This is a genomic window from Mesorhizobium sp. M1A.F.Ca.IN.020.03.2.1 (assembly GCF_004023205.1).
Taxonomy (GTDB): domain Bacteria; phylum Pseudomonadota; class Alphaproteobacteria; order Rhizobiales; family Rhizobiaceae; genus Mesorhizobium.
Window position 1 is genome coordinate 1 of the sequence record NZ_RZSV01000023.1, and the last position, 40,823, is coordinate 40,823.

General features: G+C 64.1%; 37 protein-coding genes, 1 tRNA gene and 1 pseudogene. 24 read left to right on the forward strand and 15 right to left on the reverse strand.

Annotation, left to right across the window (positions count from 1 at the left end):
* Positions 1–822 (reverse strand): bifunctional ornithine acetyltransferase/N-acetylglutamate synthase (locus tag EOA79_RS06275; RefSeq protein WP_128292940.1); only part of this gene is annotated, 822 nt, incomplete at its 3' end.
* Positions 823–999: 177 nt separating this feature from the next.
* Positions 1,000–1,917, reverse strand: coding sequence for a peptidylprolyl isomerase (locus tag EOA79_RS06280; RefSeq protein WP_095823957.1), 918 nt, complete (start codon positions 1,915–1,917; stop codon positions 1,000–1,002).
* A 263-nt stretch (positions 1,918–2,180) separates the two neighbouring features.
* Here EOA79_RS06280 and secA point away from each other — a divergent pair, with 263 nt between their 5' ends.
* The 7 genes and pseudogenes from secA (at position 2,181) to EOA79_RS06315 (ending at position 12,094) form a co-directional block, all read left to right on the forward strand.
* The gene (gene secA, locus EOA79_RS06285) at positions 2,181–4,913 is read left to right on the forward strand and encodes a preprotein translocase subunit SecA (protein ID WP_095823958.1); all 2,733 of its coding nucleotides are present in this window, start codon (positions 2,181–2,183) and stop codon (positions 4,911–4,913) included.
* A 122-nt stretch (positions 4,914–5,035) separates the two neighbouring features.
* A complete protein-coding gene (locus EOA79_RS06290) occupies positions 5,036–6,439 on the forward strand; it encodes a lipopolysaccharide biosynthesis protein (protein ID WP_095823959.1) in 1,404 nt (467 codons plus the stop codon).
* A complete protein-coding gene (locus EOA79_RS06295; RefSeq protein WP_127334922.1) occupies positions 6,439–7,719 on the forward strand; it encodes a GNAT family N-acetyltransferase in 1,281 nt (426 codons plus the stop codon). Before EOA79_RS06290 ends, EOA79_RS06295 begins: the two co-directional genes overlap by 1 nt.
* Entirely contained in the window at positions 7,720–8,943 is a 1,224-nt protein-coding gene (locus EOA79_RS06300) for a YncE family protein (protein ID WP_245322314.1), read from the forward strand. It abuts the gene before it with no gap.
* Positions 8,944–9,116: 173 nt separating this feature from the next.
* Positions 9,117–9,437, forward strand: coding sequence for a metalloregulator ArsR/SmtB family transcription factor (locus tag EOA79_RS06305; RefSeq protein WP_066990141.1), 321 nt, complete (start codon positions 9,117–9,119; stop codon positions 9,435–9,437).
* A 53-nt stretch (positions 9,438–9,490) separates the two neighbouring features.
* Positions 9,491–10,879 carry an FAD-dependent oxidoreductase gene (locus EOA79_RS06310; protein WP_095824178.1) on the forward strand — a complete coding sequence of 463 codons (1,389 nt, stop codon included), beginning with the start codon at positions 9,491–9,493 and terminating at the stop codon, positions 10,877–10,879.
* 14 nt (positions 10,880–10,893) lie between these two features.
* A pseudogene (locus tag EOA79_RS06315) lies at positions 10,894–12,094 on the forward strand (MFS transporter).
* A gap of 96 nt (positions 12,095–12,190) precedes the next feature.
* On the opposite strand, the gene EOA79_RS06320 reads toward EOA79_RS06315, so the two are convergent.
* Positions 12,191–12,275: transfer RNA gene (locus EOA79_RS06320), tRNA-Leu, on the reverse strand.
* A gap of 262 nt (positions 12,276–12,537) precedes the next feature.
* On the opposite strand from EOA79_RS06320, the gene EOA79_RS06325 reads away from it, so the two are divergent.
* Together EOA79_RS06325 and EOA79_RS06330 are read left to right on the forward strand one after the other, a co-directional pair.
* On the forward strand, positions 12,538–13,128 hold the full coding sequence (locus EOA79_RS06325) for a YqaA family protein (RefSeq protein WP_066990147.1): 591 nt from the start codon (positions 12,538–12,540) through the stop codon (positions 13,126–13,128).
* Positions 13,129–13,255: 127 nt separating this feature from the next.
* Positions 13,256–13,774 carry a disulfide bond formation protein B gene (locus EOA79_RS06330; protein WP_095823960.1) on the forward strand — a complete coding sequence of 173 codons (519 nt, stop codon included), beginning with the start codon at positions 13,256–13,258 and terminating at the stop codon, positions 13,772–13,774.
* Between the two features lie 219 nt (positions 13,775–13,993).
* Here the strand turns inward: EOA79_RS06330 and EOA79_RS06335 are convergent, their stop codons facing one another.
* Together EOA79_RS06335 and EOA79_RS06340 are read right to left on the reverse strand one after the other, a co-directional pair.
* Entirely contained in the window at positions 13,994–14,551 is a 558-nt protein-coding gene (locus EOA79_RS06335) for an HNH endonuclease (RefSeq protein ID WP_066990153.1), read from the reverse strand.
* A gap of 110 nt (positions 14,552–14,661) precedes the next feature.
* Positions 14,662–15,321: a DNA-3-methyladenine glycosylase gene (locus EOA79_RS06340; protein ID WP_095823961.1), complete on the reverse strand. Its 660-nt coding sequence runs from the start codon at positions 15,319–15,321 to the stop codon at positions 14,662–14,664.
* Between the two features lie 92 nt (positions 15,322–15,413).
* On the opposite strand from EOA79_RS06340, the gene gluQRS reads away from it, so the two are divergent.
* Positions 15,414–16,289, forward strand: a complete 876-nt coding sequence (gene gluQRS, locus EOA79_RS06345; protein WP_095824179.1) for a tRNA glutamyl-Q(34) synthetase GluQRS — start codon at positions 15,414–15,416, stop codon at positions 16,287–16,289.
* Here gluQRS and EOA79_RS06350 read toward each other — a convergent pair whose 3' ends face one another.
* Positions 16,290–16,577: a hypothetical protein gene (locus EOA79_RS06350; protein ID WP_066990158.1), complete on the reverse strand. Its 288-nt coding sequence runs from the start codon at positions 16,575–16,577 to the stop codon at positions 16,290–16,292.
* Positions 16,578–16,737: 160 nt separating this feature from the next.
* Between EOA79_RS06350 and EOA79_RS06355 the strand changes: the two genes are divergently transcribed.
* Positions 16,738–17,640, forward strand: a complete 903-nt coding sequence (locus EOA79_RS06355) for a DMT family transporter (RefSeq protein ID WP_067319647.1) — start codon at positions 16,738–16,740, stop codon at positions 17,638–17,640.
* Here EOA79_RS06355 and EOA79_RS06360 read toward each other — a convergent pair.
* Positions 17,610–18,461 carry a YihY/virulence factor BrkB family protein gene (locus EOA79_RS06360; RefSeq protein WP_066990164.1) on the reverse strand — a complete coding sequence of 284 codons (852 nt, stop codon included), beginning with the start codon at positions 18,459–18,461 and terminating at the stop codon, positions 17,610–17,612. The genes EOA79_RS06355 and EOA79_RS06360 overlap by 31 nt on opposite strands.
* A 58-nt stretch (positions 18,462–18,519) precedes the next feature.
* Between EOA79_RS06360 and EOA79_RS06365 the strand changes: the two genes are divergently transcribed.
* From EOA79_RS06365 to EOA79_RS06395, 7 genes are all read left to right on the forward strand, one after another.
* Positions 18,520–19,386 (forward strand): SDR family oxidoreductase, encoded by an 867-nt coding sequence (locus tag EOA79_RS06365; RefSeq protein WP_095823962.1) that lies wholly within the window; start codon positions 18,520–18,522, stop codon positions 19,384–19,386.
* Positions 19,387–19,411: 25 nt separating this feature from the next.
* On the forward strand, positions 19,412–19,603 hold the full coding sequence (locus EOA79_RS06370; RefSeq protein ID WP_066990167.1) for a twin transmembrane helix small protein: 192 nt from the start codon (positions 19,412–19,414) through the stop codon (positions 19,601–19,603).
* Between the two features lie 18 nt (positions 19,604–19,621).
* Positions 19,622–20,203, forward strand: coding sequence for a cob(I)yrinic acid a,c-diamide adenosyltransferase (locus EOA79_RS06375; RefSeq protein WP_128292941.1), 582 nt, complete (start codon positions 19,622–19,624; stop codon positions 20,201–20,203).
* Between the two features lie 25 nt (positions 20,204–20,228).
* A complete protein-coding gene (locus EOA79_RS06380) occupies positions 20,229–21,038 on the forward strand; it encodes a rhomboid family intramembrane serine protease (RefSeq protein WP_095823963.1) in 810 nt (269 codons plus the stop codon).
* A gap of 248 nt (positions 21,039–21,286) precedes the next feature.
* A complete protein-coding gene (locus EOA79_RS06385) occupies positions 21,287–22,036 on the forward strand; it encodes an electron transfer flavoprotein subunit beta/FixA family protein (RefSeq protein ID WP_067319088.1) in 750 nt (249 codons plus the stop codon).
* 23 nt (positions 22,037–22,059) lie between these two features.
* Entirely contained in the window at positions 22,060–22,989 is a 930-nt protein-coding gene (locus EOA79_RS06390) for an electron transfer flavoprotein subunit alpha/FixB family protein (protein ID WP_066990179.1), read from the forward strand.
* A gap of 272 nt (positions 22,990–23,261) precedes the next feature.
* Positions 23,262–24,140 carry a 3-hydroxybutyryl-CoA dehydrogenase gene (locus EOA79_RS06395; RefSeq protein WP_066990182.1) on the forward strand — a complete coding sequence of 293 codons (879 nt, stop codon included), beginning with the start codon at positions 23,262–23,264 and terminating at the stop codon, positions 24,138–24,140.
* A gap of 31 nt (positions 24,141–24,171) precedes the next feature.
* Here EOA79_RS06395 and EOA79_RS06400 read toward each other — a convergent pair whose 3' ends face one another.
* The 3 genes from EOA79_RS06400 to EOA79_RS06410 all read right to left on the reverse strand — a co-directional run bounded on the left by EOA79_RS06400 (position 24,172) and on the right by EOA79_RS06410 (position 27,442).
* Positions 24,172–26,133, reverse strand: a complete 1,962-nt coding sequence (locus tag EOA79_RS06400; RefSeq protein WP_245322315.1) for a PAS domain S-box protein — start codon at positions 26,131–26,133, stop codon at positions 24,172–24,174.
* A gap of 132 nt (positions 26,134–26,265) precedes the next feature.
* Positions 26,266–26,904 carry an NrsF family protein gene (locus EOA79_RS06405; protein WP_095823965.1) on the reverse strand — a complete coding sequence of 213 codons (639 nt, stop codon included), beginning with the start codon at positions 26,902–26,904 and terminating at the stop codon, positions 26,266–26,268.
* A 1-nt stretch (position 26,905) separates the two neighbouring features.
* On the reverse strand, positions 26,906–27,442 hold the full coding sequence (locus EOA79_RS06410) for a sigma-70 family RNA polymerase sigma factor (protein WP_067319094.1): 537 nt from the start codon (positions 27,440–27,442) through the stop codon (positions 26,906–26,908).
* 204 nt (positions 27,443–27,646) lie between these two features.
* On the opposite strand from EOA79_RS06410, the gene EOA79_RS06415 reads away from it, so the two are divergent.
* The 3 genes from EOA79_RS06415 (at position 27,647) to EOA79_RS06425 (ending at position 31,466) form a co-directional block, all read left to right on the forward strand.
* Positions 27,647–28,654, forward strand: coding sequence for an iron ABC transporter substrate-binding protein (locus EOA79_RS06415; RefSeq protein ID WP_095823966.1), 1,008 nt, complete (start codon positions 27,647–27,649; stop codon positions 28,652–28,654).
* Positions 28,655–28,815: 161 nt separating this feature from the next.
* Entirely contained in the window at positions 28,816–30,387 is a 1,572-nt protein-coding gene (locus EOA79_RS06420) for an iron ABC transporter permease (protein ID WP_095823967.1), read from the forward strand.
* Positions 30,384–31,466, forward strand: a complete 1,083-nt coding sequence (locus tag EOA79_RS06425) for an ABC transporter ATP-binding protein (RefSeq protein WP_067319100.1) — start codon at positions 30,384–30,386, stop codon at positions 31,464–31,466. The genes EOA79_RS06420 and EOA79_RS06425 overlap by 4 nt, the downstream gene beginning before the upstream one ends.
* 7 nt (positions 31,467–31,473) lie before the next feature.
* Here the strand turns inward: EOA79_RS06425 and EOA79_RS06430 are convergent, their stop codons facing one another.
* The 4 genes from EOA79_RS06430 to ugpB form a co-directional block, all read right to left on the reverse strand.
* Complete coding sequence (locus EOA79_RS06430; protein WP_095823968.1) at positions 31,474–32,556, reverse strand: sn-glycerol-3-phosphate import ATP-binding protein UgpC; 1,083 nt, start codon at positions 32,554–32,556, stop codon at positions 31,474–31,476.
* A gap of 6 nt (positions 32,557–32,562) precedes the next feature.
* Complete coding sequence (ugpE, locus tag EOA79_RS06435) at positions 32,563–33,411, reverse strand: sn-glycerol-3-phosphate ABC transporter permease UgpE (protein ID WP_067319104.1); 849 nt, start codon at positions 33,409–33,411, stop codon at positions 32,563–32,565.
* An 8-nt stretch (positions 33,412–33,419) separates the two neighbouring features.
* Positions 33,420–34,304, reverse strand: a complete 885-nt coding sequence (gene ugpA / locus EOA79_RS06440) for a sn-glycerol-3-phosphate ABC transporter permease UgpA (RefSeq protein WP_095824180.1) — start codon at positions 34,302–34,304, stop codon at positions 33,420–33,422.
* A 70-nt stretch (positions 34,305–34,374) separates the two neighbouring features.
* Positions 34,375–35,685, reverse strand: coding sequence for a sn-glycerol-3-phosphate ABC transporter substrate-binding protein UgpB (gene ugpB / locus EOA79_RS06445; RefSeq protein ID WP_066990210.1), 1,311 nt, complete (start codon positions 35,683–35,685; stop codon positions 34,375–34,377).
* 327 nt (positions 35,686–36,012) lie between these two features.
* Between ugpB and EOA79_RS06450 the strand changes: the two genes are divergently transcribed.
* Entirely contained in the window at positions 36,013–38,448 is a 2,436-nt protein-coding gene (locus EOA79_RS06450) for an EAL domain-containing protein (protein WP_095823969.1), read from the forward strand.
* Here the strand turns inward: EOA79_RS06450 and EOA79_RS06455 are convergent.
* On the reverse strand, positions 38,440–39,129 hold the full coding sequence (locus tag EOA79_RS06455; protein ID WP_095823970.1) for a TlpA disulfide reductase family protein: 690 nt from the start codon (positions 39,127–39,129) through the stop codon (positions 38,440–38,442). The genes EOA79_RS06450 and EOA79_RS06455 overlap by 9 nt on opposite strands.
* A gap of 36 nt (positions 39,130–39,165) precedes the next feature.
* Here EOA79_RS06455 and argH point away from each other — a divergent pair, with 36 nt between their 5' ends.
* Positions 39,166–40,566: an argininosuccinate lyase gene (argH, locus tag EOA79_RS06460; RefSeq protein ID WP_095823971.1), complete on the forward strand. Its 1,401-nt coding sequence runs from the start codon at positions 39,166–39,168 to the stop codon at positions 40,564–40,566.
* Positions 40,567–40,577: 11 nt separating this feature from the next.
* A partial coding sequence (locus EOA79_RS06465; RefSeq protein WP_164893830.1) for a hypothetical protein occupies positions 40,578–40,823 on the forward strand: 246 nt, incomplete at its 3' end.

Genomic DNA, 40,823 nt, shown 5'->3' on the forward strand with positions numbered 1-40,823 from the left:
CTTCAGCACCTTGCCGAGTGCGCGGCGGAAGGCGCCGAGCCGCGCATCTTTCGGGTCGCTGATCTTGGGCGCGCCACGCGAACCAGCCTTGCCGGTGGCGAAGAAGAGCAGCGTGTCGCTAGTCGAGGTGTCGCTGTCGACGGTGACCGCGTTGAAGGTCTTTGCCGTGCCGCGCGACAACAGATCCTGCAGCACCGGGGCTGCGATCGGCGCGTCGGTGGCGATAAAGGAGAGCATCGTGGCCATATCGGGCGCGATCATGCCGGCGCCCTTGGCGATGCCGTTGATGGTGACGTCGGCGTCGCCGAGCTTCACCGTCTGGGACGCCACCTTCGGATAGGTGTCCGTGGTCATGATGGCCTTCGCCGCCTCGGTCCACAGGTCCGGCTTGCCGTCCTTCACCAGGCCGGCGAGCAGATGGCTGAATTTGTTGGTGTCGAGCGGCTCGCCGATAACGCCGGTCGAGGCCAGGAACACTTCGCTCTCGGAGCATCCGGCGGCCTTCGCCGCCGCCTCGCCGGTCAAAGCCGTCGAAGCGCGGCCCTTCTTGCCGGTGAAGGCGTTGGCATTGCCGGAATTCACCACCAGCACACGCGCCTTGCCGGCGGACAGGTTCTGGCGGCAGTAGTCGACCGGCGCCGAGGGGCATTTCGACTTGGTGAAGACACCGGCGACCGCCGTTCCGGGATCGAAGACCATGGCAAGCAGATCGGTGCGATTGCGATATTTGATCCCGGCCTCGGCGGTAGCGATGCGCACGCCCTCGATGACCGGCATCTTGGGATATTTCTTCGGTGCGAGCGGCGAAATCGTTGCGGACATGTGACCCCGGAGCGGCAGAACGCAAATAGGAGGTCGGTTTGCCCGATAGCGCGCGCTGGCGCAAGAGCGTTCTGGCCGCGCTTGATGGGCTCTCTCGGGGTGCGCGGCATAGCGCGCGCCTGAAATGCGAAAGGGCGCCCGAAGGCGCCCTTAGCAGCATCTTTCAGGCTGGCCGGCTTACTTGCCGCTCTCCAGCGTGTCGACCGCCGACTTCAGCTTCGCGTCCGGGATCTCGATCTTGGCGGCGCCGCGCAATTCCTTGACCATGGCGAAATACTTGTCGCGGATGACGGCCTGCTTGGCCTGGTCCTTGACGTCGTCGAAGGCCGGCGGCTGCTTGGCGCGCTTGTCCTCGACCTTGATGACATGCCAGCCGAACTGCGACTGGACCGGCTCCTTGCTGTACTTGCCGACATCAAGCGCAAACGCGGCCTTGTCGAACTCCGGCACCATCTGCCCGGGACCGAACCAGCCGAGGTCGCCGCCATTCGACTTGCCGCTCGGGTCGCTCGTGTGCTCGTTGGCGAGCTTCTGGAAATCGGCGCCGCCGTCGAGCTGCTTGATGATCGCCTCGGCTTCTTCCTTCGTCTTCACGAGGATGTGACGGGCGTGAATCTCATTGACCGGCGGCGTGTTGGCAATTTCCTGGTCGTAGCGGGCGCGGATATCTGCATCCGTCACCTTGTCGACGACTTCCTTCTCGACGACCTCGCCGTGCAGGGCGCGCTGCTGCAGGAAGGCCATCCGACGCAGGAAATCGGCATCCTTGTCGAGGCCGCTGTCGACCGCTTTCTTGGCCATGACGCGGATTTCAATGGCCGCCGAAAGAGCAGCGGCGCGGCGCTGTTCCGGCGGCAGCTGCGCGAACTGCTGCGACAGCTCGCCTTCGGCCAGCGCGAGATCGGCCTCGGTCAGCTTCTCGCCGTTGATGGTGGCGACCACGGCGTTGGGATCCACGGGAGCGGCTGCGGGAGCCGCCGCGCCCGGCTGGGCGGGCTTGGTTTCCTGCGCCATCAGCGGCGACAGCGAAAGAGCCGAGAGCCCGAAGGCCAAGCCAAGGCTGGCGAGCGACGCGCGGCGGAACGACAGGGACATCAAGATAACTCCAATGGGGATTGCCGATAAGGATCGCTTGAACGGGAAGGTTCCAGATCAGTCCGATTGTGGCGGAATTTGGCGCTGCCCATAGGGCTAACGCGGCGTTGACATCAGTTGAGCCCCCTCTTATCTGTCCAACGACTTGGCGTCCAGAACCGTTTTCCGGGCGCTTTTTGCGTTTGTCCGCATTCACGCGGATTTGATGGGCCCGCCAGGCGCCTGTCGCAAACGGCTAAAATTGCTATCGAAAGGACCATTGGATGGTCAGTCTCGGCGCTCTCGCGCGTAAGGTTTTCGGCTCTTCCAACGACCGCCGAGTCAAGGCGACAAGGCCCCGGGTCGAGGCCATCAATGGGTTGGAAAACGAGATGCGGGCGCTCTCCGATGCCGAGCTTGCCGGCCGCACCGAGAAATTCCGCCAGGACTTCGCCAATGGCGCCTCGCTCGACGACCTGCTGATACCGGCCTTCGCAACAGTGCGAGAGGCGGCCCGCCGCGTTCTCGGCATGCGTCCCTTCGATGTCCAATTGATCGGCGGCATGGTGCTGCACAATGGCGGCATCGCCGAGATGCGCACCGGTGAGGGCAAGACGCTGGTCGCCACCTTGCCGGTCTATCTCAACGCGCTCGCCGGCAAGGGCGTCCATGTCGTCACAGTCAACGACTATCTTGCCAAGCGCGACGCCGAATGGATGGGCCGCGTCTACAAGTTCCTCGGCCTCACCGTCGGCATCATCGTACACGGCCTCTCCGACGACGAGCGCCGCGAGGCCTACGCCGCCGACGTTACCTACGCCACCAACAACGAGCTCGGCTTCGACTATCTGCGCGACAACATGAAGTATGAGCGCTCGCAGATGGTCCAGCGCGGCCATGCCTACGCCATCGTCGACGAAGTCGACTCGATCCTTGTCGACGAGGCGCGCACGCCGCTGATCATTTCCGGTCCGCTCGAGGACCGCTCGGAAATGTACAACACCATCGACGCCTTCATGCTGAAGCTCGGCCCGGCCGACTACGAGGTCGATGAAAAACAGAAAACCACGATCTTCACCGAGGACGGCACCGAGAAGCTGGAAAACATGCTGCGCGATGCCGGCCTGTTGAAGGGCGAGTCGCTCTACGACGTCGAGAACGTCGCGATCGTCCACCACGTCAACAATGCGCTGAAGGCGCACCTGCTGTTCCAGAAGGACAGGGACTACATCGTGCGCAACGGCGAGATCGTCATCATCGACGAGTTCACCGGCCGCATGATGCCCGGCCGCCGCTATTCGGAAGGCCTGCACCAGGCCCTCGAGGCCAAAGAGCATGTGCAGATTCAGCCGGAGAACCAGACGCTGGCCTCCGTCACCTTCCAGAACTATTTCCGCCTTTACAAGAAGCTCGCCGGCATGACCGGCACGGCGCTGACCGAGGCGGAGGAATTCGCCAACATCTACAATCTCGAAGTCACCGAGATCCCGACCAACCTGCCGGTCGCCCGCAGGGACGAGGACGACGAGGTCTACCGGACGGTGGAAGAGAAGTACAAGGCCATCGTCAAGGAGATCCGCGACGCCCGAGAGCGCGGTCAGCCGATCCTGGTCGGCACCACCTCGATCGAGAAATCCGAGCAGCTGGCCGAGCGCCTGCGCAAGGAAGGCGTCAAGAATTTCGAGGTGCTCAACGCCCGCCACCACGAGCGCGAGGCGGCTATCGTCGCCCAGGCCGGCAAGCCCGGCGCTATCACCATCGCCACGAACATGGCTGGACGCGGTACCGACATCCAGCTCGGCGGCAATGCCGACATGCGCATCGCCGAAGAACTAGCGGATATGCCCGCCGGCCCGGAGCGCGAGGCGCGCGAACAGCAGATCCGCGATGACGTCGCGCAGCTGAAGGAAAAGGCGCTGGCCGCTGGCGGACTCTACGTCTTGGCGACCGAGCGCCATGAATCCCGCCGCATCGACAACCAGCTGCGCGGACGTTCCGGCCGCCAGGGCGATCCTGGCCGTTCGAAATTCTTCCTGTCGCTGCAGGACGATCTGATGCGCATCTTCGGCTCCGAGCGCATGGACGGCATGCTGCAGAAGCTCGGCCTCAAGGAAGACGAGGCCATCATCCACCCGTGGATCAACAAGGCGCTGGAGAAGGCGCAGAAGAAGGTCGAGGCGCGCAACTTCGACATCCGCAAGAACCTACTGAAATACGATGACGTCTCCAACGACCAGCGCAAGGTGGTTTTCGAGCAGCGCATCGAGCTGATGGATGGCGAAGGCCTGTCGGAGACGGTCGCCGAGATGCGCGAGGGCGTCATCGAGGAAATCGTCGCCAAGAACATCCCGGAAAACGCCTATGCCGAGCAGTGGAACGTCGCCGGCCTGAAGGAGGAAGTGGCGCAGTACCTCAATCTCGACCTGCCGATTGAGGACTGGGTCAAGGAGGAGGGCATCGCCGAGGACGACATCCGCGAGCGCATCTCGGCCGCCGCCGAGGCAGCCGCCAAGGAACGCGCCGAGCGCTTCGGCCCCGACGTCATGAGCTATGTCGAGCGTTCGGTCGTGCTGCAGACGCTCGACCATCTATGGCGCGAGCACATCGTCAACCTCGACCATCTGCGTTCGGTCGTGGGCTTCCGCGGCTATGCCCAGCGCGATCCGCTGCAGGAATACAAGGGCGAGGCCTTCGAGCTTTTCCAGGGCATGCTCGGCAATCTGCGCCAGGCCGTGACCGCGCAGCTGATGCGCGTCGAGCTGGTCCGCCAGGCGGCTGAAGCGCCGCCGCCGTCGGCGCCGGATATGTTCGGCAGCCATATCGACGGCACCACCGGCGAGGACGACTTCCAGGGCGGCGAGACGGCGTTGTTGGTCCGCCAGGAATCCCATGCCATGGTGGCACCCGAAAATCGCGATCCGAAGAATCCCGCGACTTGGGGCAAGGTCGGCCGCAACGAGGCCTGCCCCTGCGGCTCCGGCAAGAAATACAAGCACTGCCACGGCGCCTTCGCCTGATCCCCTTCACTTCTTCTTCCCGGATATGACGGGGAGAAGGAAGCCCTCCACCCAACCGTTTCTTAATGTGTTTCGCATACACCGAAACCTTGGAAACAGGCGGAAAACGGAGAGTATTCGGGGTGCGCTTTTCCGCGGCGACGACTGCCGGGCGGTTCTTGCCGCAGCGCTGGGCGCTGCGCATGGGGCCGCTGCTTGGCCGCATCGACGCCGTGCTGTTCAGCGCCGACGAACGCGGCGAAGCCGGCCGCATGTCGCTGATCGCATTCACCATCCGCATCGTCAGCGCGGTCATCGCCTTCGTCAGCCAGGTGCTGATGGCACGCTGGATGGGCTCGTTCGAATACGGCATCTTCGTGCTGGTCTGGGTGACGATGGTCATCGTCGGCAATCTCGCCTGCCTCGGCTTCCACACCTCGGTGATCCGTTTCATTCCCGAATATCGCGAGCGCGGCATGCTCGCCGAGCTGCGCGGCATCGTGCTGGCGAGCCGGCTGTTCGTGCTGGTCGCTTCGACGGTGATCGCGGGGCTGGGCGCGCTCGGCGTCTGGCTCGCCTCGCCCTGGATCGAGAACTACTACGTCGTCCCCTTCATCCTCGGCATCATCTGCCTGCCGATGATCGCGATGGGCGACCTCCTTCAGGGACTGGCGCGGGCGAACTCATGGGCGCTGTTCGCGCTGTCGCCGACCTATCTGGTGCGGCCGGTGCTGATCCTGGTGTTCATGGCGCTTATGCTCGCCATGCACTACGTGCCGGATGCCAAGACCGCGATCTTCGCCTCGATCGCCGCCACCTATACCACGACGCTCGGCCAACTGATGGGCGTGACCTCGCGCATGGACAAGCAGATCCCGGCCGGGTCGATGACCGTGCATTTCGGCCGGTGGTTCCTGGTCTCGCTCCCGATCTTCCTGGTCGAGAGTTTTTTCTTCCTGCTCACCAATGCCGATGTGCTGATGGTTGGCGCCTATCTCGAGCCCAATGACGTCGCCGTCTATTTCGCCACCGTGAAAACGCTGGCTCTGGTGCATTTCGTCTATTTCGCCGTCAAGGCGGGCGTTGCCCAGCGCTATGCGCAATTCACCCATGGCGAGCCGGAAAGGCTCGCCGCCTTCGCCCGCGAGACCGTCTCCTGGACCTTCTGGCCCTCGCTCGCGATGGCGCTGCTGGTGCTGGCGCTCGGCGAGCCGATGCTGGTGCTGTTCGGCCCTGAATTCACCGCCGGCTATCCGCTGCTTTTCCTGCTGGTCTTCGGCGTCGTCGCGCGCGGCGCCGTCGGCCCCTGCGAAAGCCTGCTCACCATGAGCGGCAACCAGAACATCTGCGCCGCCGTCTATGCCATGACGCTCGCGCTGAATATCGCTCTCAATGTGGTTCTGATCCCGCTCTTCGGCCTCTGGGGCGCGGCGATCGCCACCAGCCTCGCGATGGTCTTCGAGGCCGGCGCGCTGTCCTTCACCGTCTGGCGCAAGCTCGGCATCGTCATGGCGATCTTCGTGCCCGCAAATAAGGAAGTCGCCTGATGGCCGCCATTCCGCTGCTTGAAGAGACCAGCGGCGGGCCCGCCGGCGCCATGGTGTCGGGCCTTGCCGGCCTCGTCAGGGAGGCCGATCCCGCCCATATCGAGCTGTTCGCCAACAACCGGCCGGAGCGCAAGCTCGCGATCTATCCCGCCTCGGCCGGCTTCGACCTGGTCGAGGAGCTCGACTATCTTAGCGCCCGCGCGATCGAGCCCAACGTCTTCTTCAACCCGCGCTTCCTGGCGCCGGCCATGCCGAGGCTCGAGGACCGCGAAGTGCGGCTGGCGGTGATCCGCGACGGCGACGAGTTCCGCAACCGGCTGCGGCTCCTTGTGCCGTTCTCGGTCGAGCGCCCCGCAATTCCGCTCGGCGTCCCGGTCATGCGCACATGGTCGAGCCCGTTCGGCCCGCTCGGCACGCCGCTGGTCGATCGTGACGATCCTGTCGGCGTCATCGAGGATTTCTTCTCGATGCTGTCCAGGCCGCATCTCAAATTGCCGAAGGTCTTCGTGCTGCCCGACATCAAGCTGGACGGCCGGGTGGCGAGCCTGCTCACCTCCTTTGCCGACAGCCGCGGCCTGACCCTGGTCGTCACCGGCAAGGCCGAGCGCCCGGTGCTGGAAAGCGATGCCGACGGCGACGACTACCTCAAGGCCTCGCTGCGCGCGCATCACTATCGCGAATTCCGCCGGCTCAAGCGGCGCCTCGCCGGCCTTGGCAAGCTGGACCATGTGGTGGCGCGCGGACCGGACGAGATCCGCCACGCCATTGAAAGCTTCCTGACACTGGAGGCGGCCGGCTGGAAGGGCCGCGAGCGCACGGCCATGGCGATCGACCGCTACCGCGCCGCCTTCGCCCGCGAGGCGGTGCACAGGCTCGCCGAGCACGACATGTGCCGCATCCACACACTGACGCTCGACGGCCGTACGATCGCTTCTCTCGTCGTCTTCGTCGAAGCGGGCGTCGCCTACACCTGGAAGACGGCGTATGACGAGACGCTCTCGGCCTATTCGCCGGGCACACTGCTGATGATCGAGGTGACCAAGCAGCATCTCGATGATCCTAATGTCGCCATGACCGATTCCTGCGCGGTGCCCGACCATCCGGTGATGAGTCGCCTGTGGACGGAGCGCAAGCCGATGGGCACGCTGGTGGTCGGCCTGACGCCCGATGCCGACCGGCCGGCCCGCCAGGCGGCCTCGCAGCTCCATCTCTACCGCGAGACCCGCAACATGGCGCGGCTGCTACGCAATCGCATGCGGAGCCTCTTGAAAAGGCGCTAGATGAAAGGCCGCACACCGGCTATGGCATCCGGCGGCCGGATCCGGCCTGCCTCTTCACACAGCATCCAGATGTTCGAAACCTTCCTGCGCTTCGCCCGCCTCTGTGCGCCGCTTGTCCTGCTCGCCATGCTCCCGGCGCGAGCATTCGCCGAGTCCTGCCCCGAGGATTGCTCCGAGCCTGCGCCCGTCGACATCTACAGCCACACCACCGCCGGCCATATGGCTCCAGCCGCGGCAGCTGCGTTGCCGCGCGTCTATGTGCCCAACCGTTCCTCGAACAGCGTTTCCGTCATCGACCCGGCGACGCTGAAGGAGGTCGACAGGTTTGCGGTCGGCAGCAAGCCGCAGCACGTCGTTCCTTCCTGGGACCTGAAGACGCTTTGGGTGGCCAATAACGGCACCGGCAAGAACGGCAGCCTGACGCCGATCGACCCGGCGACCGGAAAGCCCGGCAAGCAGGTGCCGGTCGACGATCCTTACAACATGTATTTCATGCCGGACGGCAGCGCCGCCATCATCGTTGACGAGGCCCTGAGGCGGCTCGATCTGCGCGATCCGCGGACCATGGCGCTGCAAGCCGTCATCCCGACGCCGGCCTGCCCCGGCATCAACCATGCCGATTTCGCGGCCGACAATTCCTATGCGATCTTCACTTGCGAGTATGGCGACGGCGGACTGGCCAAGATCGACCTGAAGAACCGCAAGGTGCTCGGCCATCTCGACCTGTCGAAGATGGGCATGCCGCAGGACATAAGGCTCTCGCCCGACGGCAAGGTCTTCTACGTCGCCGACATGATGAATGACGGCGTCTTCCTGATCGACGGCGACAGCTTCAAGGAGATTGGCTTCATTCCAACGGGCATTGGCGCGCACGGCTTCGTCGTCAGCCGCGACGGCAAGCGGCTCTATGTCTCGAACCGCGGCTCGCACAAAATGGAACAGGGCCGTGCCGACGGGCCTGGCAGCGTGACGGTGATCGACTTCGCGACCCGCTCGGTCGTCGCCCAATGGCCGATCCCCGGCGGCGGCAGCCCCGACATGGGCAATGTCGGCGCCGACGGCAAGCAGCTCTGGCTCTCCGGCCGGTTCGACAGCGAGGTCTATATGATCGACACGACGTCGGGCGCCGTGACGAAGATCCGCGTCGGCGTCGAGCCGCACGGCCTGACGGTGTGGCCGCAGCCGGGGCGCTACTCGCAGGGGCATACGGGGAATATGCGGTAGGGTGTCGGTGACCTGCACATGCTGACGACCTCAATCCCATGGAGCCTTGGCACCATGTCCGCTGCCCTTTCCGCGACGACTCCCTGCCGATGCACTTGGAATTCGTCTGACCATATTTCGATCATTGTCGAAATAGAGTTGACCGGCAGCGGCGGAGGGTGCAGTCTATTTCCATGAAACTCGAACAAGCCGCAAAACAGCTCGAAGCCATCGGCAACCCGACACGGCTCAAGCTCTATCGCACACTGGTCAGAGCCGGCGAAGCTGGCCGGCCGGTGGGGTACTTGCAGGACACCCTTGGCATCGCGGCCTCGACGCTGTCCCATCACCTGCATCGCCTCATTCTGACCGGCCTCGTGACGCAGGAGCGTCAGGCGACGACCCTCATCTGCCGGGCCAACTATCCTATCATGCGCGACTTGATCGGCTTCCTGGCTGACGAGTGCTGTGCTGACGCAGCTTGCGGCGCGACGGAGAGCGACGCGGCGGCATAGCCTCTTTTTTTGCATCGTATTTCGATGATCCCGGAAGGATGGAAAAAATGTCAATGAATGACCCTGACGCCCTCCCTGTCGCCGTCATCGGAGCCGGCCCGGTCGGCTTGGCGGCTGCCGTCCAGCTCATCCAAAGGGGGCTCCCGGTGAAGGTCTATGAGGCCGGCGCTGGCATCGCCACCAATCTCAAGGACTGGGGCCATGTCCGGGTGTTCACGCCTTGGCGCTACTGTGTTGATCAGGCCGCCCGAAACCGTCTTGAGGACAGCGGCTGGACGATGCCCAAGCCCGAGGCGTTCCCCACCGCTAATGAACTGATTACCCGCTACCTTGAGCCGCTAGCAAGGCTCCCTGAACTCTCCTCGTCCATCGAAACCAGTGCGCGCGTGACTGCTGTTTCCCGCTGGGGCGCAGACAAGGTCTTGAGCAAAGATCGAAAGGCGCGACCGTTCATGCTGATGGTCGAAACCGGGGAAGGCATCAGGCGCGACAGTGCACGGGCCGTCATTGACGCCTCAGGCACGTGGCAGACGCCAAATCCACTTGGGGCCGGTGGTGTCCCGGCGGAGGGCGAAGCGGAGTTCGCAGACAAGATCGCCTATGGCATTCCCGACATTCTCGGCCACGACCGCACCCTTTATGCCGGCCGCACCACGCTTGTTGTCGGTTCGGGTCATTCGGCCGCCAATGCCCTGCTCGATCTCGATAGGCTGGCTGCGGTTGATCCGGGAACCGCTTTTGTCTGGGCGACACGGGGGACCGATCTGGTTCGCATTTACAGCGGCGGAGACTTGGATCAACTGCCTGCCCGTGGCGAGCTTGGTGCTGACGTTCGCGAACTGGCGGAGAGCGGGCGCACAAAGCTCGTCACTGGGTTCGCAACGCTGGCCATCCGCAGCTCAAACGGCCGCCTGACAGTCGAAGGTCAAACGAAGGATGGCCTACAAACTCTCGGGCCTTTCGACTGCATCATCGCGGCGACCGGCCAGCGGCCCGATCTGTCCCTTACGCGCGAGCTTAGGCTTGATCTTGACCCATGGCTTGAGGGCGTAAAGGCGCTGGGGCCTCTCATCGACCCCAACGAGCACTCCTGCGGCGATGTTCCCCCGCACGGTCATCGCGAACTGAGCCACCCCGAGCCCGACTTCTACACTGTCGGCATCAAGAGCTACGGCCGCGCCCCGACCTTCTTGCTGCTGACCGGGTATGAACAGGTGCGGTCGGTCGCGGCAGCCATTGCTGGCGACATGGCGGCCGCGGATGCGGTGCAACTGGTGCTACCCGAAACCGGCGTCTGCACGGTTCCCCAGTCGACCATACGCGCGACCGCTGGCGGATGCTGTGGTGGTCCCGCTTCTTCCGAGGCTGACGCCTGTTGTCTCGCCGATGCTGAAGCGAAGGCCGCTGGCAAGGGTGGCTGCGGGTGCGGGGTGGCAGCCTAATCGCATCACGCCCGATGGAACGCAGTCGCCGAACGATCATCACCGTCCTCGGCCTGACCCAAATCATGGCCTGGGGGTCCACCTATTACCTGCCGGCGGTGATTGCACCAAAGGTCGCCGCCGACACCGGCTGGCCGCTGCCTTGGGTCGTGGGTGGATTGTCGCTTGGCCTGCTCGTCGCCGGACTGATCTCACCTCGCGTCGGCTCGTCCATTGAGCGCCACGGCGGCCGGAACGTTCTTGCGTTCAGCGCCGGCTGCATCGGCATCGGCCAGATCGGACTCGCTGCCTCGCCGAACCTTGCCGCCTACATCGCAGCGTGGCTCGTTGTTGGCCTTGGAATGGGGGCGGGCTTGTACGATGCCGCTTTCGCGACCCTCGGCCGGCTCTACGGACATAGCGCGCGCTCGGCCATCACAACCCTTTCGCTGTTCGGCGGCTTCGCCAGCACGTTCTGTTGGCCGATCTCGGCCTTCCTGATGGGCGAGACGGGCTGGCGCGGCACATGCCTCGTCTATGCTTCGGTGCAGTTGTTCTTCGCCCTGCCCCTCTATCTCGGAATGTTGCCGCGTCGGGTGCCGCTGCCGAGCGTCACAGATCGGCCGGGAAAGGAGCAGGTGGGCACCCCAGTTCAGCCGGCCGCAGTGCCGATCATGGTCGTCCTGGCTGCCACGCTGACCTTGGCGGCGGTCATTTCGTCGACGGTGTCAGTTCATCTCCTCACCATCTTGCCAGGCCAGCGGCATGGCGCTCGCCGCTGCCGTTGGGCTCGGGGCACTGGTCGGCCCCGCTCAGGTGTCGGCGCGTGCCGTCGAGATGATCATCGCCCGCTACCATCATCCCATCTGGACCAAGTTCGCGTCGGTGAGCTTCGTCGCCATCGGCATTGGTGCGCTCTGCGTCGGGGTTCCGGTGGTGCCGGTGGCGCTGGCGTTCTACGGTGCAGGCATCGGCCTCGAAACGATAGCGCGAGGCACGCTGCCGCTCGCTCTGTTCGGTCCGTCGGGATACGCGAGACTGATGGGGCGACTTGCCATGCCCAGCTTGATCGCTCAAGCAGCAGCGCCGTCTGTCGGAGCGCTATTGTTGGAGCATGTGGGCGCTCACGGCACTCTAGCAGCTCTCGCTGGCTTGGCGCTGCTGAACGTCGGACTGGCGTGTAGCCTTGGCTGGCTGATCTTCCGTCGTCGAACCTTAGAGGTACAGGCGCAGTGATGCTTTGTAACCGGCCGGTAGCCCTGTGAAGTGGTTGGCCAGCCCATGAACCTCCGTCACTTCGGCAACTGCCTGGTTGATGTCAAAGAGACCAATTGGTGCCCCTAGCCGGGATCGAACCAGCACTCCTTGCGGAACTCGATTTTGAGTCGAGCGCGTCTACCAATTCCGCCATAGGGGCTCAGGCCGGGCGGCCTGGATGGGCGCGGACTATACGGGCGGACAGGCTTCGTCAACTGGCCTGTTGCCGATTTGCAGGCGCTCTGCACCCGGCCATGCCTTTCAGTCTCGTGAAGGTGCCGCCATTGTGCGGCGCGGAAAATCTTTCTAGACAGGGGATGCGTTGAAGCGCCTCGGATCCCAAAGGGTGGATGCGGCGCTTTGGGACCTTGTCTTCCTGCCACCCGGTGTCCAAAACCACTGCGCGCTTTTCAGGAGAGCCGATGCTTCGCGGACTTTACGACTGGACGATGTCCTTGGCGGCAAGGAAATCGGCCGAATGGTGGCTGGCCTTCATCGCCTTCGTGGAAAGCTCGGTCTTTCTGGTGCCGGCCGACGTGCTCTATCTGCCGATGGCGCTGTCCAAGCCGGAGCGCGCCTATCGCTACGCGCTGGTAGCAACGGTGGCCTCGGTGCTCGGCGGCGTCGCCGGCTGGTTCATCGGCCACTACGCCTACGAGGCGGTCGCCAAGCCGATTCTGGAATTCTACGGCAAGTATGACGAGTTCGAGCAGCTGCGCACCTCATCCGGCGTCGGCTTCATCGTCCTGATGCTGATCACCTCGGGCGCGGCGCATTTGCCGCCGATCAAGGTCGTGACGATTCTGTCGGGCGTCATCGGCGTCAACCTCCTGCTGTTCATCGGGCTGGCGATCGTTGCGCGCGGCGCCCGTTTTCTGCTGCTTGCCTGGCTGCTGCGCCGCTACGGCGAGTCGATCAGGGAGTTCATCGAGAAACGGCTGGGCATGATCGTCAGCGCCGGCGCCGCTGCCCTTATTTTGCTCTATATCGCGGTCAGATACGCCCACGGATAATGCATGTCGCCCAAAAGTGCGCAGCGGTTTTGGGAGAACGACATGCATCGAAACAAGACTCAAGCGCGGCGCCTGAATTCATTTCTGCGCGGCGCGCTTTAGGTGCCAAGCGAACGGATCACGACGGATGACAGCGACCATGACCGCCGACACTGGACGCCAGCGGACGCGTGCCGCGCTGTTCCTGGCCGTCGCCATGGGAGCGACCGTCGGCTCGGCGCTCGCCTTCCAGTATATTGGCGGCTACATCCCCTGCCATCTCTGCCTGGAACAGCGCACGCCCTATTACATCGGCGCGCCGCTGATGCTGGTCGCGGCCGCTGCCTCGATGATGCGCGCGCCGGCCTGGCTGACGCGCAGCCTGCTGGGGATCGGTGGCCTCTTGATGCTGTATGGCCTCTATCTCGGCGTCTACCATTCCGGCGTCGAATGGGCGTGGTGGCCTGGTCCCGCCGACTGCACGGCTGGCGCCGGTCCGGTCGACACCGGCGGCAAGGGCGTGCTCGATGCGCTGGACAAGTTCGTGCCGCCCTCCTGCGACAAGGCCGCGCTTCGCATCCTCGGCTTGTCGCTCGCTGGCTGGAACGCCATCGCCAGCCTCATCCTGGCCGCCGTCGCCTTACGCTGCGCGCTCGCGCGCGACTGAGCTGCCACGAAAGCGCCAACGCGAGATCGTTCAAAGAATTCGGCGCGCTGAGTCGAATGAAGTGAGCGTCGAGAACCGGAGCGGAGCGGACTCCCGCATGTGCCGGAAAAGTGGTTTCGGTTTTCCGAAAAGGACATGCGGCAGCTACAAAAAGCACGTGAGCACCGGAAGCGCAGACGCTTGCTTCAGGCAGCCAGCCTCCCGAATTATCGAACGATCTCAAGGTTCCAATTCGACATCCCAGTAGAGATAATCCATCCAGCTTTCATGCAGATGGTTGGGCGGGAACAGGCGGCCGTTATTGTGCAGATCGTGCACGGTCGGCTGATAGGGTTTTTGCAGCGGCCACATCTTGGCCTGCGCCGGCATCATGCCGCCTTTCCTGAGATTGCAGGGCGAGCAGGCGGCCACGACGTTCTCCCAGGTCGTCGCCCCGCCGCGATGGCGCGGGATGACATGGTCGAAGGTGAGATCGTCGGTCGTGCCGCAATACTGGCACTGGAAGCGGTCGCGCAGAAAGACGTTGAAGCGGGTGAAGGCGGGATGCCGCGACGGCCTCACATAGGCCTTCAGACTCACCACGCTCGGCAGCTTCATCGAGAAGGTCGGCGAGGAGACGGCGTGTTCGTATTCGGCGACGATATTGACCCGGTCGAGGAAGACAGCCTTGATGGCGTCCTGCCACGACCAGAGCGACAGGGGGTAATAGCTGAGCGGACGGTAATCCGCATTCAGCACCAGCGCGGGAAGCCCATCCGGAGATACGGCAACCGTCACGTAGTTGGCCTCCTTCGTTCCAAACCGAACGCCACGGATACTGTAAGCCCGACATGACAGGGATGTGAAGCGGATTGTCGGTCGGCGAAACGTTCAAAAACGCATGATTTTCATGCTTTTTCGGCCATCTCGACAGGTGGCGCCGCGTCCCTGCCCTTCAATTCCCGATAGTAGGCCCAGAAAAGCCGCGACGCGACCCCTCGCCACGGGCTCCATGATTCGGCCAGTCGAATCAGAGTTTTCTCCGGCGGACGAGGGTCGATGCCCAGGGCATGGCCGACCGCCGTCTGCAGCGCGACGTCGCGCGCGGGAAACACATCGGGGTGGCCGGCGGCGAACAGCAGGTAGCACTCCGCCGTCCACGGTCCGATGCCCGGCGCCGCCGTCATCGCCGCGATCGCCTCGTCGGCATCGAGCGAGCAGAGATGGTGGAGGTCAAGCCCGCCGGCCACGGCTTGCGCGATGGCGATCAGCCCGCGCTGCTTCGGCCGCGACAGGCCGGCCTCGCGGAAAATATCCTCGCCGGCGCAAAGGATGCCTTCCGGCGTCAGCGGATCGACCAGCCTGATCAGCCGGCCGAAAATGGCATCGGCGCTGGCGCGGGACACCTGCTGCGAGACGATGATCGACGCGAGGCTGCCGAATCCGGGCTCGGAGAGCCTCAGCGGCACCTCGCCGGCCATGCCGCGTACCTTCTCCAGCCGTGGATCGAGCTGGCAGAGCGCGTCGAGTCCTGCCGCAATGTCGTCGAGCGAGGCGATGCGTTGCACGTTTGCTTGTTCCCAGGGCGCTCATGAAGTGGCAATTGATGGCTAACTATCAACCGGCGGAAGCGCCTTTCAACCCGAATGCCGTCCGAGACATGACGCTCCTGACATTCCGCTTCGCGCCGAGCCCCAATGGCGAGTTGCATCTCGGCCATGCCTATTCGGCGCTGCTGAACCGGCAAATGGCGGCGCGGGCGGGAGGACGGCTGTTGCTGCGCATCGAGGACATCGACATCACCCGCTCCACCCCGGAATTCGAGGCCGGCATATTCCGCGACCTGGAATGGCTGGGGTTCGAATGGGAAGAGCCCGTGCGGCGCCAGTCCGAACATTTTTCCGAATACAGGGCCGTGCTCGACCGGCTGATCGCCGAGGAACTCGTCTATCCCGCCTTCATGAGCCGCGGCGAGATCCGCGCCTTCATTGCCGAGACCGAGAAACGCGGCCGCGACTGGCCGCGCGACCCCGACGGCGTGCCGCTTTATCCGCCGCTCGACAAGGCACTTCCGACTAAGGAGCGCAGGCGGCGCATCGCCGAGAACAAGCCTTTTGCCTGGCGCCTCGACATCGAGGCAGCCATGGCGCGCGTGCCGGGCGCCTTGTCATGGGTCGAGTTCACCGACGAGGCCATGGCCGCGACGCAGACGGTCGACGCAACGCCGCAGGCCTGGGGCGACGTCATCGTGGCGCGCCGCGATATCCCGACCAGCTACCATCTCGCGGTCGTCGTCGACGACGCGCTGCAGGGCGTCAGCCATGTCGTGCGTGGTCAGGACCTTTACGCGGCGACCAGCGTGCAGCGCTTGTTGCAGGACCTGCTCGGCCGCCCCGCGCCGCGCTACCTCCACCATCGGCTGATCCTCGGCTCGGACGGGCGGAAGCTGTCGAAGAGTTTCAAGGACACCGGCCTTGCCGCACTCAGGCAGGCAGGCGTGTCGCCGCAGGATGTCGTGCGGCTGATTGGGCTTTGACTACAAACGAGCCAGGCCGGCCTTGATCAGCGCCATCACGCTGATGAAGACGAAGGCGCCGCTCAATCCCCATGCCACAGCTAGCTTGATATCCCGGAAGGTGATGCCGTGCTCGTTGGCGATCATCACCGCGACGAAGAAGCCCAGCGTGAAGAGCAGCGTGTTGCCGGTCGAGCCGAAGCCGTCGTCCTTCATGATGGCATCGAGCGCGGTGCCGAAGAAGAATCCGAAAACCGCGACGGTGGCGACCGCGAACAGCAGCCATGTCGTCCCGAGATGCAAAAGCATGCCTGCTCATGGCGTGCCTTAACGCCATGCCCCTCTTGGCACCGTTTGTTGAATTCGGATGAGCTTATGGATCAACCGTTTCGTTTTGCTTGCCGAATTGATCGGCATTAGAGCAATTGCCGACATCAACTTTTCACGCGCAGCCAGAGCCCTCCTTCCAATGCACAGTATCAAGCGGTTCATCCCCGCCTCTTTCGTCGTTCTGTGGGCGACCGGCTTCATCGGCGCGCGCTATGCAATGCCATGGGCGGAGCCGTTCACCTTCCTTGCCATCCGCTTCGTGCTGGCGGCGATCCTGTTTGCGGGACTGACCGTCCTTATCGGCTCGCGACGGGCCACCCGCGAGGAGGCGCTTCATGCGACGGTGGCCGGCGTCCTAATGCACGGCGTCTATCTGGGCGGCGTCTTCTGGGCGATCCACAGAGGCATGCCGGCCGGGCTTTCGGCGCTGATCGTCGGCCTGCAGCCGCTGATCACGGCGGTGCTCGCCGGCAAATTTCTCGGCGAGGCGATCCTGCCGCGCCATTGGGCGGGCCTTGCCGTCGGGCTTCTGGGCGTCGTCATCGTGCTCTGGCCAAAGCTCGGCATGATTGGCGGCGGTGTTACCGCGGCAACGCTGACGGCCTCGCTGGTCTCGGTGCTCGGCATGGCCGCTGGTACGATCTGGCAAAAGCGCTTCGCCTCCGGCGGCGACCTCGTCTCGGCGACCATGTGGCAGTATGTCGGAGGCTCGGTCGTCACGATCCTGGGGTCGCTCGCCTTCGAGACGCGCACCATCACCGTCAACGGCGAGCTCATCTTTGCCATGGCATGGCTGGTCCTGGTGCTGTCTCTCGGCGCCATCTTCCTGTTGATGGTGATGATCAGGGACGGCGAGATGTCGAAGGTCGCATCGCTGTTCTATCTTGTGCCCGCCGTAACCGCCGTCATCGCGTGGGCTCTGTTCGGCGAAGAGCTCACTCTGCTGCAGATCGCCGGCATGGCGATCGCCACTTTGGGCGTCGGGCTCGCGACCGCCCGTCAGGACAGAGCTCAACCCACGCGGGCGCGCGCCTCGAGATAGCGGCTGATCGCGGCATTGAGCTCGCCGCCAAGGATGAAAATGGCCGAGATGATGTAGAGGAACACCACCGCGATCATGATCGAGGCCAACCCCGCATAGGTCGTCACATAGGACGAGAAATGGTCGAGATAGGTGGCGAAGATGGTCGAGCCGGCCAGCCACGCGACCAGCGTGAAGACGATGCCCGGAACGATGGAAACGAAGCGGCGCTTGCCGGCCGGCAGCCAGATATGCACCGCGAACAGGCCGATGACGATGACCGTCGAGGCGATCACGTAACGCCATATGGTGATCGTGCCCATATAGGGCTTGATCCATTCCAGATGCGCCTCGGCCAGCCGCGCGAGCAGGGGCGCGAGCACCAGAAGCACGCTGACGGCGAGAAAGCAGGCCGTCGCGATCAGCACGAAGACGATGCTCTGCACCCGGCGGTGGATGATGCCGCGCGTCTCGGTAACGCGATAGGCGCGGTTGAGCGAGGTCCTTAGCGCCTCGATGCCGTTCGAGGCGAAGTAGGCGGCTAAGAGCACGCCGTAGGTCAGGAGGTCGCTGCGCCGCACGGTGAGCACATTCTGCACCTCGCGCGCGATCGGCTTCGCAATCTGCTCCGGCCAGGTGTCGAAGACCAGATGCACGGCCGTGTCGGCGAAGGCGCGCGCGCCGAGAAAGCTGGCCAGCGTCGTTGCGAAGATCAGGAACGGAAACAGCGCCATCAGCGAGGTGATCGCCAGATGGCTGGCCATTGCCCAGCCGTCGTCGGTGGTGAAATGGCCGATCGCATCGTAGAGCACGCGCTTGACCGCGACGATATTCCTGAGCAAGGACCCGCGCTCCGCTCGATTGTGTCGACGCCGCGAATATGGGAAGGGATTGCGGCAAATGGCAACCCCAGGTCCCACAACGTTGCCCACCGCTGAACAGTTGCGCAGCATCATCGTCACCGGCACCTCCTCCGGCATAGGCGCCTATTGCGCGCGGGCATTGAAGGCGGAAGGCTGGCGCGTATTCGCCACGGCCCGCACACCGGCCGACATCGCCGCGCTCGAGACGGAGGGCATCGAAGCCTTCTATCTCGACTATCGCGAGCCTGAGTCCATCGCCGCCCTGGCCGAGGCCGTGCTGGAGCGCACGGGCGGCACGCTCGACGCGCTGTTCAACAATGGCGCCTACGCGCAGCCCGGTGCCGTCGAGGACCTGCCGGTCGAAGCGCTGCGCGAGCAGTTCGAAGCCAATTTCTTCGGCTGGCACGACCTGACCCGCCGCGTCGTGCCGGTCATGCGCCGCCAGGGGCACGGTCGCCTCGTCCACTGCTCCTCGATCCTGGGGCTCGCCCCGGTCCGTTTTCGCGGCGCCTATTCGGCGTCGAAACATGCCGTCGAAGGCCTGATGCTTTGCCTGCGCCAGGAGCTCGAAGGCAGCGGCATTCATGTCTCGTTGATCGAGCCGGGGCCGGTGACCTCGAAGATCGCCAGCAACGGCCTGGTATGGTTCTTGAAGAACATCGACGTCGAGAACTCCGTTCACCGCGCCGACTACCAGGCGCAGCTCGCGCGGCTCAAGGCCGGCGGCAGCGTCTCGCGTCTGAAGCCCGGACCTGAGGTGGTCCATGCCGCCTTGCGCCACGCGCTTCTGTCACAGCGCCCGCACCCGCATTATGTGGTAACGGTGCCGGCCAGAATCGGCGTGGCGCTCAAGCGCATCCTGCCGGCCTCGATGCTCTACCGCGTGCTCGCCAGGCGGGCCTGACCGAAACCCAACTGGAGCCAGCACCATGGCAACCGTCTTCAACATCCTCGCCATTGTCGTCATGGCTGCCGTCGTGGTCGTGCTGATCCGCGGCCTCGTCAACATGATGCGCGGCGGCTCAGGCTTCACCTCCAACAAGCTGATGCAGGCCCGCGTACTGCTGCAGTTCATAGCTCTGGTGCTGATCATGCTGACCGTCTACTTCACCCGCAAGTAACGGGCCGGGGAGGAGAAGGTGGTCAAGCTCAACAAGATCTATACCCGTACCGGCGACGACGGCACTACCGGTCTGGGCAGCGGCGAGCGGCGCCTGAAGTCAGATCTGCGCGTCGAAGCCTACGGCACGGTGGACGAAGCAAATGCCTGCGTCGGCATGGCGCGCGTCCACACCGCAACCGATCATCCGGCGCTCGACGCCATGCTCTCCCGCATCCAGAACGATCTTTTCGACCTCGGCGCCGACCTTGCGGTCCCGGACGACGGCAAACCGCTCGGCTACGAGCCGCTGCGCATCGTCGCCGCGCAGACCGGGCGCGTCGAAAAGGACATCGATGCTCTCAACAAGGACCTGCAGCCGCTGAAATCCTTCGTGCTGAACGGCGGCACGCCTGCCGCGGCAGCCCTGCATTTTGCGCGCACCGTAACACGGCGCGCCGAACGCCTCATGGTGGCGCTGGCGCAGGACCCGGCCGAGCACGTCAACCGCGAAGCGCTGAAATACATCAACCGCGTCTCCGACTTCCTGTTCGTCGCCGCCCGGGCGGTCAATGACAACGGAAATGCCGACGTGCTATGGGTTCCCGGCAAGAACCGCTGACAACCGGGTATGGCGGGAGGGTCCGATGTTCATCCCGCTCTACGATACCAACAGGCTCCGCCACATCCGCCTGCAATATGTGACGATCGGCCTGATCGCCGCGAATGCCTTGGTCTATCTCGCGACCACGCTTGGCGGCGAGAGCTTCACCAATGCCGCAGTGCTTGGCCTCGGCTTCATCCCCTCTGTCGTCCATGACAAGGTGGAGCTGTCGCCCGAATTCGTCGTCATTCCCGAAAGCCTCAGCTATCTCACCTATTCCTTCCTGCATGCCGACATCTTCCATCTCGGCGGCAACATGCTGTTCCTGTGGGTGTTCGGCGACAATGTCGAGGACGCGCTCGGCCATATCCGCTACCTGATCTTCTACCTCGCCTGCGCGGCGGCGGGCGCTTTCTTTCAAGGCTTGGTCGGCTGGGATTCCCAGGTGCCGCTGATCGGCGCTTCGGGCGCCATCGCCGGCGTGGTTGCGGCCTATCTGATCCTCTATCCGAAGGTTAAGGTGTGGGTGTTGGTCTTTGCGCGCATTCCTCTGCGCATCCCCGCCTTCATCCCGCTCGTCCTTTGGATCCTGTTCCAGATCGTGATGTTTGCCGCCGGCGGAGAGGATCAGATTTCCTGGGCCTGCCACATCGGCGGCATCATTGCCGGCGCCGTTCTCGTCCTGGTGCTGCGCAGCCGCGGCGTGCCGCTGCTTGCCGGCGCAGACGGCGAGCCGGACCCGACGCCGAAGGTCCAGAACGTCCCTCTCCCGATCGAGCCCGGACCAGCGCCCGAGGCGCCGGCACAGCCGGCGCCTCGATGGGGCCGCGGCGCGGCGTCGCCGCCAGACTGAACCGATTTGAGTGCGACGTGCATATTGACGCGCCGGATTGCCGCCACTACGGAACGCCACCACAGAGCATGATCCCGAAAAGTGGGAACCGCTTTTCGGAACGATCATGCTCAACCGAAACATCGGGGTGGAACTGCTTCTTGGCCGTTGGAGACCAGAATTCCGCCCGGAATGTCGGCTTTCGACAACTCTGACAAGGCGCACACTGCTATAGCGCGCCCGACTATCTCAGGAGAGGTGACAGGAAAATGAAGATCCTTGTGCCCGTGAAGCGGGTTGTGGACGCGAACGTCAAGGTCCGCGTCAAGGCTGACGGACTGGGCGTCGAGCTTGCCAACGTCAAGATGGCGATGAACCCGTTCGACGAGATCGCGGTCGAGGAAGCGATCCGGATCAAGGAAGCCGGCAAGGCCGAGGAGATCATCGTCGTCTCGATCGGCCCGCAGCAGGCGCAGGAGACGCTGCGCACCGCGCTCGCAATGGGCGCCGACCGGGCCATCCTGGTCAAGACCGACGAGCAGACCGAGCCGCTGGGTGTCGCCAAGGTGTTGAAGGGCGTCGTCGAGGCCGAGAAGCCCGGCCTCGTCATCCTTGGCAAGCAGGCGATCGACGACGACAGCAATCAGACCGGCCAGATGCTGGCGGCGCTGCTCGGCTGGGCGCAAGGCACCTTCGCCTCCAGGATCGAGCTCGCCGGCGATCATGCCAAGGTGACGCGTGAGGTCGACGGCGGCCTGCAGACGGTTGAGCTGAAAATGCCGGCGATCGTGACCGCCGACCTTCGCTTGAACCAGCCGCGCTATGCATCGCTGCCCAACATCATGAAAGCCAAGAAGAAGCCGCTCGACGAAAAGAGCCCGGCCGACTACGGCGCCGACGTCAAGCCGCGCCTGAGGGTGATCAAGACCGAGGAGCCCGGCGGCCGCAAGGCGGGCGTCAAGGTCAAGAGCGTCGCCGAGCTGGTCGAGAAGCTCAAGAACGAAGCCGGCGTGCTCTAAGCGGTCAGGAAAGGAACAGGAAAATGGCAATTCTCCTCATCGCCGAACACGACAACGCAAGCCTTTCCGACCAGACCGCCAAGGCGCTCGCGGCGGCCCTGCAGATCGGCTCGGATGTCGATGTGCTGGTCGCCGGTAAAGGCGCCAAGGCGGCAAGCGACGCGGCCGCCAAGCTGAAGGGTGTTCGCAAAGTCCTGCTGGCCGAGGCCGACGAGCTCTCCGAGCGCCTGGCGGAGCCGCTGGCTGCGCTCGTCGTCTCGCTCGCCGGCTCCTATGACGCGATCGTCGCCCCCGCCACCTCAGCGGGCAAGAACGTCGCGCCGCGCGTGGCGGCCCTGCTCGACGTCGCGCAGGTCTCGGAGATCATCGAGGTGGTCTCGCCCGACACCTTCAAGCGGCCGATCTATGCCGGCAACGCCATCCAGACCGTGCAGTCGACCGACGCCAAGAAGGTGATCACGGTGCGCACCGCCTCCTTCCAAGGAGCGCCCGAGGGCGGCTCGGCTTCGGTCGAGACGGTGAACGCCGCCGCCAATCCCGGCCTCTCCTCCTTCGTCGAGAACAAGCTCTCCGAAAACGACCGTCCCGAGTTGACCTCGGCCAAAATCATCATTTCGGGTGGCCGTGCTCTCGGCTCGTCGGAGAAGTTCCAGGAAGTCATCCTGCCGGTCGCCGACAAGCTCGGCGCCGCTGTCGGTGCCTCCCGCGCCGCCGTCGACGCTGGCTATGCGCCCAACGACTGGCAGGTCGGCCAGACCGGCAAGGTGGTCGCCCCCGATCTCTACATTGCGGTCGGCATCTCCGGCGCCATCCAGCATCTTGCCGGCATGAAGGATTCCAAGGTCATCGTCGCCATCAACAAGGACGAGGAAGCGCCGATCTTCCAGGTTGCCGACTACGGTCTCGTCGGCGATCTCTTCGTCATCCTGCCGGAACTGCAAAAGGCGCTTTGACGCTTTCTGCTCTGGCATATTAAAATCGGAAGGGTGGGGTAGACGAAGTCGCCCCGCCCTTTTAGTTTGCACTGCACAAAAAGCAGGCCGGTAAAGGCTTGCGCAATTCCAGGAAAAGTCCGTAGCGGTTTTCCCTCCGGAATTGCGATAAACAAAAAGGGCAATTCCAGGAAAGTGCCGAGCCACTTTGCGTCCGGAATTGCGGGAAACAAAGAGAAGGGAGCGCTTCCGTGCCTCGCAGAAGCGGAAATGCTCCAGACGGGATTGGGGTAATGAGCAAGATCGAGACGATCGGCATTGTCGGCGCAGGTCAAATGGGGGGCGGTATCGCCCACGTCTCGGCGCTGGCCGGCTACAAGGTCCTGATCCACGACATCTCGCCCGACCGGGTCGAGAAGGGCATCGCCACCATCAGCGGCAACATGGCCCGTCAGGTCGGTTCGGGAAAGCTCGAGGAGAAGGCGCGCAACGAGGCGATGGCGCGCATCTCATCGGCGTCCGCCATGGCCGATCTCGCCGCCGCCGACCTCGTCATAGAGGCGGCGACCGAGGATGAGACGGTCAAGCGCAAGATCTACGCCCAACTCTGCCCGCAGCTCAATCCGGAGGCGATTCTCGCGACCAACACCTCCTCGATCTCGATCACCCGGCTCGCCGCGCAGACCGACCGGCCTGAGCGCTTCATCGGCATACATTTCATGAACCCGGTGCCGGTGATGAAGCTGGTCGAGCTGGTGCGCGGCATCGCCACCGAGGACCAGACGTTCGAGGCCGCCAAGACCTTCGTGAACAGGCTCGACAAGACGATCACCGTTTCGGAGGATTTCCCGGCCTTCATCGTCAACCGCATCCTGTTGCCCATGATCAACGAGGCGATCTACACGCTCTATGAGGGCGTCGGCACGGTTGACGCCATCGACACCGCCATGCGGCTCGGCGCCAACCATCCGATGGGGCCGCTACAACTGGCCGACTTCATCGGTCTCGACACCTGCCTGTCGATCATGCAGGTGCTGCATGAGGGCCTGTCGGACTCCAAGTATCGCCCCTGCCCGCTGCTGGTGAAATATGTCGAGGCCGGCTGGCTCGGCCGCAAGACCGGCCGCGGCTTCTACGACTATCGCGGCGACCATCCGGTGCCGACGCGCTGAGCCCCGCGACTGAACGCTCACTGCGCGGCGTTCAGGATGCCGCGGCAAGCGGCAGGGGCGCCGCCTCGTCCTTCGAAACTTCATCGGGTGCTGCCGAAACGCAGCCGCGGCCGGCCGCCTTGGCGGCATAGCAAGCGGCATCGGCGCGGGCGATGATCTCGTCCACCTCGCCGCAGCCGGCGCGGATCGGCGCAAGCCCGATGCTGGCGGCGATCGAATGCGGACGACCGTCCCAGCTGAAGCCCAGGTTGCGGATGGCTTCGATGATGCAACGCGCCGCGACCGTCGCTCGCGCCGGCGCGCCCGATTTCAGTATGACCGCGAACTCGTCGCCGCCCAGGCGGGCGACGATATCTTCCGGCCCGAGCACGTTGCGGATGGCGTCGGCGACGCGCTTCAGCAGCGCATCGCCCGCCGCGTGGCCGCCAGTGTCGTTGACCGCCTTGAAGTGGTCGAGGTCGACGAACATGAACTGATGCTCGCCGCCATTCAACCGGCACCGATCGACCAACTCCTCCATCGTGCGGATGAAGCTTGGGCGGTTGGCGAGCCCGGTCAGCGCGTCATGCGCCGCGGCATAAGCGAGCTGGCGCTGCAGGGCGCGCGCGTCGGTGAAATCCTGGAAGACGATGACGAGCCCGCAGAACTCGTCGCGGTCGTTCATGATCGGCGACACCATTTGGCGGATGCTGCAGCGCGTGTCGTCGCGCCTGATGAGCACGGCGCGGGCGTTCTGATCGCAATGATGGCGGTCGGCGGCCGAAGATCGTGTCAGGCCGATCCTCTGCCCGGTTTCCTCGTCGACCGCCCAGTAGACATCGCCGAGCACCTTGCCGAGCGCCTCGCCGCTGGCAATGCCGGTGAGCTTTTCGGCGACCGGATTCATGAAGGTGACGCGGTTCGCGGCATCGGTGCAGATCACCGCGTCGCCGATCGACTGCAGCGTCACCCTGAGCCGCTCCTTTTCGTCGGCGAGCATCGCCGCCGAGACCTTGCGCCGTTCTTCGGCCTCCTTGCGCTCCGTGATATCGGTCAAGCTGCCGATCGCCCGGATCAGCCGGCCCTCGCCGTCGCGTTCGATCGCCTTGCCGCGGTCGAGGATCCAGACCCAATGGCCGTCCTTGTGGCGCATCCGGAACTCGGCCTCGAAGAAGGCCGTCTCGCCGTCAAGATGCGCCCGGTCCGCCTCGGCGACGATTTGGCGGTCGTCCGGGTGGATCATCGTCAGCCAGCGGTCGGGGTCGCCGTCCAGCTCGCCATCGTCATAGCCCAGCATTCTGACCCAGGTTTCGGAGTAAGTCGTGCCGCCCTTGCGCATGTCGAGGCTCCAGACGCCTTGTCCGGCGCTGGTCAGCGCGAAATTCCAACGCGTCTCGGCTTCGGCGATGCGCGCTTCGGCCTGCTTGCGCGCATCGATGTCCTCGATCTGCGACACAAGATAGAGCGGCTTGCCGGTCTCGTCTTCGCGAATGACCGAGCCCGCGAGCTGCGCCCAGACCGGAGTGCCGTCCTTCTTGAGGTAGCGCTTCTCGAAATGAAAGGAATCGATCTTTCCCTCTTTCAGCGCGATCATCGTCTCACGGCCGATCTGCAGATCGTCGGGATGCGTGATCTGGAAGAAGGTCAGCGCCTCGATTTCCGCCCGGCTGTAGCCGAGCATCGCCGCGAAGGCGGGATTGGTCTGAAGGATGCGGCCGTCGAGGCCGACGATGGCGACGCCGATCGCCGAATCTTCCATCGCGCGGCGAAAGCGCTGCTCGCTCTCGGCAATCTGCCGGCGGTCGTCGATGATCCTGCGGATGAACAGCGCCGAGACAAAGAGCGTCACGGCGGTGACGGCGACCGATATCTGTAGGCAGAACTTCAGCGCGTCCGCACCGAGCTCCAGCGCCGGCAACAGGACCGATGCCATCAGGGTGGCAAGCCCTGCCGCCATCAAGGCGAGCACAGCGCGCTTGCCGGCCCGCGGACCTTTCCAACTCAACCACGCCACAATGCGATCCCACCCCATGCGCAACTGCCACAACCCTGGCGGATCGATTTTAAGGAATGGTTGTAAGCTGCGGCGGCCACGCCGCTAACCGGCAAAGCAATTGCCGGCATGATTAAGGATCGGTGTGTAATCCTACCAGCGGACGAAAAACCGTCCGCCAAGCGCGCCGAGCGCGGTGAGGAACGCGATCGCGATCGTGTACCAGGTGGCGACGAACAGCGGCGAATCGTCGAAGCAATGCGCGGCATAGAAGGTCGCCGCCAAGCCGCCCGCGAGCAGGCCCGCGACCGCGCCGGCCAGCACCGGCCGCGTCGGCGCGCCATAGCGCAGCATGCCGAGGAAGATAGCCAGGGGACCGATGCCGATCAACGGGATGAAGCTCATGCAGATCATCATGTTGGAACCCACGAGCCGCCTGCCCCAGTCCGCCTCCGGCACGACGAAAAGCTCCAGGATGACCGCGATCACGACGAGCGCAGGCGCGGCGAGCGTCCATAGTTTCGCTCGCCTGCTCGCCGCACCGGGCGTCGACAGCGCTCGGATCAGAGCGAATGCGCTGGTCGTGAGCGCCAAGGTGAAGACGAACTTCGACATGAAGCGCATCGTATGCATGGCCGGCATGATGTCCGGGCGCGGACCGATGGTCATGAAAAAGACCACCGCCGCGACCGCAACCGCCACGCCGACGGCCAGCCACCAGGCGAGGCCAAGCGGCATCGCCTTGTTGCGGGCATCGGCGTCGAGCGCCTTTATGAGGTCCTCGGTTCTCATGTCACTGTCGTCCGAACCTTTTGGCGATCGCGGCAAGGCCGCGATGCAGCGACACGCGCACCGCCGTCTCGCTGATGCCGAGCTTGACCGCCGTTTCGCCGATCGAATGGCCGTCGACCGAGATCGAGGAAACCACGGAACGCTGCGAGGGCGGCAAGCCGTCCAGGGCCCGGTTTATGTCGCGCTCGCTCACCGTCTCCGCTTCCGGCTCGGCGAACGTCTCTGCGATCTCGTCGATCTCGACCTCGATGCGACGGCCGCGCCTGCGGAATGCATCGATCAGCTTGAAGCGGGCGATCGCATAGACCCATGGCAGCACCGGCGCGTCTTCTCGCCACGTGTGCCTTTTGACGTGAATGGCCAGCAAGGTTTCCTGCACGACATCCTCGGGGTCGACCCCGCCCTGGACGATCTTGCGCCGGACGAAGCCACGAACGAGAGCGGCTATCCGGTGAAGAAAGTCGGCGTAAGCCCTTTCGTCTCCCGCGATCGCGGCCCTGAGCAGCCGGGAAAGCTCGGCCTCGTCCTTGCCGGTCACAAGAGTTTACCCCCGATGTTCGCGTCTCGGCCCTGGTTTGTTACGTGTCCGGCGAAATAATGTCCAAGCCAAAGTACCGGAAAATCACGAAAGTTTGCGGCACGGCGACCGATTGAAGCAGGCCGGAATGTTGACTATTGTAATCAGGTATTTATAGGTGCGCCTGAGCCCGAACCCCTGTCTGCAGATTTGAGGACGATGCCCATGAAAACTGCCTTTTCCACTCTTGCCGGCGCCGCCGCGCTGGCCCTCGGCCTGATTGCCGGACCGGCCATGGCGGAGGATGCAGGCATCATCGTCTACAACGCCCAGCATGAAAGCCTGGCCAAGGAATGGGCGAAGGGCTTCACCAAGGAAACTGGCATCAAGGTCACGCTGCGCAATGGCGGCGACAGCGATTTCTCCAACCAGATCGTCGCCGAGGGTGCTGCCTCGCCGGCCGACGTGTTCCTGACCGAGAATTCGCCGGCGATGGCGCTGGTCGAGGCGGCCGGCCTGTTCACGCCGGTCGATGCCGACACCCTCGCTCAGGTTCCGCAGGAATACCAGCCTTCGAGCGGCAAATGGGTGGGCGTCGCCGCGCGCAGCACCGTCTTTGCCTACAACAAGGACAAGCTCAAGGAAGGCCAGCTGCCCAAGTCGCTGCTCGACCTTGCCGATCCGAGCTGGAAGGGCCGGTGGGCCGCCTCGCCGTCCGGCGCCGATTTCCAGGCCATCGTCAGCGCGATGCTCGAGCTCAAAGGTGAAGCCGCGACTTCCGACTGGCTGAAGGCCATGAAGGAGAACTTCACCGCCTACAAGGGCAACAATACGGTGATGAAGGCGGTCAATGCCGGGGAGATCGATGGCGGCGTGATCTACCACTACTACTATTTCGGCGACCAGGCGAAGACCGGCGAGAACAGCAAGAATGTCGGCCTGCATTATTTCAAGAACCAGGACCCGGGCGCGTTCGTGTCGATCTCTGGCGGCGGCGTGCTGGCCTCGAGCAAGCATCCGAAGGAAGCCCAGGCTTTCTTGAAGTGGGTCACCGGCAAGGCCGGCCAGGAGGTTTTGAAAACTGGGACCTCTTATGAATACGCGGTCGGCAAGGATGCCATGTCGAACCCGAAGCTCGTGCCGCTGGCCGATCTGCAGGCGCCCAACATCGATCCGACGCACCTGAACTCGAAGAAGGTCATCGACCTGATGACGCAAGCCGGCTTGCTTTAGTCCGCGTTCGTCCTAAAAGGACAACCGACCGTGCTCCCGCCGGAATTCGCTTTCCGCGGGAGCGCTTTTGTTTTGGAGATGGCCTCGTCGATGACGATCATCTGCGTTTCCGACCGCGTTCGCGGTTCATCAGATCGTCTCCAGGCGGTGCATTCCGGCTGATGTCCGCGATCGACCTCACGCATTCGGGGCCGCCGGCTGCCGCAAGGCAGAGCCGGCGGTCCACGTCGTGGATTACGCTTGCGGCCGCCATCTTCTCGCTGATCGCTCTCCTGCCGCTTGCCTTCATCGTCTGGGTGGGCATCCAGACGGGATGGGACACGGTGGTGGCGCTGATCTTTCGGCCTCGCGTCGGCGCGCTCCTGGTCAACACCATCCTGCTTGTCGTCCTGGCCGTCCCGATCGCCATCGTGCTGTCGGTGGCGCTTGCCTGGCTGACCGAGCGCAGCGACCTTCCCGGCAACCGTTGGTGGTCGTGGCTGTCGGTAGCGCCGCTGGCTATCCCGGCCTTCGTCCACAGTTACGCCTGGATCAGCCTGATCCCCGGCCTGCACGGGCTCTGGGCCGGCGTGCTCGTCTCCGTCATCGCCTATTTCCCGTTTCTCTATCTGCCGATCGCAGCGGCGCTGCGCCGGCTTGACCCGGCGCTGGAAGATGCCGCCGCAGCGCTGGGCCTCGGACCCTGGCGCGTCTTCGCGCGTGTCGTGCTGCCGCAGTTGAGGCTGGCCATCTGCGGCGGTTCGCTGCTGGTTGGCCTGCACCTGCTTGCCGAATACGGGCTTTATGTCTTCATCCGCTTCGATACCTTCACCACCGCGATCGTCGACCAGTTCCAGTCGACCTTCAACGGCGCGGCGGCGAACATGCTCGCCGCCGTGCTGGTCGCCTGCTGCTTCGTGCTGCTTGGCGTGGAGGTGATCGTGCGTGGTGAGGAGCGTTATGCCCGCGTCGGCTCCGGGGCGGCGCGCCAGCAGCAGCGTGTCGCCCTCGGCCGCGCCACGCTGCCTTGCTTGCTGCTGCCCGCCGGGACTGCGCTGCTCACGCTCGGCGTGCCCTTTGTGACCGTCGGCCGCTGGCTGCTTGCCGGTGGCGCCGACGTCTGGCGTTGGGACGAGATCAGCCTGGCGCTCGGCCAGACGCTGGTCCTCGCCGTCGCCGGCGCGCTGCTTGCCACGGTCGCCGCAATGCCCATGGCCTGGATCTCGATCCGTGCGCCCGGCCGCTTGCAGCGCCTGCTCGAGAGCTGCAACTACATCGTCGGCTCGCTGCCGGGTGTGGTCGTCGCGCTGGCGCTGGTGACCATCACCGTACGCATCGCCTTGCCGCTCTATCAGACGCTCTTCACCATCCTTTTCGGCTATGCGCTGATGTTCCTGCCGCGCGCGCTGGTCAGCCTGCGCGCCTCGATCGCCCAGGCGCCGGTGGAACTCGAACGCGCGGCTTCGAGCCTCGGCCGCCCGCCGCTCAGGGCGCTATGGTCGACCACGATCCGGCTGTCGGCGCCGGGCGCGGCGGCCGGGATGGCGATGGTGGCACTCGGCATCACCAATGAATTGACCGCCACGCAGATGCTGGCGCCGAACGGCACCCGCACCCTTGCGATGGCGTTCTGGTCCTACAGCGGCGAGATCGACTACGCCTCGGCCGCCCCTTACGCCTTGATCATGGTGGCGATGTCGCTGCCCATGACCTGGGTGCTCTACGTCCAGTCAAAGCGGATGGCCGGCCGATGAGCTTCCTCGAGCTCCGCGACGTAGCAAAACATTATGGCCCGGTGGCAGCACTTGCCGGCGTCGACCTCACCGTCGAAAGCGGCAGCCGCACCGCGATCGTCGGACCCTCCGGCTGCGGCAAGACCACCTTGCTGAGGCTGATCGCCGGCTTCGAGGCGCCAGACCGCGGCCGCATCGCGCTCGACGGCAAGCTGCTCGCCAATGGCGGGGCGGCGGTGCCGGCGCATCGCCGCGGCATCGGCGTGGTGGCGCAGGACGGCGCCCTCTTCCCGCATCTCACCATCGCCGACAATATCGGCTTCGGCATGCCCCGAAGCGCCGAGAAGCGCGCCGAGCACATTGTCGAGCTCGCCTATATCGTCGGGCTTGACAAGGCGATCCTGAAGCGCCGTCCGCACGAGCTTTCCGGCGGCCAGCAGCAGCGTGTCGCGCTTGCCCGTGCCATGGCGATGAAACCCCGCCTGATGCTGCTCGACGAGCCGTTCTCGGCGCTCGACACCGGCCTCCGGGCCTCGATGCGCAAGGCTGTGGCCGAGCTTCTGGAGGATGCGGGCATCACCACCATCCTGGTCACCCACGATCAGGCCGAGGCGCTGTCCTTCGCCAGCCAGGTGGCCGTCATGCGCGACGGCCTGTTCTCGCAGGTCGGCACGCCGCGCGAGCTCTACTTCCAGCCCAGGGACAGGATGGTTGCCGAGTTCCTCGGCGACGCCATCATCGTGCCGGCCAAGATCGCCGACGGCTTTGCCATATCGCCGCTCGGCCGCATCGCCGTCGACATCACCGAGCGGCGCGACGTCGCCCGTATCATGCTCAGGCCCGAGCAGGTGGTGCTTAAACGAACCTCCCGCGAAGGCATGTCGGGGACGCCGGACATGCTGTTCGGCGAGGTGACGGACTCCGAATTCGCCGGCTCGGTCTGCACCATCGCCGTGCGGCTGCTCAATAGCCCGGATCCGCCGGATGCGGCCGCGATCGGCAACACACCGCTCGTCCTGCGCAAGACCGGCATGGACGTGCCGGAGGTCGGCGAGATCGTGCGCCTCACGGTGACCGGCAAGGCGCATGTGTTTGCCTGAAGCTGAGTCAAGAGGAGGGGCTTACGCTGCCGAGGCGCCTGCCGCCCCGATCGAACCAGTGCAACTTCTCGGCTGTGGCGGTGATGCGCAACTTGTCGCCGGGCTTTGCCGCCGTGCGGCCGCCGACCCGTACCACGATATTATTGCCGGCAGCCGAGCAGTGCAGGAAGGTTTCCGCGCCGACCGGCTCCACGGCCTCGACCGTTGCGGGCAGCATCAGCGCCCCGGATCGGTCCTCGGCATCGGCGACGAGTTCGGCGTCCTCGGGCCTGAAGCCTAGCATTGCCGCCTGCCCGCCGGGCCGGGCAAGAACAAGCAACTTTCCTTCCAGCTCAGTTGCAGAACTTTCTGTGCTCAGTGAGAGCAGGTTCATCGGCGGCGCGCCAATGAAGGACGCGACGAATGTCGAGGCCGGCTTCTCGTAAATGTCGAGGGGAGCGCCGATCTGCTCGACCAGCCCCGCATTCATGACGACAAGCATGTCGGCTAGCGTCATCGCCTCGAGCTGGTCGTGGGTGACATAGACCGAAGTGACGCCGAGCCTGCGCTGCAGGCTCTTGATCTCGACCCGCATCTGGCCGCGCAGCTTGGCGTCGAGGTTGGAGAGCGGTTCGTCGAACAGGAAGACTTTCGGATTGCGCACGATCGCCCGGCCCATGGCGACGCGCTGTCGCTGGCCGCCGGAAAGCTCGCGAGGGCGCCGGTCGAGCAGTCCCGACAATTCCAGCACCTTGGCAGTTGAACGCACTCTGCTGTCGATCTCGGCTTTCGGCGTGCCGCGATTACGCAGGCCATAGGCCATGTTGTCGTAGACCTTCATATGCGGGTAGAGCGCGTAATTCTGGAAGACCATGGCAATGTCGCGTTCGGTCGGACCGACGGCATTGACGATCTTGCCGTCGATCGCAACCGTTCCGGACGAGATGGTCTCGAGTCCGGCGATCATCCTGAGCAACGTCGATTTGCCGCAGCCGGAGGGACCGACCAGCACGCAAAGCTGCTTGTCCGGAATGGCGATGGAAACGCCTTTCACGGCCTCGACGCCGCCGGCATAGAGCTTCCTCACATCATTGAGATCAACCGTCGCCATCGCCCCTCACTTCTCGGATTCGACCAGGCCGCGCACGAACCAGCGCTGCATCAGCACCACGACAAGGATCGGCGGCACGATGGCCAGCATCGCAGTGACCATCACAAGGTGCCACTGGGTATCGGCGTCGGCGAAGGAAACCATCTTTTTCAGCGCAATGACGATGGTGTTCATGTCGTTGCTGTTGGTGACCAGCAGCGGCCACAGATATTGCGTCCAGCCATAGATGAAGAGGATGACGAACAGCGCCGCGATGTTGGTGCGCGACAGCGGCAGGAGGATGTCGAAGAAGAAGCGCCACGGCCCGGCGCCATCGACGCGCGCCGCCTCGATGAGCTCGCCCGGGATGGTCATGAAGAACTGTCTGAACAACAGCGTGGCCGTGGCCGAGGCGATCAGCGGGATGATCAGACCGGCATAGGTGTCGATCATGCCGAGGTCGACCATCACCTTGTAGGTCGGCAGGATGCGGACCTCGACGGGCAGCATCAGAGTGATGAAGATCAGCCAGAAGAAGGTCATGCGCAGCGGGAAACGAAAGAACACGATGGCATAGGCCGATAGGATCGAGATGAAGATCTTCCCGACCGCGACGCCGAGCGCCATGACCGTCGTGTTGAGAAGAAGCCTGCCGACGCTGACGCCGCCGATGCGCCCGACACCGCCGAACAGGGCCTCGCTGTAATTGTTCCAGAGTTGGTCACCGGGCAGCAGCGGCAGGGGCGGCTTGAGGATCGTCTGCAGCGTCTGTGTCGAGGCCACGAATGTGTAGTAGATGGGAAATGCAACGATCAAAATGCCGAGAATGAGAGCGGCATGGGCGATCAGGACACGCAACGGGGACTGGCCGATCATCGCTTGCCTCAGCCGTAGTGGACCTTGCGTTCCACATAGCGGAACTGGATGGCGGTGAGCGCGATGACGATGACCATCAGGATCACCGACTGCGCCGCCGAGTCGCCGAGGATCAGGTTGACGAAGCCGTCATTGTAGACCTTGTAGACCAACGTCTCGGTGGTCTTGCCCGGTCCGCCGCCGGTGACGGCATGGACGATGCCGAACGTGTCGAACAGGGCATAGACAGTGTTGACGACCAGCAGGAAGAAGGTCGTCGGCGCGAGCAGCGGGAAGATGATGGTCCAGAAACGCTTGGTCTCGCGAGCGCCGTCCATCGCCGCCGCCTCGATCAGCGTCTTCGGCACCGCCTGCAGCCCGGCGACGAAGAACAGGAAATTGTAGCTGATCTGCTTCCATGCTGCGGCGGAAACCAAAAGGATCATGGCGTGACTGCCGTTGAGCAACGGATCCCAGGCTATGCCGAGACTTCTCAGCACGTAGGATAGCGAGCCGATCGAAGGGTTGAACAGGAACAGCCACAACATGCCGGCGATCGCCGGCGCCACCGCATAAGGCCAGATCATCAGCGTGCGGTAGAGCGCTTTCCCGCGCACCACTTTGTCCGCCATTACGGCAAGCAGCAACGCCGCGGCCATGGCCACGATTGCGGTGGCAAGCGAAAATACCACCGTTACCTTGATCGAGTTGAGATAGGCCGGGTCGGCAAGCACTTTGCGGAAATTGGCAAACCAGACGAACTTGCTCTTCAGCCCGAATGGATCCTGCCTGAGCATGGACTGGTAGAGCGCCTGCCCGGCCGGCCAGTAGAAGAAAACCAGTGTTATGGCGAGTTGCGGCGCCACAAGCAGGTAAGGCAGGACTTTGTTGGGGAAAACGACGCGCGGGGTCAGCTTGGTTTCCTCGTCAAGCAAGGATCGCCCGCGCCGATCCGCGCGGGCGACGTTTCATCCTCGGCCAGGTCTAGTTGCCCAACGCGTCCTTGATCGCCGCGTTGCCGCGCGAGACGGCATTGTCGAGCGCCTGCTGGGCCGTTTCCTGGCCGGCCAGCATCTTCTCGAACTCCTCGTTCTGGATATCGCGCACCTGCGGCAGATTGGGCAGGCGCACACCCTTCGAATTTTCGGTCGGCGCCTTGCCGGTCATCTGCAGGATCGGTGTCTCGCGGCCCGGGTTCTTGTCGTAGAAGCCGGACTTCTTGGTCGCCTCATAGGCTGCCAGCGTCACCGGCAGGTAGCCCGACTTCTGGTGCAGATATTCCTGCACCTCGGTCTTGGAGAGATAGGCGAAGAAGGCAGCGACGCCCTTGTACTCCGCATCGGATTTGCCGCTGAAAACCCAGAGGCTTGCGCCGCCGGGCGTCGTGTTCTGCGGCGCACCCTTGGCATCGCTGTCATACGGCAGTTGGCCGATGCCGTAGTTCATGCCCGACTTGACGATATCGCCGAGCCCGCCCGACGACTCGGTAAAGATGCCGCATTCCCCGGCAAGGAATATCTGCTTGGCCTCGGAGGTGCGCCCGCCATATTTGAAAGTGCCATCCTTGGCGAGGTCAGCCAGCGCCTGAAAGTGGTTGACGAAAATCGGCGCATTGATCTTGAGTTCGACGTCGCCGCCGGCCAGTCCGTTCTGCTGGGTCGCCCAGGAAACATTATTCCAGGCGGCAAAATTTTCCAGATGGATCCAGGTCAGCCAGGTCGAGGTGTAGCCGCAAGGGGCCGCGCCGCTCGCCTTGATCTTCTTCGCCGCTTCCCAGACCTCGTTCCAGGTCTTAGGCGGGTTGTTCACGTCGAGGCCGGCCTTCTGAAAGATGTCCTTGTTGTAGTAGAGGATCGGCGAGGAGGAATTGTAAGGGAAAGACAACATGGTGCCGTCCGGCTTCGAATAGTAGCCGACAATGCCGGGCAGATACTGGCTCTTATCGAACGTCATCCCCGCGCCCGTCAAAACTTCGGCCACGGGTTTGATCGCGCTCTCGGCCGCCATCATGACGCCGGTGCCGACATCGAACACCTGGATGATGTCCGGCGCCTGGCCGGCGCGGAACGCGGCGATGCCTGCATTCAGCGTCTCGGGATAGGTGCCCTTGAAGACCGGAACGATCTGGTAGTCGCTTTGGCTGGCGTTGAAGTCCTTCGAGATCTTGTCGACGACTTCCGCATTGGCGCCCGTCATCGCATGCCACCAGCTGATCTGCGTGACAGCGAAAGCGGACGTGGTGGAAAGCAGGGTCAAGGTAGCGGCAACACCTGCCGCGAAGCCGAAGAGCTTCATGTTTTCATCTCCCGTTGTGATTGGCGAAAGGGGGGCTTCCGCAGAACCAGTATGTGTTGCGCATGACAATCGGACAACGGTTTTGTTATGCGTCGATGAACATCATCTGATCCTAAACTAACGTGCATCGGTCACGGCCGGGCAGATTGCTTGCCGGCTTAGGATTTGAGCGACTCCAACCATCGTATTGCGACAGCCGGCCCAACCTTATCCGTCCTTTACAACCTGAGGCACACGCGTCGGTTGCAGGTCCACTAATCGATTCTTCAGCCGTCGGGCCTTAAGCAATCTTAACTTGATTGATGCGGGAAGATCAGGTGGGGCCAAATGTTGACCGTCTATAATTGCATCGTGTACGAGCACGATCTGAGGTTGGTCGCACTTGCGGCGCTCATCTGCGGAATTTCCTCTTTCTCGGCGGTCAATCTTCTTCGCCATGTCGAGCAATCGACCAGTCGAAATCGCTACGCATGGCTGTTGATTGCAGCCACGGCGACCGGATTCGGTATCTGGGCGACGCATTTCGTCGCCATGATCGCCTTCACGCCGGGAATACCCAACGCCTATAACGCGGAGCTTTCCGCGCTTTCGCTGGCCGCCTCCGTAGTTCTGACAGCGGCCGGAATGTGGATCGCCACCATCCGCGGCGGCATTGATCACTATCTTGTCGGCGGCGCCGTGCTCGGCGTCGGCATCGCCGTGATGCACTATACCGGCATGGCGGCGTTCGAGGTCCAGGGCAGGATCGTCTGGAACGAGCTGCTCGTCGCTCTTTCGCTGGCGGCGGGCGTCACGCTTGCCGCGCTTTCGCTGCTCGTCGTGCTTCGCCGCCCGTCGACGCTTACGACGATCGCTGCCGCCGTCTTGCTCACACTGGCCATCTGCACACTGCATTTTATCGCCATGGCGGCGGTCTCGATCTATCCGGACTCCTCGATAGAGATCTCAAAATTCACCATCGCGCCGATGTCGCAAGCCTTTGCCGCTGCGGCGGCAAGCCTGGTCATTCTGGTGCTCTCGGCCGCGGCGCTCCGCATCGACCTGCGGTTCCGCCGGCATCAGGCGGAAGCGCAGCGCATGCACGGCCTGGCCAACGCGGCGGTCGAGGGGCTGATCGTTTGCGACGGCAGCCGCATCGTCAGCGCCAACGACAGCATCGCGGCGCTGAGCGGCATCGCGCCCGGCACGCTGAACGTGATGACGCTCGGCGACCTCTTCGGCGAACGCGTTGCCTCAGCCATCGCCGGCGGCAGCGGTCAGGCGCAGGAAGCCGAGCTGCGCAGCCAGGACGGCACCCGCATTCCGGTCGAGCTGATCGCCCGCAGCATCGACTATTGCGGTAAGCCTCACGACGTCGTCGCCGTCCGCGACATGCGCGAGCGCAAGAAGGCCGAGCAGGAGATCCTTCGCCTGGCGCATTTCGATCCGCTGACCGGGCTTGCCAATCGCCGCAGCTTCACCAGCCGGCTCGAGGCCGAGATCGCCACGGCGAGCGGCAAGGGCGGGCAGCTCGCGCTGATGCTTCTCGATCTCGACCGCTTCAAGGAAGTCAACGACCTCTTCGGTCATGCCGCCGGCGACGCCGTGCTGCAAAGGGTGGCGCAATGCGCGTCGAGCGTGCTCCGCCATGGGCAGATGCTCGCCCGTCTCGGCGGCGACGAATTCGCCATCATCGCGCCGAACCTTCCCGACCCGCAGGCCGCCGGCCGTATCGCCGAGGCGGTGCTTTCCAAGCTACGCCAGGAAAGCCAACTGTCGCCCGGCGGCGAGCTGGTGTCGGCAAGCATCGGCATTGCTCTTTACCCGCTGGATGCCGACGACCAGGCGGCGCTCGTCAGCCATGCCGACACCGCGCTCTACCGCGCCAAGGCCGAGGGCAAGGACACTTATCGCTATTTCGAGGCTTCGATGGGTGCCGAGACGCGCGACAGGCGCGCCATGGAGCACGATCTGCGCCAGGCGGTTGCGCGCGGCGAGTTCCGGCTGGTCTATCAGCCGCAAAAGGAGATCAGCAGCGGCAAGATGATCGGCTTCGAAGCCTTGATCCGCTGGCATCATCCGGAGCGCGGCAACATCCCGCCGTCGGTCTTCATCCCGGTCGCCGAAGACAGCGGCGCCATCGCCCAGATCGGCGAATGGGTGCTGGCGACGTCCTGCGAGGAAGCCGTGCGCTGGAAAACTCCGCTGACCATCGCCGTCAATGTCTCCGCGGTGCAACTCCACAACCCGAATTTCAGCCGCAAAGTGCACGAGATCCTGCTGCGTTCGGGACTTCCGGCCGGACGGCTGGAGCTTGAAGTGACCGAGACGGCCCTTATCAAGGATATGCCCCGGGCGCTGGCGACCCTGCGGCAGGTCAAGGCGCTTGGTATCCGCGTCGCGATGGACGATTTTGGAACCGGCTATTCATCGCTTTCCAATCTGCGCGCCTTTCCCTTCGACAAGATCAAGATCGACGGCTCGTTCATCAAGTCGGTCGACAGGAACGGCCAGGTCGCGGCCATCGTGCGCGCCGTGCTTGGGCTGGGGCGCGGCCTCGGCCTGCCGGTGCTGGCCGAAGGCGTCGAGACGCTGGACGAATTGCGCTTCCTCGATGCCGAGGACTGCGAGATCGGCCAGGGATACTATCTCGGCAGGCCAGGCCCGATCGAAACCTTCAGCGAACTGACCGGCGTGCCGGCGCCGGCGGCCATGGATGCTGTCGAGGCCCGCGGCGGCAGCATCCTCATGCTCGAGCCGGCCGCCGCGCTGCGCTCAGCTTGACGGACCGAGCGCGGCTTCCACCAATCGCTTGGCGTCGGGGCTCGACCATTCCGCCGGGCCGTTCATATGTGCGATCAGGCAGCCTTCGCCGTCGATCAGCATCGTCACCGGCAGGCCAAGCGCCAGCCCGCGCGTCTTGGCCTCGTTGAACAGGTCCATCGTCGCATCCCGGTAGTAGCCGAGCGTCTCGATGCCGATCTCCTTCAGGAACTTTTTCGGCTTGGCGTCGTCGCCGGTGTCGACATTGACCGCGACGACCTCGAAGGCGTTGCCGCCCTTTTCCTTCTGCAGCGCGTCGAGCGCCGGCATTTCGGCGCGGCAGGGCGCACACCATGTCGCCCACAGATTGAGCAGCACCGTCTTGCCGGCATGGTCGGCGATGGTCGTCGGCTTGCCATCGGGTCCGTTGAAGGCGAGGCTCTTGAGCGATTGCGGCGGATCCGCCGGCTGCAGCGCCGCGACCTGGCCGACCGCCTTTGCCGCAACCTGCTTGGCCCGTTCGGCCTTCGCCTTGCAGGCGACGTCGTCCTTGCCGCTGCCGGCGGCGGCAACCTGATCCGGCGCGTTGTTGCCAGAACCGCTCTCGCTGACATATACCGCGACCGCGCCGGCCAGCACGCCCGCCACAAGCGCGGCGAGGATGAGGCGCGGGGCCGGGAAGAACTTATTGCCGTCTGCCATTTTCTTAAAAACTGCTCCGGAGCACGGGTTATAGCGATGAGCGACAAGAAGGCCAGCAACCAGATGTGGGGCGGACGTTTTGCCTCGGGCCCGGCCGCGATCATGGAAGCGATCAACGCATCGATCGCCTTCGACCGCAAACTCTCCGCGCAGGACATCCGCGGCTCGATCGCCCACAGCAAGATGTTGGCTGAAACGGGCATTATTTCGGCCGCCGATCAAGAAAAAATCGCTCACGGCCTGAACACGATCCTGAAAGAGATCGAGGCCGGGAAGTTCGAATTCTCGACCAAGCTCGAAGACATCCACATGAATGTCGAGGCGCGTTTGGCCGATCTGATCGGGTCGGCCGCCGGCCGCCTGCATACCGCCCGCTCGCGCAACGATCAGGTGGCGGTCGATCTGAGACTCTGGGTCAAGGAGGAATGCCAGCGCGTCGCCCAGGCGCTGAAGGACCTCATCGCCGCCTTCCTCGAGCGCGCCGAGGACCACGCCGCGACGGTGATGCCCGGCTTCACCCATATGCAGGCCGCGCAGCCGGTGACCTTCGGCCACCATTGCATGGCCTATGTCGAGATGTTCGGCCGCGATCTCTCGCGTGTCCGCGACGCCATCGAGCGCATGGACGAAAGCCCGCTGGGTGCCGCGGCGCTGGCCGGCACGAGCTTTTCCATCGACCGCCATATGACCGCGAAGGCGCTCGGCTTCCGCGAGCCGATGCGCAATTCGTTGGACAGCGTGTCGGACCGCGACTTCGCGCTCGAATTCCTGTCGATCGCCGCGATCTGCGGCACGCATTTGTCGCGGCTCGCCGAGGAGATCATCATCTGGTCGACGCCGCAATTCGGGTTCATCCGGCTGTCGGATTCCTTCTCCACCGGCTCCTCGATCATGCCACAGAAGAAGAACCCCGACGCCGCGGAGCTGGTACGCGGCAAGACCGGCCGCATCAACGGCCATCTGGTCGGCCTGCTGACGGTCATGAAGGGCATGCCGCTGACCTACGGCAAGGACATGCAGGAGGACAAGGAATCGGTTTTCGACGCAGCCGAGACGCTCGACCTGATGCTGGCGGCGACCACCGGCATGGTGCGCGACATGACCGTGAACACGGCCGCCATGAAGAAGGCCGCCGGCGCCGGTCACGCCACCGCCACCGACCTCGCCGACTGGCTGGTGCGCAATCTCGGCCTGCCCTTCCGCGAGGCCCATCACGTCACCGGCCGCGCCGTGGCCCTTGCCGAGGAGAAGAAGGTCGGGCTGGAAAAGCTCTCGCTGGAGGACCTGCGCTCGATCCATCCCGGCATCACCGACGACATCTTCTCGGTGCTCGCCGTGCAGAATTCGGTGAAGAGCCGCGTAAGCTTCGGCGGCACCGCTCCGTCGGAAGTGAGGAAGCAAATCCGCTACTGGAAAAAGCGCTTGGCCAAGGCGTGAAAGGCTGATTGATGCAAACTGACAAGATTTTAGAACGCTACAGCCACCAGAAATCCAACCTGAGCCTGGCTCTTCTTTCCGACGAGGACGGTGGGGAGCCAACGATCCTCATACAAGGTTCAAAGCGAGCGCTGCACCTTCTCGCAGAACTTCTCCTTGCAGTCGCTGATGAGAAAGCCAACGACGGCTTCGGGATGGGACCAAGAAGCGCCGGAAGTTTCCATTTTTCCGCCACGTCCGAGTTTGGCGTTTATGTC

Coding starts and splice junctions, on each gene's coding strand:
- EOA79_RS06280 (WP_095823957.1), bottom strand. CDS start 1,917: ATGTCCCTGTCGTTCCGCCGCGCGTCGCTCGCCAGCCTTGGCTTGGCC.
- secA (WP_095823958.1), top strand. CDS start 2,181: ATGGTCAGTCTCGGCGCTCTCGCGCGTAAGGTTTTCGGCTCTTCCAAC.
- EOA79_RS06295 (WP_127334922.1), top strand. CDS start 6,439: ATGGCCGCCATTCCGCTGCTTGAAGAGACCAGCGGCGGGCCCGCCGGC.
- EOA79_RS06300 (WP_245322314.1), top strand. CDS start 7,720: ATGAAAGGCCGCACACCGGCTATGGCATCCGGCGGCCGGATCCGGCCT.
- EOA79_RS06305 (WP_066990141.1), top strand. CDS start 9,117: ATGAAACTCGAACAAGCCGCAAAACAGCTCGAAGCCATCGGCAACCCG.
- EOA79_RS06310 (WP_095824178.1), top strand. CDS start 9,491: ATGAATGACCCTGACGCCCTCCCTGTCGCCGTCATCGGAGCCGGCCCG.
- EOA79_RS06325 (WP_066990147.1), top strand. CDS start 12,538: ATGCTTCGCGGACTTTACGACTGGACGATGTCCTTGGCGGCAAGGAAA.
- EOA79_RS06330 (WP_095823960.1), top strand. CDS start 13,256: ATGACAGCGACCATGACCGCCGACACTGGACGCCAGCGGACGCGTGCC.
- gluQRS (WP_095824179.1), top strand. CDS start 15,414: ATGACGCTCCTGACATTCCGCTTCGCGCCGAGCCCCAATGGCGAGTTG.
- EOA79_RS06350 (WP_066990158.1), bottom strand. CDS start 16,577: ATGCTTTTGCATCTCGGGACGACATGGCTGCTGTTCGCGGTCGCCACC.
- EOA79_RS06355 (WP_067319647.1), top strand. CDS start 16,738: ATGCACAGTATCAAGCGGTTCATCCCCGCCTCTTTCGTCGTTCTGTGG.
- EOA79_RS06365 (WP_095823962.1), top strand. CDS start 18,520: ATGGCAACCCCAGGTCCCACAACGTTGCCCACCGCTGAACAGTTGCGC.
- EOA79_RS06370 (WP_066990167.1), top strand. CDS start 19,412: ATGGCAACCGTCTTCAACATCCTCGCCATTGTCGTCATGGCTGCCGTC.
- EOA79_RS06380 (WP_095823963.1), top strand. CDS start 20,229: ATGTTCATCCCGCTCTACGATACCAACAGGCTCCGCCACATCCGCCTG.
- EOA79_RS06385 (WP_067319088.1), top strand. CDS start 21,287: ATGAAGATCCTTGTGCCCGTGAAGCGGGTTGTGGACGCGAACGTCAAG.
- EOA79_RS06390 (WP_066990179.1), top strand. CDS start 22,060: ATGGCAATTCTCCTCATCGCCGAACACGACAACGCAAGCCTTTCCGAC.
- EOA79_RS06395 (WP_066990182.1), top strand. CDS start 23,262: ATGAGCAAGATCGAGACGATCGGCATTGTCGGCGCAGGTCAAATGGGG.
- EOA79_RS06405 (WP_095823965.1), bottom strand. CDS start 26,904: ATGAGAACCGAGGACCTCATAAAGGCGCTCGACGCCGATGCCCGCAAC.
- EOA79_RS06415 (WP_095823966.1), top strand. CDS start 27,647: ATGAAAACTGCCTTTTCCACTCTTGCCGGCGCCGCCGCGCTGGCCCTC.
- EOA79_RS06420 (WP_095823967.1), top strand. CDS start 28,816: ATGTCCGCGATCGACCTCACGCATTCGGGGCCGCCGGCTGCCGCAAGG.
- EOA79_RS06425 (WP_067319100.1), top strand. CDS start 30,384: ATGAGCTTCCTCGAGCTCCGCGACGTAGCAAAACATTATGGCCCGGTG.
- EOA79_RS06430 (WP_095823968.1), bottom strand. CDS start 32,556: ATGGCGACGGTTGATCTCAATGATGTGAGGAAGCTCTATGCCGGCGGC.
- ugpE (WP_067319104.1), bottom strand. CDS start 33,411: ATGATCGGCCAGTCCCCGTTGCGTGTCCTGATCGCCCATGCCGCTCTC.
- ugpB (WP_066990210.1), bottom strand. CDS start 35,685: ATGAAGCTCTTCGGCTTCGCGGCAGGTGTTGCCGCTACCTTGACCCTG.
- EOA79_RS06450 (WP_095823969.1), top strand. CDS start 36,013: ATGTTGACCGTCTATAATTGCATCGTGTACGAGCACGATCTGAGGTTG.
- EOA79_RS06455 (WP_095823970.1), bottom strand. CDS start 39,129: ATGGCAGACGGCAATAAGTTCTTCCCGGCCCCGCGCCTCATCCTCGCC.
- argH (WP_095823971.1), top strand. CDS start 39,166: ATGAGCGACAAGAAGGCCAGCAACCAGATGTGGGGCGGACGTTTTGCC.